Source organism: Streptomyces sp. NPDC090045, assembly GCF_044747975.1.
Taxonomy (GTDB): domain Bacteria; phylum Actinomycetota; class Actinomycetes; order Streptomycetales; family Streptomycetaceae; genus Streptomyces.
The window spans coordinates 56,779-114,449 of record NZ_JBIVFA010000021.1 but is presented as its reverse complement, the minus strand read 5'-3'; the positions used below and the strand labels follow the sequence as shown (position 1 = coordinate 114,449).

42 protein-coding genes (2 of these 42 only partly in view) are annotated in these 57,671 nt (G+C 72.4%); 24 read left to right on the top strand and 18 right to left on the bottom strand.

Features of this window, described 5'->3' with window-relative positions:
- From ACIPYQ_RS37465 to fxlM, 13 genes are all read left to right on the top strand, one after another.
- Positions 1 to 897: the 3' portion of a hypothetical protein gene (locus ACIPYQ_RS37465; RefSeq protein ID WP_401258735.1), read on the top strand. The gene continues 204 nt to the left of window position 1, outside the view; the window shows 897 of its 1,101 coding nt (coding positions 205–1,101); the start codon falls outside the window, past its left edge; its stop codon occupies positions 895 to 897.
- Positions 898 to 1,305: 408 nt separating this feature from the next.
- Positions 1,306 to 3,324, top strand: coding sequence for an ABC transporter ATP-binding protein (locus tag ACIPYQ_RS37460; protein ID WP_401258715.1), 2,019 nt, complete (start codon positions 1,306 to 1,308; stop codon positions 3,322 to 3,324).
- Positions 3,321 to 4,235: a 5'-3' exonuclease H3TH domain-containing protein gene (locus ACIPYQ_RS37455; RefSeq protein WP_401258714.1), complete on the top strand. Its 915-nt coding sequence runs from the start codon at positions 3,321 to 3,323 to the stop codon at positions 4,233 to 4,235. Before ACIPYQ_RS37460 ends, ACIPYQ_RS37455 begins: the two co-directional genes overlap by 4 nt.
- Positions 4,229 to 5,575 (top strand): MFS transporter, encoded by a 1,347-nt coding sequence (locus tag ACIPYQ_RS37450; RefSeq protein WP_401258713.1) that lies wholly within the window; start codon positions 4,229 to 4,231, stop codon positions 5,573 to 5,575. The genes ACIPYQ_RS37455 and ACIPYQ_RS37450 overlap by 7 nt, the downstream gene beginning before the upstream one ends.
- A 48-nt stretch (positions 5,576 to 5,623) precedes the next feature.
- Entirely contained in the window at positions 5,624 to 7,093 is a 1,470-nt protein-coding gene (locus ACIPYQ_RS37445; protein ID WP_401258712.1) for an NUDIX domain-containing protein, read from the top strand.
- A 45-nt stretch (positions 7,094 to 7,138) separates the two neighbouring features.
- Complete coding sequence (locus ACIPYQ_RS37440; protein WP_401258711.1) at positions 7,139 to 8,437, top strand: protein-L-isoaspartate O-methyltransferase; 1,299 nt, start codon at positions 7,139 to 7,141, stop codon at positions 8,435 to 8,437.
- Positions 8,434 to 8,853 (top strand): GFA family protein, encoded by a 420-nt coding sequence (locus ACIPYQ_RS37435; protein ID WP_401258709.1) that lies wholly within the window; start codon positions 8,434 to 8,436, stop codon positions 8,851 to 8,853. Before ACIPYQ_RS37440 ends, ACIPYQ_RS37435 begins: the two co-directional genes overlap by 4 nt.
- Positions 8,854 to 8,885: 32 nt before the next feature.
- Complete coding sequence (locus ACIPYQ_RS37430; RefSeq protein WP_401258708.1) at positions 8,886 to 9,692, top strand: class I SAM-dependent methyltransferase; 807 nt, start codon at positions 8,886 to 8,888, stop codon at positions 9,690 to 9,692.
- The gene (locus tag ACIPYQ_RS37425; RefSeq protein ID WP_401258707.1) at positions 9,689 to 11,071 is read left to right on the top strand and encodes an NUDIX domain-containing protein; all 1,383 of its coding nucleotides are present in this window, start codon (positions 9,689 to 9,691) and stop codon (positions 11,069 to 11,071) included. The genes ACIPYQ_RS37430 and ACIPYQ_RS37425 overlap by 4 nt, the downstream gene beginning before the upstream one ends.
- A gap of 37 nt (positions 11,072 to 11,108) precedes the next feature.
- Complete coding sequence (locus ACIPYQ_RS37420) at positions 11,109 to 11,588, top strand: GNAT family N-acetyltransferase (RefSeq protein WP_401258706.1); 480 nt, start codon at positions 11,109 to 11,111, stop codon at positions 11,586 to 11,588.
- Positions 11,585 to 12,088: an NUDIX domain-containing protein gene (locus tag ACIPYQ_RS37415; protein ID WP_401258704.1), complete on the top strand. Its 504-nt coding sequence runs from the start codon at positions 11,585 to 11,587 to the stop codon at positions 12,086 to 12,088. Before ACIPYQ_RS37420 ends, ACIPYQ_RS37415 begins: the two co-directional genes overlap by 4 nt.
- Positions 12,089 to 12,754 (top strand): M15 family metallopeptidase, encoded by a 666-nt coding sequence (locus ACIPYQ_RS37410; RefSeq protein ID WP_401258703.1) that lies wholly within the window; start codon positions 12,089 to 12,091, stop codon positions 12,752 to 12,754.
- 29 nt (positions 12,755 to 12,783) lie between these two features.
- Positions 12,784 to 15,153 carry a methyltransferase, FxLD system gene (gene fxlM / locus ACIPYQ_RS37405; RefSeq protein WP_401258701.1) on the top strand — a complete coding sequence of 790 codons (2,370 nt, stop codon included), beginning with the start codon at positions 12,784 to 12,786 and terminating at the stop codon, positions 15,151 to 15,153.
- Between the two features lie 99 nt (positions 15,154 to 15,252).
- On the opposite strand, the gene ACIPYQ_RS37400 is transcribed toward fxlM, so the two are convergent.
- From ACIPYQ_RS37400 to ACIPYQ_RS37390, 3 genes are all read right to left on the bottom strand, one after another.
- Positions 15,253 to 15,402 carry a hypothetical protein gene (locus tag ACIPYQ_RS37400; protein WP_401258699.1) on the bottom strand — a complete coding sequence of 50 codons (150 nt, stop codon included), beginning with the start codon at positions 15,400 to 15,402 and terminating at the stop codon, positions 15,253 to 15,255.
- Between the two features lie 264 nt (positions 15,403 to 15,666).
- Positions 15,667 to 17,727, bottom strand: a complete 2,061-nt coding sequence (locus tag ACIPYQ_RS37395; protein WP_401258698.1) for a SpoIIE family protein phosphatase — start codon at positions 17,725 to 17,727, stop codon at positions 15,667 to 15,669.
- Between the two features lie 118 nt (positions 17,728 to 17,845).
- Positions 17,846 to 18,661, bottom strand: coding sequence for an ABC transporter ATP-binding protein (locus ACIPYQ_RS37390; protein ID WP_401258696.1), 816 nt, complete (start codon positions 18,659 to 18,661; stop codon positions 17,846 to 17,848).
- Between the two features lie 469 nt (positions 18,662 to 19,130).
- Here ACIPYQ_RS37390 and ACIPYQ_RS37385 point away from each other — a divergent pair, with 469 nt between their 5' ends.
- The 3 genes from ACIPYQ_RS37385 to ACIPYQ_RS37375 all read left to right on the top strand — a co-directional run bounded on the left by ACIPYQ_RS37385 (position 19,131) and on the right by ACIPYQ_RS37375 (position 24,134).
- Entirely contained in the window at positions 19,131 to 20,354 is a 1,224-nt protein-coding gene (locus ACIPYQ_RS37385) for a hypothetical protein (protein ID WP_401258695.1), read from the top strand.
- A 485-nt stretch (positions 20,355 to 20,839) separates the two neighbouring features.
- Positions 20,840 to 22,222: an MFS transporter gene (locus tag ACIPYQ_RS37380; RefSeq protein WP_401258733.1), complete on the top strand. Its 1,383-nt coding sequence runs from the start codon at positions 20,840 to 20,842 to the stop codon at positions 22,220 to 22,222.
- Between the two features lie 7 nt (positions 22,223 to 22,229).
- Positions 22,230 to 24,134: a helix-turn-helix domain-containing protein gene (locus tag ACIPYQ_RS37375; RefSeq protein ID WP_401258694.1), complete on the top strand. Its 1,905-nt coding sequence runs from the start codon at positions 22,230 to 22,232 to the stop codon at positions 24,132 to 24,134.
- A gap of 5 nt (positions 24,135 to 24,139) precedes the next feature.
- On the opposite strand, the gene ACIPYQ_RS37370 is transcribed toward ACIPYQ_RS37375, so the two are convergent.
- Entirely contained in the window at positions 24,140 to 24,913 is a 774-nt protein-coding gene (locus ACIPYQ_RS37370; RefSeq protein WP_401258693.1) for a TetR/AcrR family transcriptional regulator, read from the bottom strand.
- Positions 24,914 to 25,015: 102 nt separating this feature from the next.
- On the opposite strand from ACIPYQ_RS37370, the gene ACIPYQ_RS37365 reads away from it, so the two are divergent.
- Both ACIPYQ_RS37365 and ACIPYQ_RS37360 read left to right on the top strand, forming a co-directional pair.
- A complete protein-coding gene (locus ACIPYQ_RS37365; protein ID WP_401258691.1) occupies positions 25,016 to 27,289 on the top strand; it encodes an ATP-binding cassette domain-containing protein in 2,274 nt (757 codons plus the stop codon).
- Between the two features lie 70 nt (positions 27,290 to 27,359).
- Complete coding sequence (locus ACIPYQ_RS37360; RefSeq protein WP_361756319.1) at positions 27,360 to 28,121, top strand: TetR/AcrR family transcriptional regulator; 762 nt, start codon at positions 27,360 to 27,362, stop codon at positions 28,119 to 28,121.
- Here ACIPYQ_RS37360 and ACIPYQ_RS37355 read toward each other — a convergent pair.
- On the bottom strand, positions 28,108 to 29,208 hold the full coding sequence (locus ACIPYQ_RS37355) for an enoyl-CoA hydratase/isomerase family protein (protein ID WP_401258731.1): 1,101 nt from the start codon (positions 29,206 to 29,208) through the stop codon (positions 28,108 to 28,110). The two genes, ACIPYQ_RS37360 and ACIPYQ_RS37355, sit on opposite strands and share 14 nt — an antisense overlap.
- Before the next feature lie 52 nt (positions 29,209 to 29,260).
- Positions 29,261 to 29,827 carry a DUF6434 domain-containing protein gene (locus ACIPYQ_RS37350; RefSeq protein ID WP_401258690.1) on the bottom strand — a complete coding sequence of 189 codons (567 nt, stop codon included), beginning with the start codon at positions 29,825 to 29,827 and terminating at the stop codon, positions 29,261 to 29,263.
- A gap of 129 nt (positions 29,828 to 29,956) precedes the next feature.
- Here ACIPYQ_RS37350 and ACIPYQ_RS37345 point away from each other — a divergent pair, with 129 nt between their 5' ends.
- Entirely contained in the window at positions 29,957 to 30,544 is a 588-nt protein-coding gene (locus ACIPYQ_RS37345; protein WP_327412316.1) for an isochorismatase family protein, read from the top strand.
- A gap of 104 nt (positions 30,545 to 30,648) precedes the next feature.
- Here ACIPYQ_RS37345 and ACIPYQ_RS37340 read toward each other — a convergent pair whose 3' ends face one another.
- Entirely contained in the window at positions 30,649 to 31,539 is an 891-nt protein-coding gene (locus tag ACIPYQ_RS37340; protein ID WP_401258688.1) for an EamA family transporter, read from the bottom strand.
- 334 nt (positions 31,540 to 31,873) lie between these two features.
- Here ACIPYQ_RS37340 and ACIPYQ_RS37335 point away from each other — a divergent pair, with 334 nt between their 5' ends.
- On the top strand, positions 31,874 to 33,841 hold the full coding sequence (locus ACIPYQ_RS37335) for an NAD-binding lipoprotein (RefSeq protein ID WP_401258687.1): 1,968 nt from the start codon (positions 31,874 to 31,876) through the stop codon (positions 33,839 to 33,841).
- A gap of 45 nt (positions 33,842 to 33,886) precedes the next feature.
- On the opposite strand, the gene ACIPYQ_RS37330 is transcribed toward ACIPYQ_RS37335, so the two are convergent.
- The 4 genes from ACIPYQ_RS37330 to ACIPYQ_RS37315 form a co-directional block, all read right to left on the bottom strand.
- The gene (locus ACIPYQ_RS37330; protein WP_401258686.1) at positions 33,887 to 35,848 is read right to left on the bottom strand and encodes a flavin monoamine oxidase family protein; all 1,962 of its coding nucleotides are present in this window, start codon (positions 35,846 to 35,848) and stop codon (positions 33,887 to 33,889) included.
- 137 nt (positions 35,849 to 35,985) lie between these two features.
- Positions 35,986 to 36,714 carry a carbonic anhydrase gene (locus tag ACIPYQ_RS37325; protein WP_401258685.1) on the bottom strand — a complete coding sequence of 243 codons (729 nt, stop codon included), beginning with the start codon at positions 36,712 to 36,714 and terminating at the stop codon, positions 35,986 to 35,988.
- Between the two features lie 103 nt (positions 36,715 to 36,817).
- On the bottom strand, positions 36,818 to 38,653 hold the full coding sequence (locus ACIPYQ_RS37320; protein WP_401258684.1) for an ABC transporter ATP-binding protein: 1,836 nt from the start codon (positions 38,651 to 38,653) through the stop codon (positions 36,818 to 36,820).
- Positions 38,654 to 38,734: 81 nt separating this feature from the next.
- Entirely contained in the window at positions 38,735 to 40,060 is a 1,326-nt protein-coding gene (locus ACIPYQ_RS37315) for a cytochrome P450 (protein ID WP_401258683.1), read from the bottom strand.
- 381 nt (positions 40,061 to 40,441) lie between these two features.
- Between ACIPYQ_RS37315 and ACIPYQ_RS37310 the strand changes: the two genes are divergently transcribed.
- Both ACIPYQ_RS37310 and ACIPYQ_RS37305 read left to right on the top strand, forming a co-directional pair.
- The gene (locus tag ACIPYQ_RS37310) at positions 40,442 to 42,511 is read left to right on the top strand and encodes a phosphocholine-specific phospholipase C (protein ID WP_401258682.1); all 2,070 of its coding nucleotides are present in this window, start codon (positions 40,442 to 40,444) and stop codon (positions 42,509 to 42,511) included.
- A 192-nt stretch (positions 42,512 to 42,703) separates the two neighbouring features.
- A complete protein-coding gene (locus ACIPYQ_RS37305) occupies positions 42,704 to 44,419 on the top strand; it encodes a serine/threonine protein kinase (RefSeq protein ID WP_401258730.1) in 1,716 nt (571 codons plus the stop codon).
- A gap of 25 nt (positions 44,420 to 44,444) precedes the next feature.
- Here ACIPYQ_RS37305 and ACIPYQ_RS37300 read toward each other — a convergent pair whose 3' ends face one another.
- Genes ACIPYQ_RS37300 through ACIPYQ_RS37290 form a run of 3 tightly spaced genes read right to left on the bottom strand, consistent with a single transcriptional unit; the run spans position 44,445 to position 48,539 of the window.
- Positions 44,445 to 45,683 (bottom strand): NAD(P)/FAD-dependent oxidoreductase, encoded by a 1,239-nt coding sequence (locus ACIPYQ_RS37300; protein WP_401258680.1) that lies wholly within the window; start codon positions 45,681 to 45,683, stop codon positions 44,445 to 44,447.
- The gene (locus ACIPYQ_RS37295) at positions 45,680 to 47,080 is read right to left on the bottom strand and encodes an FAD-dependent oxidoreductase (RefSeq protein WP_401258678.1); all 1,401 of its coding nucleotides are present in this window, start codon (positions 47,078 to 47,080) and stop codon (positions 45,680 to 45,682) included. The genes ACIPYQ_RS37300 and ACIPYQ_RS37295 overlap by 4 nt, the downstream gene beginning before the upstream one ends.
- 22 nt (positions 47,081 to 47,102) lie before the next feature.
- Entirely contained in the window at positions 47,103 to 48,539 is a 1,437-nt protein-coding gene (locus ACIPYQ_RS37290; RefSeq protein WP_401258676.1) for an FGGY family carbohydrate kinase, read from the bottom strand.
- 302 nt (positions 48,540 to 48,841) lie between these two features.
- On the opposite strand from ACIPYQ_RS37290, the gene ACIPYQ_RS37285 reads away from it, so the two are divergent.
- Both ACIPYQ_RS37285 and ACIPYQ_RS37280 read left to right on the top strand, forming a co-directional pair.
- Entirely contained in the window at positions 48,842 to 49,822 is a 981-nt protein-coding gene (locus ACIPYQ_RS37285; protein WP_361752074.1) for a hypothetical protein, read from the top strand.
- A gap of 88 nt (positions 49,823 to 49,910) precedes the next feature.
- Positions 49,911 to 51,443, top strand: coding sequence for an amino acid permease (locus ACIPYQ_RS37280; protein WP_361752072.1), 1,533 nt, complete (start codon positions 49,911 to 49,913; stop codon positions 51,441 to 51,443).
- A 106-nt stretch (positions 51,444 to 51,549) separates the two neighbouring features.
- Here the strand turns inward: ACIPYQ_RS37280 and ACIPYQ_RS37275 are convergent, their stop codons facing one another.
- The 4 genes from ACIPYQ_RS37275 to ACIPYQ_RS37260 all read right to left on the bottom strand — a co-directional run.
- A complete protein-coding gene (locus ACIPYQ_RS37275) occupies positions 51,550 to 54,636 on the bottom strand; it encodes a protein kinase (RefSeq protein ID WP_401258675.1) in 3,087 nt (1,028 codons plus the stop codon).
- Between the two features lie 171 nt (positions 54,637 to 54,807).
- On the bottom strand, positions 54,808 to 55,983 hold the full coding sequence (locus tag ACIPYQ_RS37270; protein WP_401258674.1) for an FHA domain-containing protein: 1,176 nt from the start codon (positions 55,981 to 55,983) through the stop codon (positions 54,808 to 54,810).
- Positions 55,984 to 56,120: 137 nt separating this feature from the next.
- The gene (locus ACIPYQ_RS37265; protein ID WP_401258672.1) at positions 56,121 to 57,272 is read right to left on the bottom strand and encodes an ATP-binding protein; all 1,152 of its coding nucleotides are present in this window, start codon (positions 57,270 to 57,272) and stop codon (positions 56,121 to 56,123) included.
- Between the two features lie 290 nt (positions 57,273 to 57,562).
- Positions 57,563 to 57,671: the 3' portion of a glycoside hydrolase family 15 protein gene (locus ACIPYQ_RS37260; protein ID WP_401258670.1), read on the bottom strand. The gene runs 1,727 nt beyond the window's last position; 109 of the gene's 1,836 nt are visible here — the last part of the coding sequence; the start codon falls outside the window, past its right edge — the gene reads right to left on this strand; it ends in the stop codon at positions 57,563 to 57,565.

The window sequence follows — 57,671 nt, the reverse complement described above, 5'->3', positions numbered from 1 at the left end:
CAGATGTGCCACCAGCACGCCGACGCCTACCTGCACGCCACCCCGCTTCCCGCCATGACCGCGATCCGGGCCCTCGAACCGGTCGTCAACCTCGCACGCCTCCAGATCCGCGCCGGGCACCCCGACGACGGCCTCGACCGTCTCCTGCGCCTCTCCGAAGCCGTCGGCAACGGCACCGCCGACCGATTCGACGACGTGCACGTCCCCGCCGGCATCGCCCAGACCGAAGCCGACCGGCAAGAAGTCCGGGCGTGGCTGTGGCGTGTCCTCCTCGCCGACGGCTCACGCACCCTCACCGGAGCCGGCCGGTGGGCCGAAGCCCTCGCGCACACACGCGAACACCAGGGCATCGGCAAGCGGATGTTCGACGGCCGACAGATCGCCGTCGTCGCCGCCCTCACCAGCGGCGACACCAGCCACGCCGCCGAACTCATCGCCGAGACCGCCGCCGGCGACCCGTGGGAGCACGCCGTCACCGCCTGCCTGCACGCGCTGTGCCATCGGGCCTCCGGCGGCCTGGGCCACTCTCAGGAGAACAAACTCGAGGCCGCGGTCCTCGCCGTCCCCGTCGAGCAGGGCATGACGGTCTTCGACACCAGACTCCGCCTCACGGCCCTGGCCACCATCGCCTCCCCTGCAAGCCCGGCCGCCCAGCGCATCACCAACCAGCTGCACCGCCACATCACCGACGCTCGCGACGGCTTCGCCGCACGGGAAGCGCTGGCCGACCCTCTGTTCACCAAACTGGCCCCTCCGACGCAACTTGCCGCCTGCCGTGACCTCGTCGAGGCCTGCGCCCTGGGCTCTGGCGCCATTCCAGTTCAACTCCGTCGCACCCTGGACGCAGCACTTCAGCGGAGCGACCGCGTGATCCGCGACAGCCTGTCGGCTTCCTGATCCGTCTCCGGTATCGGAGCCCAGCCTGCCAGCCCCACGGACACGCACGAGCCCGGCGACCGTACTGAAGCCCACAATCCCCCGCCCGAGTGACACAGCCCTGTTCGAGCGAGTTTCAACGCCGCCAGCGCAGAGACGCCAAGCCCACCCAGCCAGACCAGAACATTCGTTCACTACTCGCCCCCGATTCGGCCGTGACGCACCCGATCGGGAGCCGTTCTTAGAGCACCAGTACCAGCCGTGCGCCCATCCGGAGGACCCTGTGAATCCGCAGCCGAACCACCTCGAAGCCCCCGCCGCATTCGAACATCTCAGGCCCGTCCCGTACCCGCGCCCGGCGTGCGGGCGCCGTGTTGACGCCCGCTCCTTCGGCGGCCGCGACTCACGACCGGCTGCCGGGAGGGCTGCGTGAGCAAGGACTCGACGGCCGGATCCAGCGCCGCGGGGGTGTCGGATTCCGAGCGGCTCCTCTTCGGCGGTGAGCTCGCCTACGACATCGGATGGGACCGGCACGAGGGCGCCTGGCTCAAGCTCGGGCTCTGGACGATGGCGCGGCAGCTGCCCCGGCTGGTCGGGACCGGCCTGCGGCTCGCCCACCTGGCCGATCCCCGGGCCCTGCGCCTGGTCCTGGCCTCCGAGGCCGGCCGCGGAATCGCCCAGGCGGTCGGCCTGGTCGCGGTCAACAGCGTGCTCGGGCACATCCTCGCGGGCGGCAGCACCAACCAACGGCTTACCCAGGCCGTGCCCGCGCTCACGGTCGTGGCCGTCACGGCGCTCCTCGGTTCTCTGCTGCGCTCGGCTTCGACGGCGGCCACCGGGGCGTTGGAGCCGAAGGTGCAGCGGGTGGCGACCGAGCAGTACCTGGGGCTGGTGCACCGTACGGAGCTCGCGGCGATCGAGGATGACGAGTTCCATCGGCTCCTGGATGCGGCCCGGTACGGGGCGGACTCGGCCCGGCGCATGATCCGCTACTGCACCAACACCTTGAACGCGGCCGTGTCGTTGATCGCCGCGGCCGGCGTGCTGACCGTCCTGCACCCGTTGCTGCTGCCGCTGCTGGTTCTGATGACCCTGCCGAGCGCGTGGAGTTCGCTGATGATCTCCCGCCAGAAGTACATCTCCTTCCACGCCTTCGTGCAGCACGCCCGGGCCGGGCACCTGCTCGGTCAGCTGCTGACGCAGAAGGAAGCGGCGGCGGAAGTCCGCGTCCACGGAGTCGGGTCGTTCCTTCTGGGCCACTTCCGGACCATGGCCGAGACCAGCGAACGGGAGCAGACCCGGCTGGCCCGCCGGGCCGCGCGGATCGGGCTCGTCGCCGACGGCGCCGGCGGCATCGCCACCCTCCTCACGTACGGGGCCCTGGGCGCCCTGCTGTGGGGCGGGGCCATGGACCTCGCGGTCGCGGGCACGGCCGTCCTGGCCATCCGTACCGGCGCGACGAGCCTGGACACGCTGGTGCTGCAGATCACCGAGCTGCACCAGGAGTCGCTGTTCGTGGCCGACTTCGAGCGGCTGTGCCGGGAGGCGAAGACCCGGGCGATCCCCGTCGGCGGGCGGGCGTTGCCCGAGCGGCTGCGGGAGGTCCGGTTCGAGAAGGTCTCCTTCACCTACCCCGGCAGTGGAAGCAGCAGCGGCGACGAACCGGAACCGACGCTGCGCGAGGTGAGCTTGTCGTTCCCGACAGGGAAGATCATCGCGCTGGTGGGTGAGAACGGCTCTGGCAAGTCCACGCTGGTCAGGCTGCTGGCCGGCCTGTACTTGCCGGACGAGGGCAGCGGCACGATCTGGTGGGACGACGTCGACGCCCGCACCGCCGACCGAGACCAGGTCTTCGGCCGCGTCGCGTTGATGTCGCAGGACTTCTACCACTGGCCGTTCACGTTCCGGGTGAACGTCGGCATCGGCCAGCCCGGCCAGGCCATCGACGACCGAGCGGTCGAGGAGGCCGCCGGCTTCTCCGGCGCCGACCAGGTCCTCGACGACCTGCCGCGCGGGCTCGGCACCCTGCTGGCCCGCGGCTACCGCGGTGGCCACCAGATCTCCGGCGGGCAGTGGCAGCGCGTCGGCATCGCGCGCGCCAAGTACAGGCGGGCCGAGATCCTGATCGTGGACGAACCCACCAGCGCCCTCGACGCCGTCGCGGAGCAGCGGGTCTTCGACCAGATCAGGGCCCTGGCCGCGACCACCGGCCAGACGATCGTGCTCATCACCCATCGTCTCCATTCCGTGCGTCATTCGGATCTCATCCACGTCCTCAAGGAGGGCCGGGTCGCCGAGTCGGGCACCTTCGAGGAACTGATGGACACGGCCACGGGCACCGGGGACTTCCGCGACGCCTACCTTGTCCAGGCCGCCGCCTTCGATGCCACGATCCCCACCCAGTCCGCCGGCGACCACGACGTCCTGAGCACCGAGGACCACGCATGACCGCCGCCACCGCAGCTGAGGATGCCGGGGTGAACGCCCGCCTGGTGGCGGGATCCCAAACCACCGAGCCAGGGGCTCCGCTGATGCTCGTGGATGGCCATCATCTCCTCTACCGGGCCCACTTCGGGTTTCCCCGGAGCGTGACCGCGCCCAGCGGGAAGGACCTGACCGGCCTGTTCGGGTTCGTCGCCCTGCCGCGCAAAGCCCACCGCGAGCACTGTCCGGGCCAGGAGGTGTTCGCCGTCTTCGACGCCGAGGACGGCGCCGCCGGCCGCGCTGAGAACGTGCCTGGCTACAAGGCAGCCCGGGCGGGCGCCGACCACAGCCCTGTCGTCTACCTGCCCGCGGTCAAGCAGGCCCTGGACGCGGCCGGGGTGCGGTGGCTGGAGCAGCCCGGCTGCGAAGGGGATGACGTCCTCGCCACCCTGGCCAAGCTCGCCGTCGTCACCGGCCGGGAGGTGATCGTGTTCTCCGGCGACCGCGATCTGTACGGGCTGCTGGACGGGCAGCGGGTGCGCGTCCTCAACACCCAGCTTCCTGCCGGGAGTCAGCTGGTGACGGCTGCAGACGTGGCCGACCGCTTCGGTGTCCATCCGGTGCAGTGGCCTGACTTCCGGGCGCTGACCGGGGACGCTTCCGACGGCATCCTTGGAGTCGCCGGCGTCGGTCCGGTGACCGCCAGGCAGCTCCTTGCCGGTGGTCGCCGCCTGGAGGACCTGCCCGAGACCGCGTCGGGGCGGGCCGGGACAGGGCTGGCCAAGGCCCGCGCACGGTGGCCGGAGGTCTTGGCCTGGCGGGCAGCACTCCGTCTGAATGCGCACGTCCCGGTTCCTGACGACCTGCTCACCGGCCGGCCCACCCCGGATCTGGTGCCGGCGAGCCAACTGCTGACGGAGGCCGGACTGTGGTGACGCTGCCCGGCCCCCGGCCTTCTGCCCGCGGTAAGGCGCCCGCGCTCGGGCCAGGGTTCAGGCTGTACCTGAGCGGGGAGTCCGCCGGGCTGGTGGGGACATCGGTGCACCTGGTGGCCTTGCCCACGCTCGCCGTCCTCGAACTGGACGCGACGGCCGGGCAGGCCGCTCTGCTCGCCTCCCTGGCTCACCTGCCCACCTTCCTCCTGGCCCTCCCGGCCGGCGGCATCGTCGACCGGTACAGCAAGCGGGCCCTGCTGGTGGGAACCAACCTGGCGGGCGCCGCGGTCGTCACGGTGGTGCCCGTGGCGGCGCTGGCCGGGGTGCTGTCGATGCCCGTGCTGTACGGGGTCGCGCTGGTCCTGGGCGCGGTGTCCGTGCTGCACCAGGCGGCGGCCATCGCGATCGTCCCGCAGCTGGTCGAGCCCACCCTGCTGCACCGGGCCAATGCCCGGGTGGGTGCCGCGTTCGGGGCCGCGGACACGGCCGGAACCTCCCTCGGCACCGCCGTCGTCGCTGCCGTCGGCGCGGCCAGGGCCTTCTGGCTGGACGCCCTGTCGTACCTGGTGTCCGCATGCTGCGCAGCCCGTATTCCGGAGCCCGGCCGACCAGCAGCGGACGAGAGCCGGCCCCGACGGCGGTTGGCCGGGGAGATCTGGGAGGGGCTGGCCTACACCGCGCGGACTCCACTGGTACGGGATCTCGTCCTCGCGCTGACCTTGACCGGTGTCGGCGTCGGTGTGACCGGCGCTCTGTTTGCGTACTACCTGCTGACCGCGCTGGAGGCGGGACCGACCGGACTGGGGATCGTGATGGGCGTCTCCGGCGCGGGCGCGCTCGCCGGCGCCCTGGTGGCCCCGCGGATCGTGTCCCGCTTCGGCCCCGGCCCCACCCTGCTCGCCGGATTCGCCACCTGCCCGGCGGCAGGCGTGCCGCTGCTGGTCGCCGGTCCCGGGCCGGTCTGGCTGGCGGTGCTCGCCGCGGCGGGTGCCCTTCAACTCGCCGCGGCGGCCGTGGCAGGGACCACGCAAAGGTCGGTACGTCAGCAGATCTGCCCACCGCAGCTGCAGGCGCGGGCGCAGCAGACCTCCACCTGGCTGGTCTCCGGGAGCAAGCCGTTCGCGGCCCTGGCCGCGGGCGCGGTGGCCACTGCCTACGGGGTCCGGGCGGCGCTGGCCGCCGGGACGCTGCTGTTGGTGCTTCCGGTGCCGGTGTTGTGGCGCTCCCCCGTCAGTCGCCTGACCGTCATGCCCGTGCCCTCTGCCTCCGACGACGACTCCGCTCTCGTCGGCCGGGAGCAGCCGCCCGCCGACGCCGATCAACCAGCGCCACGCCCATGACGTCGCCGACTCCTCATCCCGCCGTCCCACCGACCTGTGAGGCCCCTCTTGCCACCCTCCCGCTCACACATCCACGATCTCGTCACCGCCTACCTGGAACGGCACCCGGCTGAAGCGCCGCTGCTGGCACCTCTGTTGCGGCTGCTGGACGAAGACGCCGAGCCCACGAGCCGCTCGACCATGCCGGGGCACATCACGTGCAGCGCGGTCGTCGTCGACCACGACCGCCGTGTCCTGCACGTCCAGCACAACGTCTTCAGGCTGCTGCTGGCACCCGGCGGGCACGTTGAGGCAGGGGATCGCTCGCTGCTGGAAGCGTCGCTGCGCGAGGTCCACGAGGAGGCCGGCATCCCGCCCGGCGCCCTGTGTGCCACCGCCGCCTGCGGGAGCCTGCCCATCGACATCGACGTCTTCGACATCGACGCCAACCCGGTCAAGGGCGAAGGCGCGCACCAGCACTGGGATTTCCGCTTCGTCTTCCAGCTTGTGGACAGGGACGTTGAGGTCACGGTGCAGCCGGAGGAGGTCTCGGCCGCCGAGTGGCTCGCCTTCGACGAGGTCACGGCCCTGCCGCTGCGGGCGAAGCTCTGTGCCTCCGGGCTCGACGGCCGTATCGAGCCGGTCAACGCCTCGGCGTTGATCCACGACGGGCAGGGCCGCTACCTGCTGCACCTGCGTGATGATCTGCCCGGCATCTGGGAGCCCGGGGCCTGGGCGCTGCTCGGCGGGGGCCGTGAGCCGGGCGACACCTCGCTCGAAGAGACCGTCCGCCGTGAACTGCGGGAGGAAGCCGGGCTCGCGCCGGGCGTCGTGGAGCCGTTCGCCGTCGAGCTCGCCACCGGCACCGACGGCCTGACCGTGCCGGTGCAGGTGTTCACCGCCCAGTGGAACGGCGACCCCGCCGGCCTGCCGCTCACCGAGGGCGTGATGCTGGCCTGGTTCCACCCCGACGCCATGGCGCGCCTGCGGCTGAGCCCCTCCACCCTGGACCTCGTACGCCGGCACGCCCAGCACGCCGCCCGCAGCACGACGGTGCCCCAGGGCGGAGCCCTCAGGCCGGACAGGCCGAAGGCGGGCAGCACCAGCGTTCCGCACATCGTCGGCGTTCACCTCTACCTGGAGCGCGACGGCCAGGTGCTGCTCGGCCTGCGGCACCCCGGCTCCGCGTACGCCGGCGGCAATCACCACTTCCTGGCCGGGCACTGCGAGCAGGAGTCCGCGGTGGCCTGCCTGGTCCGCGAGGCGGAGGAGGAGGCCGGGCTGCTCATCAACCCGGCCGACGTCGAGCTCGCGCACGTGGTGCACATGGTGGACAAGCCCGGAGACCAGCCCAGAATCGGGTTCGTCTTCCGTGCCCGGCAGTGGACGGGGACACCCGAGGTCCGGGAGCCGGACTGTTGCGTCTCCTGGGACTGGTGGCCTGCCGACGCCCTCCCCGAGCCGACCGTCCCCTACACCCGCGCGGCGATCGAAGGCATCCGAGCCGGTCGCCCCTACACCGAGCTCGGCTGGGCCTGACCGCCCCGCACCCCACCCACCCCCATCCTGTTCGAGGAGTCGTACGTGCTCGATCCCCTTGTACCGCCCGCCCGAACCGGAATCTCCCCCGAGGAGAGGGCGGCGGTCGCGCGGGCGGAGATGGTCACCGGGCTGGAGGCCTCCGGCCATCTCCGGCCTGGGCCGGTCCGGGACGCGTTCCTCGCGGTGCGGCGGGAGGTCCTGATGCCGCAGGCCTACGTGCGGCGCAGCGGGCCGGACGAGACTCCGCCGCGCTGGGACCTGCTCGACTGGGCCGTACCCGAGGACCAGGAGGAACTGCTCGGGCTGATGTATGGCAGGGAGAGCGTGCCGATCCAGCACGACGGCGAGCCGATTCTGGGCCGGGTGCCGGGCCCGCGGTCGGGCGGAGCGATGACGGCGATGTCCAGCACGGTCGGCATGACCGTCGCCCGCCTCCAGCACCTCGACGTGCGGCCGGGCCAGCGGGTTCTGGACATCGGGACCGGAGCGGGGGTGACGGCGGCCGTCGCGTGCCTGATCGCCGGGGATGCCGGGGTGGTCACCATGGACAGGGACGAGCACGTCACCGCCGCCGCCCGCGAGCGGCTTGCTCTGCTCGGTCACCGGCCGACGGTCGTGACGGGGGAAGGCCAGGATGGATGGCTACCGGGAGCCGAGTACGACCGGATCTTCGTGTCGTACGCCGTCACCCGGGTGCCGGAGGCCTGGCCGCAGCAGCTGGCCGCCGGCGGGCTCGCGCTGGCGAGCCTGTCGACGTCCTCGCCGTCCTGGCCGGGCCTGGCCGTCATCACCAAGACCGCCACCGGACGGACGCAGGCCCGCCTGGAAGCGGTGAAGCTCGGGCACCGTGCCGGCCACGGCTGGAAGCAGATCTTCCTCAACGCCCGCTTCCGGGAACAGATCGATGCCGCGGATGGCGGCAGCACACGTGCCACCCGCACGGGTCCGCCGTCGGACGAGGCGCGGGGGATGTGGCTGGCCCTGGACCACCTGTACCCCGGCCTCGTGCGGAACTGGGCCGCCGACCACCTGGTCGTCGGTGCGCCCGACTGCGGCTCCTGGGTCACCGCCCGCCCGGACGACACGGGGACCTGGGCGGTCACGGGCTGCGGGCCCCGCGACATCTGGGCGGAGATCCAGGACACCGCCACCCGCTGGCAGGCGGCCGGATCCCCGTCCTCGTACCAGCTGCACCTCGCCACGGACGGAACCCAGTGGGTCAGTGCCGGAACCGGGCCGGTCGAGTTGTCCTGGCCACTGTTCGCCGCCCCGAATCCGGCGACAACCGTCCCGGCGCAAGCCCCCGATCCCGGCCTGTCACCGAAGGAGACCACCTCATGACCTCGCCCACCCCCGCTGTCATCACGCCGCGGTCCGGCGGCTGCCAGTGCGGCAAGATCCAGTTCACCGTCTCCGGACAGCCCGACTACCCCCACACCTGCAGTTGTGAAGACTGCCAGAGGCTGTCGGGGGCACCGATGATGTCGTGGGTCTCCTTCCCCGTCGACGGCCTGGCATGGAGCAGCGGAGAACCGTCGTGGCATTACACGTGGCCGGACTCCAAGCGTGGCTTCTGCCCGAACTGCGGCAGCCAGGTCTGCGCCCTCGACGACGGGGCCACCAGCATCGCGGTCACTCTCTCCGCGCTGGGCAACCCGCCCGACCTGGCACCGGTCAACCAGAGCTTCCGCGAGAACGCCGTGCCCTGGCTGGTCCAGGTCCCCGACACCCGCGCCCGCGCCCGCGCCCGCAGCTGAGCACCACGCCCGTACCACGAGATCGGAGACCTGTGTCCCTGTTCGACTCGGTGGACCACCATTACGCCCGCTACCGCCCCAGGCTGCCCGACCAGGTCGTCCGGCTCCTGGCCCTCGAATTGGAGGGGGCGGAGACGCCCACGCTGCTGGACCTGGGCGCCGGCACCGGACAGGTCGCCCTCTCCCTGCTCCCCGCCCTGCCTTCCACGGCCCATCTGGACCTCGTCGACCAAGAGGAGGGCATGCTCCGCACGGCGCTCAACGAGCTCCGACCACACCTGGGCGGACGCACCGCCACCGTGCACGCAGTCCCGGCCGAGGAGTTCGTCCCCGCCCAACCCGGATACCAGGCCGATCTGATCACCTGCTGCCGTGCGTTCCACTGGATGGACCGCCCCGCAGTGCTGACCATGGCCGACCGGGTGGCTGCATCGCACGCCGCCGTCGCGGTCATGGGCGACGGCAGCCTCTGGACCTACCAGGCCGATTGGGCCATCGCGCTCAGGGGCCTGATCCAGTCCCACCTCGGCAAAGACCGCCGCGCAGGCACCACCGGCAGCTACCGCCAGCCCGGCCGCCGCTACGAAGATGATTTGGCCGACTCCGCGTTCTGCGAAATCACCGAGCACCGCTTCCTCTTCAACCGCGCCTGGACGCCCCGCGGCGTCCTGGGCTACCTGCGGTCCACCAGCTTCGCCAGGCCCGACCTCTTCGCCGACCACCCCGGATTCGAGGAACAGGCTGGGGCCCTCCTCCAGCGGCACGCCCAGGACGGAGTCCTGCACGAAGACGGCGCATTCACCGTGCTGCTCGCCCGCCGCCCCGAGGTGTCGCGATGAGCGGCGGGGCCCGGCACACCGTGCCGGTCGACGTCCACCTCATCCTGCGCCGCAACGGCGAAAGCGGCCCGGAGGTGCTGCTGTCCCGCCGAGCCGGACCCGTGTACGCGTCGGGCCTGTGGCATCTCCCGTCCGGGCACCTCGACCCCGACGAGGACATGGTCGAGGCTGTGATCCGGGAGGCCCGCGAGGAAACGGGCGTCCTGATCGCGGTGGAAGACGTGACCGCGGCAGTCACCGTCCACCACCGCCCACCGGCGGGATCCCGTTCCCGCCTCGGCGTCTTCTTCGAGGTACGCCAATGGGCGGAGCGGCCTCGGATCATGGAGCCGGACCGGTGCAACGACATGGACTGGTACCCGCTGGACGCCCTGCCCGCGCCGATGGTGGCGTACTGCCGGGCCGGTCTGGACGCCTACCGCGCCGGTCTGCCGGCCGCAGTGCACTTCCAGCAGCCCGGGGACGCCGTCGAGCACGGCCCGGACGGCCCCGACCGCACCCGTCTCGTGGCCGGACCGCCCGCCGGAGGGCCGGAACTGCCCTACCGGCTGCGTGTGTTCGCCGAGCAGGCCATCGGCCGGATCGCGCAAGCGGAGGAGGTGTCCTGGGTCCGCACCGGCAGCCGGGTGTGGCGGCTCACCGGGCCCGGGGGTGGCACCTGGTACCTGAAACGACACCGCGGGGCGAAGTTCCACGGCCGGGAGGTGGCCGCGTACCGGTCCTGGGTGTCGGCGCTCGGGCCGCGGGCTCCCCGTCTCGTAGCGGCCGACACCGCGGCGCAGGCCGTCGTTGTCAGCGCGCTGTCCGGGCGCCCGCTGCACGGCATGGTCCTCGACGCCGCCGACGAGGCGCGCGTCCAGCACGCTCTGGGCCGTCTCACCAGCGCACTCCACCGCGGCGCACCCGAGCGGCCCGCCGAATCCGCCACGGCCGCCGAAAAGATCAAACGCCATCTGGAAGGCGCTCGACCGTACCTGGCCGACGGGGACGAGGACCTGGTCCTCGCCCTGGCTCGCGCCTTCGCGGACCTTCCCCGGCCCGTGCTCGTGCCCACGCACGGGGACCTGCAGTACCGCAACGTCCTGCTCGGCGACGACGGCGAACCGCTGCTGTTCGACTTCGAGCGGTCCGAGTACAACACCGCGACGCGGGACATGGTGCGGCTGAGCGACACCTGGACCGGCCGTCCTGACCTGCACGCCGCGTTCCTCGACGGCTACGGCAGACAGCTCACCCCCGCCGAGGAGCTGCGCCTGGACTGCGAGGCCGGCTTCGACGCCGTCTCCGGCATCGCCTATGGCACCAGCCACGGCGACCCCGAGGTGACCGAACGCGGCCACCGCACCCTGCGCCGACTCCACGCGACCCGGCGCCCATAACGCGTGGGGCACCCGCCCCCTTCGAGGAAGGAACCCCGTGCCCGAACCCCGCCTCGCCACCCCTGCCGATGCCGCAGAAATCGCCCGCCTCCGCTCGGAGAACATCCTCAGCGAACCCCTCGACGAAGCCTGGCTCACCACCTGCGCCAACCAGCTCGCCTTACGCCTCCAGGACGGCGGTGACGCCCGCGCGTACGTCGTCGACTCCCCCACCGGCGGACTCGCCACCTGCGCCCTCGGCCTGGTCCACGCCGTCCTGCCGGCCCCGAAGTACCCCAAGGGACTGGCCGTGCGGATCCACGCGGTCGCCACCGACCCCGACCACCGGCGCCACGGCTACGCCAAGGCCGCGCTCACCGCACTCCTAAACCACCTGGAACGCGACGGCGTCACCCTCTACGAGCTGTACGCCAGCGCCGGATCCGCCCCACTGTACGAGCAGCTCGGCTTCGCCGCCGACCCGGCACTGATGCGCATGACCCGCTTCCCCGCCCCGGCCAAAGGGAGCGGATCGTGAGCAAGAAGTGGCTTCCCCCAGAGGAGTTCGCCGCGACGCTGCCGCACGCCACGATCTTTGGTGCCGTGTTCTTCACCGACGAGGACAACCGGCCGGTCCAGCTGCGCGCCACATACTCCAGCGCCCACCCCTGGCAGTGGCCGGGCGGCATCGCCGAGGCCGGCGAGCGTCCGTGGGAGACCGCCGTGCGTGAGTGCCGCGAGGAGACCGGAATCCACCTGGTGGGACCGCCGAGGCTCCTGGCCACAGTGTTCGGGTTGCCAGGTAAGGACTGGCCGTTGGCCACGGTCGGCTTCGTCTTCGATGGCGGACGGCTCCCTACCGGGCAGCTCGCCGAGATCGTGCTGGACCCCGACGAGCACGACCAGGTCTGTGCCCTGACCGTCCCCGAGTGGCAGGAGCTGATGCCGGGACGCGACCACGCCCGGCTCGAGGCCGTGATGGGCGCCCGCCACGCCGGGATCCCGGCGTACTTCGACACCTGGGACTGGGAGGCCTAGATGAGCATCGTCCTGATGTCCGACCCGCGGGTCGCCGCGATCCCCGTAGCGGAGAACGGCGAACCTCTCGCCGATATCCGCGCCGGCGGAGAACTCCTCCTCGATGACCGCCGCTCCGATCCCGCGTACGCCTTCGCACACCTCCGCTCCGGCGTCCTCGGCCGGCTGCTGCACGCCCAGACCCTGCTGCCCGACGACCTGCGCCTGCTCGTCGTCGAAGGGTTCCGGCCCCCGGCACTCCAGCAGCGGTACTTCGAGGAGTACACGGCCGAGCTCCGCGCCACCAACACGGGCTGGAGCGCGGAGGAGCTGAGGGCGCAGGCGAGCCGGTACGTGTCACCTCCTGAGATCGCCCCGCACAGCGTCGGCGCGGCCGTCGACCTGACACTCGTCACCGCGGACGGCGCCGAACTGGACATGGGCACGCGCATCAACGCCACGCCGGAAGAAAGTGGGGGCGGCTGCTACACCCTCGCCAACGACCTCTCCCACCAGGCCCGGCTGCACCGCGCCACCCTGAGCCTCGCGCTCACGGCCGCCGGGCTCGTCAACTACCCGACCGAGTGGTGGCACTGGTCCTTCGGCGACCGCTACTGGGCCCTGATGACCGACCAACCGGAAGCCCTCTACGGACCCGCCTCCCAGCACCCCGCCGATCCCTCCTGAGCCACCTGACGAAAGGCAGCACGCACCGCATGAGCACCACGCACACCGCGCTGGACTGGCACGCACACTACGAGGCCGGCCGCGACTTCAGCCCGCTGACCGACACCGAGAAGACCGTCCTGACCGAGCACCTGGCCCTGCCGGAGGACACCCAAGGGGCCCGAGCCTTGGACGTCGCCTGCGGGACCGGCGAACTCGCCCGCTTCCTCGCCACGGCCGGGTACCGGGTCGACGCCGTTGACTGGGCCCGCTCCGCCGTCGAGCGCGCCACCGAGTTGGCCTCGGCGGGTGTCGTCTGCCGCCAGATCAACATCACGGGCGGGGACCTCTCCTCCCTCCGCCCGGCCGGTAGCGGCTATCGACTCATCACCATGCGCCGGGCCCTGGCCCACCTGCCCGACCGCACCCGCACAGTCGCCGAACTCGCCGCCCTGCTCGACGAGGAGGGCACGCTGTGCGTGATCACCCCGCACGCCGACCGGTACTCGGAGGAGCTGCGCGGGATCTGCCTGGACGATGCCGAGATCGACCTCCTCACCAACGGCTGGCAGCATGCCGAGCGCGTCGAGGCCGGCGACTCCACCGTCCTGCTGCTGCGCGGGCCTAAGAGCGACCCAGTCGCCTACAGCGAGAAGCGGGCCCCGAAGCCGGCCGCCATGGCCGGTGTCGCGGTCGTCGTCACCAACGAGCACGGGCAGGTCCTCCTCGGCTGGAACCCCTCCCGCGCCGTGTGGGAACTGCCTGCGGGCAAGGTGGAGCCGGGCGAGGCGTTCGAGGCCACCGCGGTACGCGAACTCGAGGAAGAGGCAGGCCTGCACGCCCAGCCGGAGTCAGTGCTCCTGCTGGGCACGTTGTGCGACGCCGCCCACGGATTTACCCGGATCACCGAGATCGCCCGCATCACCGACTACACCGGCGAGCCGACCGTCCGGGAGCCCGAGTTGATCAGCCGGTGGGAGTGGCATACCCCCTTCGCCGTGCGGAACCTGCCGCAGCCGCTGTTCACGGCTTCCGCTCAAGCCCTGAACGTGGTGTGGCCGGGCCTGCTGCCCGATGTCCCGCCCGCGCACCACACGCCCAGGCCCTCCGGAGACGTGTCGCTGACGTTCACAGAACCGGCCACAGCCGTCCGTCTCCGCGAGCAGTTGGTCCGGGACCTCACAGAAACCGGGTGGACCGACACCCCCGAGCTGCGGCGGGCGTTCACGACGGTGCCCCGGCACGCCTTCCTGCCCGAGCAGCCGCTCGCCCAGGCGTACGTCAACGAGGCGGTGGCCACCGTATTCGACAGCACTGGGCGGTCGACGAGTTCGGTGTCCCAGCCCGAAATGCAGGCGGCCATGCTGCGCCGGGCCAACCTCCGACCGGGCGACAACGTCCTGGAGATCGGAGGCGGCGGCTACAACGCGTCCCTGATCGCCGAACTCGTCAGCCCATCCGGGTCGGTGGTGTGCGTGGAGATCGACCCCTACGTACACATCCGCACGGAGCGCTTCCTGGCCGAGACCGGGTACGCGGACCGGGTCCGGCTCGTCCTCGGCGACGGCACCCACGGAGCCCCCGGGCACCTGATCCCGGAGAACGGCTTCGACGCCATCATCGTCACGGTCGCCTCGAACGACCTGCCCTGGCGCTGGACCAGCCAGCTCGCGGAAGGCAGGCACCTGGTTGTGCCGCTGCGGATCGGCGGCTTCACCCGAGCCGCCGGGCTTCGCAAACAGGACTCAATGCTGGTCTCCACGGAAATCAGCCCGTGCGGGTTCGTCCCCATGCAGGGCGCCGGCCGTTGGGACGACAGCCCGACCGTCATCGGGGACACCGGCTACGGGATCCGCTGGGAAGACACTCCGCCTGCCCCGCTCGACGGCCTGGACCGCGCCCTCGCCGCAGGCGGGCTGGAGCTGTGGACCGGGGTGACGGTGCGCGGCGGCGAGTCGCTCGAAGACCTGCAGCTGTGGCTGGCCACCTCACTGGGCGGCTTTTGCCGGATGGACGGCAATCCGGACCGCCCGGGCCCGGTGCGACTGCCGAAGAGGTCAGGCGCCGAAGCCGTCATCCTCGGCCGGTCGCTGGCCTGCCTGATGACGGAACGACGTGAGCACGACGACGCCAAGGGCACGTCTACGTGGGAGTTCGGGGTCCAGGGATTCGGACCGGACGGCAAGACCGCCGCGGACACCATCGCCGCGGCAGTCCGCACCTGGGACCGGGAACTGCGGGGCCGGGCCACGCCCCGGTTGACGGTGATGCCCGCAGGCACCGCCGACTCCGCGCTGCCCGCCGGGGACGTCGTGGAGAAGAGCGACTGCCGCATCGTGATCGGCTGGCCGGACCGTGACGAGGCCGCCGACCCCGCCGTTGGACGGAACACGACACGAGGGAGCTCCGACGAGCAGTGATCATCTGGATCAACAGGGCCGGCTCGTCAGGAACAAGATCAGCACTCACCCGGACACCCTGTCGACCAAGATCGTCGAACACAAGACCCGCAGCTCGACTCATTCTGAAACGATCAGTTTGTCCAGGTACCGCTTCTCCAGTTCACTGTGGATGGTGTCAAGAAGGTCGATGCGTGCCCTCGCCTGCGAGAGCTGCTCCTGGATCTCCGCTTTGGCGTTTTCCGGATCTATGGGCAGCACGGCGCGCATCAGGTATCAGGTGGAGAACCTCCACGCGCGCAGCCTCTTCGGTCGCGGCCTGAGGCATCCGGACGACGACGTTGTAGGCGTCGACTTCCGAGATGGCCCATTCGCCGTCCCCTTCCTTAACAGCCCAGATGACCGTGCGGGTGGACGGCGAGAGGGTCAGGCGAACGTCCGGACCGATCATCTTGCTCAGGACGGGCAGGGCGATGCGGTCATCGGCGGCAAGCGCGGTGGCCGCCTCGGCGGTCGGAACGGACAGACGACCGGCTAGAGCTCGCGCGGCTCGGTCCAGATGGTCTTCCCTCTGCTGGTGAACCGGCAGCCCCACCGGTCGGTGAGCTGGGCGACGAGGAACAGGCCGCGCCCGCCCTCGTCCGTCTCCCGCGCCCGGCGCAGGCGCGGCTGCGTACTGCTGGGGTCGGACACCTCGCACACGAGCACCCGGTCGCGGATCAGCCGGAGCCCGACCGGGCCGCCCGCGTAGCGGATCGCGTTCGTGACGAGTTCACTGACGACGAGCTCCGTCACGAAGCCCAGTTCGTCCAACTCCCAGTCGGCCAGCCGGTCCACCACCAGCTCACGAGCGTGCGCGACGAGGGACAGGTCGGGCTCAAGTTCCCACTCGGCGACCTGATCCGACGCGAGCGCGTGGGTGCGGGCGAGGAGCAGGGCGACGTCGTCGGCGGGCTCTTGAGGCAGCACGCTGTCGAAGATGTTCTGACTGATCTCGCCCAGGCTCCGGCTCGAGTTCGCGCCGGCGAGCGCGCCCCTCAGTCTCTCCATGCCTTCCTCGATGTCGCCGCCGCGGCTGTCGACGAGTCCGTCCGTGAAGAAGGCCAGCATGCTGCCGGGCTTTACTTCGAATTCCGTGACCTCAAAAGGCATACCGCCGACGCCCAGCGGCGGCCCCGGCGTCATGCCGACGAAGGCCGGCTCCCCGTCCGGCGACAGAAGGGCCGGCGGCGGATGTCCCGCTGTGGCGGCGACGCATCGACGCGTCACCGGGTCGTAGACGGCATAAAGGCACGTCGCTCCCAGCACCGCCGGCTCCGCGCGGGATTCACCCGTCATCTGCTCACTGGAGAGACCGAGCACGAGATCATCCAAGTGCGTGAGCAACTCACCCGGATCCAGATCGAGGTCGGCCAGGGTCTGCACCGCGGTCCGCAAGCGCGCCATGGCCGCGGTGGCCTCCAATCCACGGCCCACGACGTCCCCGACGACGAACGCCACGCGCAACGACGGCAGGGGGATCACGTCGAACCAGTCCCCGCCGACCCCGACACCGCCGCCCGCCGGCTGGTAGACCCCCACCGTCTCCGCGGCGGCCGAGTCCAAGGCCGACCGCGGCAGCAGGCTTCGCTGCAGGGCCACCACCGACCGGTGTTCTTTCGTGAAGCGGCGCGCGTTGTCCACGCCGAGCGCGGCCCTGGAGGCGACGTCCAGCAGGAGAGTGGCATCCTCCTGACCGAATGCGGACGGCAATCGACGGCGCCAGACCGTGACGCAACCAAGGATCAAACCCCGTGCGTAGAGTGGCACCGCCACAGAGGAGTGCGCCCCGTTCGGGATGAACAACGGCAGGCTTTCCGGATCCAGGCCAAGCGTCGCGCGCAGAACGGCAACGTCCGGCACCAGCACGGGCAGCCCCTTCATGAGGGGACGCATCAGCGCACTGTCCGATACGGGAGGAAGCGCCTCTCCCACCGCCAGGAGGTCCTCCGCGGAGATCTCCGGGCTCTGCGCCGCAGCGATCCGGCGCAGGCGAACGTTGCCGCTGGTGTCGAAGTGCGGGGGCTCGTCGCCCACCAGCACCTGCTCGGCGATATCCACGGTCGCCAGGTCGGCGAAATTGGGGACGAGCAGATTCACCAGGGTATCGGCCATATCGATCACGTCCAGGGAGGCGCCGATGCCCGCAGCGGCGGCCTGGGACAGCCCCATCCGGCGTCGCGACGCATCTCGGTCGGCTGTCTCCACCACCACGGTTTCCGCCGGCGTGGCCAGGACAAGCCACTGCGCGTCGGCGTCGGAATCGGCTCGAGTGCGAGCTGCAAGCCGGATGATCGTGCAGACCAGAGGGGCCTTCTGACCGGCATGATCGCCACCCGGAATGGTGGCCAGGCACCCGGCCGGTCCCGCATCCGTTCCGGCGCGCGGCAGCAGCCCCAGCAAGGGCACACAGGTCTGACCCGGCGAGCATTCCAGCAGCGTCGCAGCCAGCTCCGAACGTGCGATGACCACGCCTTCGTCGTCCAGGACGACCGCTGCCGCATCGCTGCCGGGCACCCAGGACAGCCCCGGGCCACGACGCTCCGGTTCACGCATGTCGCCGCCTCCACGCACCGTGACCTTCAGTATCGTCCCCGAGAGGAGGCCCGGCGACCTGCAGCAGAACCTCGCCCAGCGGCGCTCCCGCTACGGGTCGGTCATCGCGCGTCGGCGCTCAGTGACCTTGCCCGTAGCCGGACCGGGCCGCCCAGCGGCCGTCGTGGCGGCTGACCTCGATCGGGCGGCCGAAGCACGTGGTGAGCAGGTCTCCGGTCAGGACGGATGCGACCGGGCCCGTCGCATGGACGCGACCTTCGCGCAGCAGCAGCGCGTGGCTGGTGCTCGGGGCCAGTTCCTCCACGTGGTGGGTGACCGTGACGGTCGCCAGGTCCGGACGCCCGGTGGCGAGGCGGTGCAGGGCGTCGATCAGGTCCTCGCGGGAGGGCAGGTCGAGCGCGTTGAACGGCTCGTCGAGGAGCAGCAGGGACGGGTCGGCGATGAGCGCGCGGGCGATGAGGATGCGGGCGCGTTGGCCGCCCGAGCACACGCCGTACGGCCTGTCGGCCAAGTCTTTGCAATTCAGCTCGGCGAGCAGGTCGTGGGCGCGTACGCGGGTCTCGGCGTCGTACATGCGCCACAGCGGCTGGACGGTTCCGGTGGCTCCGGTCAGGACGATCGTGTGCGCGGTCTCGTCCTCGGGAACGCGCTGCGCGCTGGAGACCAGACCGATGCGCGCCCGCAGGGCGCGCATGTCCACGCGGCCGAGCCGGTGGCCGAGGACCTCGACGGTTCCGTCGGTGGGGTGCATCAGCGCACCGATCAGGCGCAGGATGGTCGTCTTGCCCGCGCCGTTCGCGCCGAGCAACGCCCAGTGCTCGCCGGAGCGTACGGTCCAGTCGATCCGGTCGAGTATCACCACCCCGGTGGTGAAGCGGCGCACGCTCGCGGCGTTGAGCGCGGCGACGGTCCGAGGCTGCGGGGGCGTGTCCATGGGCGCTCCTGCCGGGTGCTGATACGCGCAACGATGGCTGTACGGGCGACGCTTTTGCGCACGGTTGTGCGGCAGGTCGGCGCGCAGAATTGCAAGCCGCGTACACGCCGCCCAGTCATGCGCCTCACCCTTGCCTGATCATGCATCACATCGCGCCAACATGTCGACCGCCAGAGTCGCGCAATGCCCCGAAGCGCATAAAGGTCATGGAGATGGGCATCGAGGCAGTCCGCCACCGGCACAGCCGCTCCTAACTGGCATGGCCCGGTCTTCCCTCCCTGTTCGCCGCACAGGACCTACGGGCGAAGATGATCCGGAGGAAGCGCTGCGAGCTGCGCGGACCTGACCCGCTGTAGGCCCACTGTCCCCTATGTCTCTCAGTGCGCCCTGTTTCCGCTGTTCAGACCCGATTGTCAGACCCTCCCCGTAGCGTTGTGAGTCCTACTCGTGACGGCTGCGGGGAGCACCAATGGACGACGACCTTCAGATCGACAGCGACGAAGACCTCTTCCGTAACCCCGTCTACTACGAACCGGCCGGCCGCAACCTCGACCTGGACCGCGCCGACCTCGGCGTCCCGCAAGGCCAAGACCTCCTGAACGTGCTCTTGCGCATGCGAGGACGTGTCCCCGTCGAAAAGCGTGGGCTCATCTGCCCCGACTGCCGGGACCTCCGCGGCCGGCGCGTCCCCATGTACCTCGTCCAGCGTGACGGCATATTGCTCGCCTCCCACTACCGGAAACCCGGCGAGAAGCCCATCAGCCACGAGTCCGACGAGCACCTCGCCCGCAAGGAACGCGTCGCGAAAGACTCCGAAGATCACGGCTTCCGCGCCGACATCGAGTCACAGACCGCCGACGGGCACGCGCGCCTCGATGTGCGCATCAACGGTGCCAACGGCATCGTCCTGGGCTACGAGCCTCAGCTGAGCGCCCAGACAGCCCGCGGAATGCGCGCACGGGAGGGGTTCCGGCGCCGCGGCGGCATCCAGTCCGTCTGGGACTTCGCCGACCCCGACCACTCAGGCATCGGCACCGTCCCATACGTGCGCACGCCCAACCTGCCGGCCTCTGTCATCCGCGTGCAGAGGAACCCCATCGCGGTCCAGGACGGCAACTTCGTCCTGGAGGAGGGCCAGTGCAGCCAAAACGGCGCGCTCACCCGGTGCCCGGAGAAGCCCTACGACCCGGAGAACCCCACCGACGCCGGGTACTGCGGGGGCTGGCACCGCGTCCTCGTGCCCGCCCATCAGTCGAGCACCTACACGGGGGAAGGCGGCCTGACCCTCACCCAGTTCATCGTGGAAGCTGCGGCCGGTGAGCGGATCCCGTTCCAGCGAGGCGGCCACCACGGTTGGCTCCCCGCACAGCAGTGGCAGCAGTACCTCGAGGCGAACGGGCCCGCCCCGGACGACAAGGAGCGCCAACAATCTGTACGACAGGGGGACCGGCGCGACAGGTGCACCGAGGATCGTCCAGTGTCGGAGATGCGGGCTGAACCGAAGCAGAGACGTGGCAGCCGCGCGATCGTCCTTGAGTCCCGCCCCCGGGAAACCGAGGCCGCCAGGGTTCCGGTCGACGCGTCGGGTCAGGCGATCCCGCTCTGCCGCTACGGCTGCGGTCAGCCCGCAAGCCTTCCAGGACCCGAAGGGCTGCCCGAGCACTTCTCGTGCCGCAGGAAGCACGAGGCGTGAACTATCGGCCACCGCCGGGTGCAACTGCTGTACCACCGGCAGGCCAAGAACCTGCTGGCGGCCAATCCCTGCACCGGGATACGGATTCGGCAGAAGTAGACCTGAGAGGCGAAGCAAAGTTCTGTTCCCTGCTGCGTTCCTTTTGCGCCGCCTCAACCGCTAACGGGGCGTGCTCAACGCAGCGTAGTCAGCACCGAACCAGCACGGGGTGGGTGGCGAGGGGTGCCGACGTGGGGTTTTGGGTCAGCGCCGAACCAGCACGGGAGCCAGCACCGGACCTCCAGAACGGGCGTAATTCTGCAATTCCGACACGGTCGTCAGGCGGGGCGTCCGGGGCCGTGGAGCGCGGCGCCCTCGCGTGTGTGGTGGCCGGGCACATAGGAGGGGGCCTGAATGTGATGGGCAGCCACATATGCCGTTGACCTGGGGACTTCTACGTTGTGGCGACACCGATCGTCCCCGCAGACCCCCTGGAAGTGGTGTTCATGGCCTCCCCCGAGACCGCTCCCCCGACCGCCGGATCCATCAAGAGAATCGTCGCCGCCAGTCTCGTCGGGACCACGATCGAGTGGTACGACTTCTTCCTCTACGGCTCGGCGGCCGCCCTGGTGTTCAACACGCTCTTCTTCCCCTCCAGTGACCCGCTGGTGGGAACCCTGCTGGCCTTCCTGACGTACGCGGTCGGGTTCGCGGCCCGGCCGCTCGGCGGAGTCGTGTTCGGCCACTTCGGCGACCGGATCGGCCGCAAGAAGCTGCTGGTGCTCAGCCTGCTGATGATGGGCGGGGCCACCTTCGCGATGGGCCTGCTGCCGACCCATGCCTCCATCGGCGTCGGCGCTCCCGTCCTGCTGACCGTACTGCGCCTGGTCCAGGGCTTCGCCCTGGGCGGCGAATGGGGCGGCGCGGTCCTGCTGGTGTCCGAGCACGGCGGTGACAAGAGCCGCGGCTTCTGGGCCTCCTGGCCTCAGGCGGGCGCTCCCGGCGGCAACCTGCTCGCCACCGGGGTCCTGGCGCTGCTCGCCGCGGTCCAGTCCGACGAGGCCTTCCTCGCCTGGGGCTGGCGCATCCCGTTCCTGCTCTCCGGCGTGCTGGTCGTCATCGGCCTGTGGATCCGCATCTCGGTCACCGAGTCCCCGGTCTTCCTCGAAGCCCGGGAGAAGGCGGCCGAGCAGGCGGCGGCGGGCGTCAAGGACGAGCCCCCGGTCGTCGAGGTGTTCCGCAAGAGCTGGCGGGAGGTGCTCACCGCGATGGGCACGCGCTTCGGCGAGAACATCTCCTACTACGTCCTCACCGCGTTCATGCTCGTCTACGTCACCGTCCACCTGCAGCTCCCCAAGAGCGAGGCGCTCAACGCGGTGCTGATCGGCTCCGCGGTCCACTTCGTCACCATCCCGATGTGGGGTGCGCTCTCGGACCGCCTCGGCCGCCGCCCGGTCACCCTGATCGGCGCGCTCGGCATGGCCGGCTGGGCGTTCGCCTTCTTCGCCCTCCTCGACTCCCGGTCCTTCCCCGCCATCGCGTTCGCGGTCACCGTCGGCCTGCTCTTCCACGGCGCGATGTACGGCCCGCAGGCGGCCTTCATCTCCGAGATGTTCGACACCAGGGTCCGCTACTCCGGCGCCTCGATGGGCTCCCAGCTCGCCTCCATCGTCGGCGGCGCGCTCGCCCCGATCATCGCGGTGGAGCTGCTGAAGGACTACGGGAGCTCCATCCCGGTCTCCCTCTACCTCTGCCTCGCGGCGCTGGTCACCGCGGTGACCGTCTGGGCCGCCAAGGAGACCCTCGGCCGCGACCTGGCCGCGGACGGACTGCCCTCCGCCGCGGAGCGGGGCGGCAGCCGGTGGGAATCCGAGCCGATCGGCAACTGACCCCCGTATGCTCCCCGCCGTGACAGGACCAGGCACCCAGCACTCCCACACCGCCGTACGCCGGCTGCTCGACCTGCTGGCGGAGGGGGCACCGGCCGAGGACTACGGCCGCCCCTCCGCCGAGGCCCGGGAGGCCGGCGCCACGCCGGGCGAGCTGGCCGACATCGCCGAAGCCACCGGCGTGGCCCTGCACATCCGGCGGACCCTCAGCCAGCACCGCCGGCGCGAGGCGGAGCTGACGGCGTTGTTCGACACCGCGAGCGACCTCGCCGCGCTGCGCGATCTGGACGCCGTGCTCCGGGCGATCGTGCACCGGGCCAAGCTGCTCCTCGGCACCGACGTCACCTATCTCTCCCTCAACGACGAGGCCGCCGGCGATACGTACATGAGGGTCACGGACGGTTCGGTCGCCGCCGCGTTCCAGCAGGTGCGGCTCGGCATGGGCGAGGGGCTCGGCGGCCTGGTGGCCCAGACCGCCCGCCCCTACGCCACGGACGACTACCAGGCCGACTCCCGGTTCCACCACACGTCCACCATCGACCGTGCGGTCGGGCAGGAGGGGCTGCGGGCGATCCTGGGCGTGCCCCTGCGCGTCGGCGCCCGGATCATCGGCGTGCTGTACGCGGCGGACCGCGCCCGCCGGGAGTTCTCCCCGCAAGAGGTGGCGCTGCTCTCCTCGCTGGCCGACCACGCCGCCATCGCGATCGACGGGGCCCGGCTGCTGGAGGAGACCCGGGCCGCCCTGGCCGACCTCAACTCCGCCTCGGAGACGATCCGGGCCCACAGCGCGGACGTGCGCCGCGCGGAGCAGGCCCACGACCAGCTCACCGACCTCGTCCTGCGCGGTGGCGGAGCCGACGAGGTGGCGGCCGCCATCGCCGCCATCCTGGACGGCGCGATCGTCATCCACGACTCCCACGGAGCCGAGCTCGCCCGTGCCGGAAGCGGCCCCGTACCCCCGCCCGCGCAGGCCGTGGAGGCCTCCCGGGCCAGCGGCCGGGCCGTCCCGCAGGACGGGACCTGGGTGTGCGCGGTACTGGCCGGACCGGAACTGCTCGGCAGCATCGCCCTGACCGGGCGCGCCGGTCTGCCGGACACCGACCGGCTGCTGTTCGAGCGCGCGAGCGTCGTCACCGCGCTGCTGCTGTTGCTGCGCCGCTCCGTGGCGCAGACGGAGGACCGGGTACGCGGAGAACTCCTCACCGATCTCCTCGCCGCGACCACGGACCCGGGCGCCCTGACGGCCAGGGCGCAGCGGCTGGGGGTGGACCTGGCCCGCCGGCACTCCGTCCTCGTCATCCACGGTGACGTGGCGTCACGCCACCGCCTCCTCGCGGCGGCGGCCCGCAGCGGTGTGGCGCGCGGCGCGCTCGCCGGGCTCCACCTCGACCACGTGGTGCTCGTCGCTCCGGTGGAGACCCCCGGCCCGACCGCCAAGGCGCTGGCGGCCGAGCTGAGCCAGGCCGTGGGTTCCCCGGTCACCGTCGGCGCCGCGGGCCCGGCCGCCGGGCCCGCGGGGCTGTCCGCCGCGCACGGTGAGGCCCACCGCTGCCTGTCCGCCCTGCGCGCCCTGGGCCACGCCGGGCAGGGCGGGGCCCTGTCCGACCTGGGCTTCGTCGGGGTGCTCCTGGGCGGTCAGGCCGATCTGCTCGGATACGTACGGAACACGCTCGGTCCGCTGCTCGACTACGACGCCCGGCGCGGCACGGACCTGGTCCGCACCCTGGACGCGTACTTCGCGCAGGGCGGGAGCCTCACCAGGACGAGGGAGGCGCTGCACGTCCACGTCAACACCGTCGTGCAGCGCCTGGACCGGGTCGGCCGGCTCCTCGGCGAGGACTGGAACTCCCCCGCGCGCACCCTGGAGATACAGCTCGCGCTACGGCTGCACCGCCTCGCGCACGGACTCTGAGGACGTCACGGGGTGGCGTCGGGGCCGGGCCGGGAGTCGATCAGGCGGGCCAGTCCGTCCAGGACGCACTGGAGGCCGAAGGCCCAGATCGTCTCCGGGTGGTATCCGGCGACCGCGCTGCCGACGCGGCCGGCGAGCGGGTAGCGCTCCGGGTCCATGGCGCGCTCCAGCAGGGGTGCGCTGACGGCCCACCAGTCCTCCTGGCTCTGGTGGCTGTTGTGGGCGGCGTCGTCGGCGGCGGCCAGGGCGTGGGCGTGGACGAAGCCGAGGAGGTGGGTGAGGCCGGCGTCCATCTCGACGTCGGTGAGCCCGATGCCCTCGAAGGCCGCGAGCTCGTACTCGTACTTCCCGATCACTCCGGGGCCCAGCGGCGGGCGGGTGACCGCCAGGTCCGCGATCCAGGGGTGCCGGACGAGCAGGTCGCGGTTGTCGTCGGCGACGCGGGCGACCCGTACCCGCCAGGGCTCGCCCGGGTCCACCGGCCGGCGGTCCATCCGGTCGTAGGCCGCGTCCAGCATCAGGTCGAGCAGTTCGGCCTTGCCGGGGACGTACGTGTAGAGGGTCATCGGTGTCACGCCCAGGCGCTGGGCCAGTGCCCGCATGGTCAGCGCGGCCAGCCCCTCCTCGTCGGCGAGTGCGGTCGCCGCGCGGACCACGGTGTCCACGCTGAGGCCCTGCCGCGGGCCGCGGCGCACGGGCTGCGCCGGCTCTCCGGCCTCGCGCCACAGCAGTTCCATGGTGCGGACGGGGTCGCCCGCCCCGCTCCGGTCCTTCGCCATGTCCGTCCCTCCGTCGGTCGCCCACACGGGCAATAACTCAGTACGCAGTATAGAGTACAGTGTAGAGAGTAAGCTCGTGACACCGCCACCCCAAGGAGTTCCGTGCAGAACGCCGCCGACAGTCACCAGGTCATCCAGGTCCGCGGAGCGCGGGAGAACAACCTGGCGGACATATCGCTCGACATCCCCAAGCGCCGCCTCACGGTCTTCACCGGCGTCTCCGGCTCCGGGAAGTCCTCGCTCGTCTTCGGCACCATCGCCGCCGAGTCGCAGCGGATGATCAACGAGACGTACGCCGCCTTCATCCAGTCCTTCATGCCGAGCCTGGGCCGGCCGGACGTGGACCGGCTGCACAACCTGAGCGCCGCCATCGTCGTCGACCAGGAGCGGATGGGAGCGAACTCCCGTTCCACCGTGGGCACCGTGACCGACGCCTACACCATGCTCCGGATCGTCTTCTCCCGCCTCGGCTCGCCCCGCATCGGCACGTCGAGCGCCTTCAGCTTCAACACCCCCGACGGCATGTGCCCGCGCTGCGAGGGCGTCGGCCAGGTCTCCGACATCGACGTGGACCAGCTGATCGACCGGGAACTCTCCCTCGACGAGGGCGCGATCACCGTCCCGGGCTACGCCGTGGACTCCTGGTACTGGCAGGTCATGGCCAACTCCGGCTTCTACTCCCCCGGGACGAAGCTGAAGGACTTCTCCGAGCGGGAGTGGGCCGACTTCCTGCACAAGGAGCCGGTGAAGGTGAAGGTCGGCCCCAACAACTTCACCTACGAGGGCCTGATCACCAAGATCACCCGGACGTACCTGTCCAAGGACCGCGAGTCGATGCAGCCCCACATCCGGGCCTTCGTGGACCGCGCCGTCGTCTTCGCCGACTGTCCGGACTGCGGCGGCACCCGGCTGTCCGCGGCCGCGCTCTCCTCCCGCATCGACGGGGTGAACATCGCCGACTGCGCGTCGATGCAGATCAGCGAGCTCGCCGCGTTCGTCCGCGGGATCGACGACCCGGGCGTGGCCCCGCTGCTGGCCGGCCTCGGGGACCTTCTCGACTCCCTCGTCGAGATCGGCCTGGGGTACCTCAGCCTGGACCGCCCCTCCGGCACGCTGTCCGGCGGCGAGGCGCAGCGCGTCAAGATGGTGCGCCACCTGGGGTCCTCGCTCACGGACATCACGTACGTCTTCGACGAGCCGACGACCGGACTGCACCCGCACGACATCCGGCGCATGAACGACCTGCTGCTGCGGCTGCGCGACAAGGGCAACACCGTGCTCGTCGTGGAGCACAAGCCGGAGGTCATCGCGATCGCCGACCACGTCGTCGATCTCGGCCCCGGCGCGGGCACGGCCGGCGGGCAGCTCTGCTACAGCGGGGACGTGGCCGGACTGCGCACCTCCGGCACGCTCACCGGCCGCCACCTCGGACACCGGGCGCGGCTGCGGGAGTCGGTGCGCACCCCGCGCGGGCACCTGTCGGTCAAGGGGGCGGACCTGCACAACCTGAAGGACGTCAGCGTGGAGGTGCCGCTCGGGGTGCTGGCGGTGGTGACGGGGGTCGCGGGATCCGGGAAGAGCTCGCTGATCCACGGCTACCTGGCCGGGCGGGACGGGGTGGTGGTGGCCGACCAGTCGGCGATCCGCGGCTCGCGCCGGTCCAACCCGGCCACGTACACCGGGCTGCTGAACCCGATCCGGACCGCCTTCGCCAAGGCCAACGGGGTCAAGCCGGCGCTGTTCAGCGCGAATTCGGAGGGTGCCTGCCCGAAGTGCAACGGCCTCGGGCTGGTCTACACGGACCTGGCGATGATGGCCGGGGTGGCCTCGGTCTGCGAGGAGTGCGAGGGCAGGCGGTTCACCCCGAAGGTGCTGACGTACGAGCTCCGCGGCAAGAACATCAGCGAGGTGCTGGCCATGCCGGTCGCGGAGGCGTACGCCTTCTTCCCCGGCGGGCAGGCGCGGGCGATCCTGGGACGGCTGGTCGACGTCGGCCTGTCGTACCTGCGGCTCGGCCAGCCGCTCAACACCCTGTCGGGCGGCGAGCGGCAGCGGCTCAAGCTCGCCATCAACATGGCGGAGAAGGCCTCGACGTACATCCTGGACGAGCCGACGACCGGCCTGCACATGGCCGATGTCGACAAGCTGCTGGCCCTGCTGGACCGGCTCGTCGACGACGGGAACTCGGTGATCGTCATCGAGCACCACCAGGCGGTGATGGCGCACGCCGACTGGCTGATCGACATCGGTCCGGGCGGCGGGCACGCCGGCGGCGAGGTCGTCTTCGAGGGCACTCCGGCGGCACTGGTGGCCGAGGCGGACACCCTGACCGCCCGCCACCTGCGGGAGTACGTCTCCGCCTCCGCCTCCGAGTAGCGTCCGACCCACGCCGAGAACGCCGTACGCGCAATGCGTACGGCGTTCGCAGGTGCGTTAGGGTGGTGGCATGCCAGCCGATGAGAAGCAGCAGAGTCCCGGCGCGTCCACCGCCTCCCCGGTCCCCTCCGTCTGGACCCGTCCGCGCCGCAAGGAGCAGCAGCCGGCGCTCAGCCGGGACCAGATCGTCGCGGCGGCCGTGCGCCTGCTCGACGCCGAGGGCATCGAGGCGCTGAGCATGCGCAAGCTCGGCACCGAGATGGGGGCGGCGGCCACCTCCCTGTACCGGCACGTGGCCAACAAGGACGAGCTCATCGAGCTGGTCGTGGACGAGGTCTACGGCGAGCTGGAGGTGCCGGAGATCACCGACCCCGGGGCCTGGCGCGAGGCCCTCGCGCGCAGCGGTCACAGCCTGCGCGACATGGTCCTGCGCCACCCCTGGGTGGCTTCCGTCCTCGGCCAGGTCGGACTGGCCTACCTGGGCCCGAACCTGATGCGCCTGTCGGAGCGGATGCTGCGGCTGGCGCAGGCGGCCGGCTTCCCGCCCGCCGAGGCGGAGCTCGCGATGAAGGCCGTCATCTCCTACGTCATCGGCGCCACCACCAGCGAGGCCTCCTACCTGTCCCTCCTCGCCCGCAGCGGGAAGAGCGAGGCGGAGTGGCTGGAGTCGCTGCTGCCCGCGGCCCAGGAGGCGCTGGGGGACCACCCGTTGACGCACGACCACGCCGCGGCGAAGCGCGGCACGGACCCGGCGCGGATGCGCGAGGAGAACTTCGACTACGGACTCCAGCGGGTCCTGGACGGCCTGGAGGCCCGGCTCAGCCGCGGCTGACACCCCTCTCCGGGAAGCGCAGTTCGCGGCCTTCGCCGAGCGGGGCGAAGAACCGCTCCACGTCCGCGCCGGTGACCTCGGCCAGGGTCGGCGGGGACCAGCGCGGGCGCCGGTCCTTGTCGATGACCTGGGCGCGGATGCCCTCCACCAGGTCGGGCGAGCTCAGCCCGTTGCAGGAGACCCGGAACTCCTGGGCCAGCACTCGCTCCAGCGTGCCGAGGCCGGCGGCCCGGCGCAGGGCGGCGAGGGTGACCTTCAGCGCGGTCGGGGACTTGGCCAGGATCGTCTCGGCGGCCTCCTTGGCGGCCGGCTCCCCCTGGCCGAGCAGCCGCTCCACGATCTCCTCGACCGTGTCGGCCGCGTAGCAGTGGTCGATCCAGGGCCGCCGGCCGGCGAGTTCACCGGGCGGCGGCGTGGCGGCGTACCGCGGCAGCACCTCGTGGACGGGGGCGCCGGCGAGGGCGGCGGTCAGCTCCGGCAGCCGGGCGGCGGGGACGAAGTGGTCGGCAAGCCCGCAGAGCAGTGCGTCGGCGGCGCCCACGGCGGAGCCGGTGAGGGCGAGATGGGTGCCGAGCCGGCCGGGGGCGCGGCCGAGCAGCCAGGTGCCGCCGACGTCGGGGACGAAGCCGATGCCGGTCTCGGGCATGGCGACGCGGGAGCGTTCGGTGACGATCCGGACGGTGCCGTGGGCCGAGATGCCGACGCCGCCGCCCATGACGATGCCGTCCATGAGGGCCACGTACGGCTTGGGGTAGCGGGCGATGCGGGCGTTGAGCCGGTACTCGTCCCGCCAGAAGTCCGCCGAGGCGGTGGTGCCGGCCTTGGCGTCGTCGTGAATGGCCCGGATGTCCCCGCCCGCGCACAGCCCGCGCTCCCCGGCCCCGCGGATCAGGACCTGGTGGACGGCGGGGTCCTCCGCCCAGGCGGCGAGCGCCTCGTCGATCCGCAGCACCATGGGGTGGGTGAGGGAATTGAGGGCCTTGGGGCGATTGAGGGTGACCACGCCCGTCCGGCCCTCGACGTGGAGCAGGACCGTGCTGTCGGTGGTGCCGGAGTTCCCGGCGGTGTCGTCGCTCTTCACAGCGATCAGTATGTCGAGCCGATGCCGGACTGCCGGCTCCACCTCGGGGCCGTCCGCGTCAGTCGCGGGGGCGGGACCGGTGGGCCCGCCAGGCGGCCAGGGCCTCGGCGCGGGCTCCGTCCGGGTGCCGGGCGTGCCAGTCGCGCAGGAAGCGGTTGAACTCGAACTGGGCGCCCACCTCCCGGGGTTCGGCCGCCTGCGCGCGGGTGGCGTGCCAGTGGGCGACGGCCTCGGCGAGGGTGTGCCCCGCATGCCGGGCGACGTACTCCCGCATGAAGGCGTCGAAGTGGAAGGCGGGACCGATCTCCCGCACGAAGTACTCCCGCAGCACCTGGCTGCACCGCTGCCCCTGCGGGATCACGGTCGAACCGTCGACGGGAGCGGCGAGCCCCCGCCCTGCGCGGCGGGGCGCGGGGGCCGCCGGGGCGGTGGATACGGGGGCCGGGAGGCCGTCGAGCGCGGCGGCGAGCCGGGCCGTGACGGCGGCCTTGCCACCCCCTGCGGACAGGCCCATCCGGCGTGCCAGCGCGCTCAGTTCGGCCAGCGTCCAGTACCAGCGCAGCAGCTCCGCCCCGGTCAGCGCCGCGGTCAGGGCAGGCCGGGATTCCCCTGTATTCGTACTCACGTTCCCATATTAAGGGGGCGCGAGGCAGGCGGCGAACACGGCGGCGCCGCCAAGGAGCCAACCCGCAGGTTCTGCCCAATGTCCTTTATCTTCGGACATGTCCAGTCCAGTCGCCCCGACGGAGGCCCCATGACCGACGACCCGAACCGCCTCACCCTCGGCGAGGACACGGCCCTGGTCCTCATCGACCTCCAGACGGGCATCCTGGGCATGCCCATCGCCAGGCCCGCCCCCGAGATCCTCGAGAAGGGCATCGCGCTCGCCGAGGCGTTCCGCGCCCACCGGCTGCCCGTGGTCCTGGTCAAGGTGGCCTGGTCCCCCGACGGCGGCGATCTGCCCACCGCCAACGTGGACCGCCCCGGTCCGGCCGCCGCCCCGCCGCCCGCGTTCTCCGAGATCCCCGCGGAACTCGCCGCCCTCGGCGACGCGGTCGTCACCAAGCGGCACTGGGGCGCCTTCACCGGCACCGAGCTCGACCTCCAGCTGCGCCGCCGCGGCATCCACCGCATCGTCCTGGCCGGCATCTCGACCAGCGCCGGCGTCGAGTCCACCGCCCGTACGGCGTGGGAGCTCAGCTACGACCTGGTCTTCGCGGAGGACGCCACCGCCGACACGGACCCCGATTCGCACGCCCACACCTTCGGCAAGATCTTCCCGCGCATCGGCAAGGTCAGCAGCACCGACGAGGTCATCGCGGCCCTGCGGTCCCCTTCCTAGACGGGGGTCCCCTTCCTGGACGGGGGTCCCCTTCCTGGACGGGCGCGGGTGCGGCCGGGTGCCGTGGGCGCCGTACGGGGGGGGTAGGCCCGACCGGCTCCCGGTCAGCCGAAGCCGATGTTGAGCAGGACGATGCCCGCCAGGACGGTGGCGCTCGCCGCCAGCCGCACCCGGCCGAGGCGCTCGCGGAAGATCACGCTGCCGATCAGGGCGGCGAACACGATGCTCGTCTCGCGCAGCGCCGACACGCCGGCCAGTGAGCCGTGGGCCTGGGCCCAGACCACCAGCCCGTACGCGGACAGCGAGAGCACGCCGCCGATCAGGCCGCGGGCCGCGACCGGCCGCAGCTCGGTCAGCAGGGACCGCCGGCGAACGGCGAGGGCGATCAGCGGAATGACCGGTGCCTGCAGCAGCAGGGTCCAGGCGACGTAGCCGGGCACGGTGTCGGAGCGGCGTACGCCGACCCCGTCCAGCAGCGTGTAACAGGCGATCAGCACGCCCGTGCCGAGGGCGGCGGAGAGGGCGGGCAGGTGGCTGCGGCCCGGTACTCCGTTGGCCAGGGTGAGGCCGATCAGTCCGGCCGAGATGACGAGCACGCCCGCCAGCTCCCCGCCGGGCAGCGCCTGGCCCAGGAGCAGGGTGGCGGCCACGGCGACCACCCAGGGCGAGGTGCCGCGCGCGATCGGGTACATCTGGCCGAAGTCGCCCAGCTTGTACGCCTGCAGCAGCATCAGCTGGTAGAAGACCTGCAGTGCGGCCGAGCCCGCCATGAAGGGCCAGGCGGCGGCGGGCGGCACCGGGACGAAGCAGACCGACACGATCGCGAACAGCAGGTACGCGAGGTTGATCAGGGCGAAGCCGAGCAGTTTGTCCGTGATCGCGTGCGCCACTGCGTTCCAGCTCGCGTGCAGGAGCGCGGCGAACAGGACGACGACGGGGACGAGTGCCGCGAAGGACGGCGAGGCCTGGACGGCCAGGGGCGTGAGGGGGTCCATGAGTGGCTCCAGAGAGCGGACGCGGTGGCGTGGCGCCGGTGCAGGCCCGGAGTTCGGCGGCTCCGCGGCTGTGGCGGGTCCGCATCGGGCGGGCGGCCGGTGCTTCGCGGCGCTGGGTGGTGCGCGAGGTACGGGGGCGCGGACGGAACCACTGCCCCGAGCCTGGTGAGGCGCGGGCGGTCCGCCGGTCGGGGTCAACCCGATGATCTTGCCAGTCCGGATCACCCCGGATGTGGACCCCCGATGAATTCCGGATGACCCGCCCCGAGGGGGAGTTCACCCGTAACCGGGAGGACTCCCGCGGGTTAGCAGCGCGGAAGACGAGGGAGTCCGCATGGCACAGCAACACACGAAGTCCCTGCGGCTGCGCCTCCGGTACCGGTTCGACAATCTGGTGGCAGGGGGCACGGCCGCCCTCATCGGCTGGCTCGCCCTGGCCTGCCTCGCCGTCGTGATCCCGGCGAGCACGGTGCTCGTCTGGGCCGACCGCGGCGCTCCCACGACGCTCTCCGGCCGGCTGACGGCCGTGTGGGTCAGCGTCGGACAGACGCTCAAGATCGGCGGCGCGGTCGGCTCCCCCGTCTACGTGCTGGCCTCGGTGACGCTCGCGCTGGTCGCGCTGCTGTTCGTGTCCACCCTGGTCAGCCTGATCACCACCGGCATCAACGGGCGGATCATGTCGCTGCGCCGCGGCCACTCCACCGTCCTGGAGGCGGGGCACACCGTCGTCCTCGGATGGTCCGATCAGATCTTCCCCGTGATCGGGGAGCTGGTGGCCGCCAACGCCAACCAGCGCCGGTCGGCCGTCGCCGTGCTCGCCCCGAAGGACAAGGTGGAGATGGAGGACGAGATCTCCGCCTTCACCACGGGTGCCGGTACGGGGACCGGCACGACGCGGATCGTCTGCCGCAGCGGCCGCACCACGGATCCCACGGTGCTGGCCCGGGTGAGCCCGCAGACCGCGAAGGCCGTGCTCGTCCTGCCTCCCGCCGGGGAGGCGGGCGACGCCCACGTGGTGAAGACCCTGCTCGCCCTCGACGCGGCGGTTCCCGGGCCCGGTGACGCGGTGGTGGTCGCCGCCGTCCGTGACACCCGCAACCACCTCACCGCCCGGCTGGCGGCCGGGCCCGGCGGCCACGTCCTGTGCGTCGACGACATCATCGCGCGGCTCCTCGTACAGACCGCGCGCCAGCCCGGACTCTCCCTCGTCTACCAGGAGTTACTCGACTTCGAAGGCGACGAGTTCTACACCGCCGCCGCCCGGGGTCTCGCCGGACGCACCTTCGGCGAGGCCCTTCTCGCGTTCACCACGTCCTCGGTGGTCGGGCTGCTGCGCGCCGGCGGCGGCGTCGTCCTCAACCCGGATCCCGGTACCGCGATCGGCGCGAGCGACCGGATCGTCGTCATCACCGCGGACGACGACACGGCCGTGCAGCAGGACGCGGCCGCCTGGGTCGACGAGGACGCGATCGTGACGGCCCGCCCGAGGGACCCGCTGCCCGAACGCCTGCTCCTCCTCGGCTGGAACCGCCGCGCCCCGCTCGTCCTGGACCAGCTCGACCGGTTCGTGAGCCCCGGAACCACCCTGGACGTGGTGGCTCTCGGCGGCGAAACGACCCTGCACACCCCCTCCGAGGCCGCCGGGGTGCGCAGCCGTCTCGAAGTGTCCTTCCACGGCGGGGACATCACCGATCCCGAGGTCCTGGCCAAGCTGGACGTGCCGTCGTACGACAGCGTGATCGTGATCGGCGAGGCGGCGCCCGGGACGGGGGCGGCCACCGGCCCCGGCGACGCCGGCACCGTGACGGACTGCGAGACGGACAGCGAGACGGACAGCGAGACGGACGACCGTACGCTGGTCACGCTGCTGCACCTGCGGGCGATCGGGGAGGCCGCGCAGCGGGAACTCGCGCTCACCACCGAGATGTCGGACGACGGCAACCGGCTGCTGGCCCCCGCCCGGGACGGCGCCGACTTCATCGTCAGCGGCCGGCTCATCAGTCTCCTCATGACCCAGATCTCGGAGAGCCGCTACCTGGCCGACGTGTTCGAGGAGCTCTTCAGGGCGGAGGGGAACGAGCTCTACCTGAAGCCGGTCGCCGACTACGTCCGGACCGGCCGCGAGGTGCCGTTCGCCACCCTCGTCGAGTCGGCGCGCCGCCGCGGTGAATGCGCGGTCGGCTACCGGCTGCGCGCGCAGGCCGCCACGGGCCCCGGCTTCGGGGTACGGCTCAATCCCGACAAGCGGCAGCGGGTCCGCTTCGGCGAGCACGACTGGCTGATCGTGCTCGCCGAAAGCTGAGGCCCGCCCGAAAGCCGAGGCCCGGGGGGCCTGCCGTACGGGCGCTCAGGACGCCGTGTGGACCTCCAGCGCGGCCCGTACCGCGGATTCCAGGGCTCCCTCGATCCACGCCGGCTTGATGGAGGTGTGGCAGCCGGCGAAGTGCAGGTTCCCCTCGGCCTTGCGGACGTGGGGGAAGAGCTCGGTGTGCTGCCCGGGCAGCAGTACGGAGGCCTCGCCGTACGCGTACGGGTCGCGCATCCAGGACTGGGTGCGTCCGACGCCGGTGTAGAACACCTCGATCCGCTGCCCGAACACCTCCTGGACCCCGGCGAGCGCCCGCGGGTAGCGCTCCGCGTCGTCCAGGGAGTCCCACTTCAGGGCGTCGTCCGACCAGCTGTAGGAGGCGAGCACCACCCCGCCCGGGCTGCCCTCGACGGGGTAGGAGGGCTGGAACATGAACCGGTTGGGGTTGTCGGTGGCCGAGCCGCCGCCGATGACCCCGGCCGCCTCGGGCTGGTCGCGGGTGACGGCGCGGCAGGCGGCGTAGTGGGCGCGCTGGGCTTCGGAGATGTGGCCCTTGGGCACGGAGGGGTGGGCTCCGAGCAGGATTCCGTCCGCAGGGGTCCGCCCGACCTGGTAGTTCCGGTACAGGCCCGGCTTCACTGCCTCCAGTTCGCGCTTCCAGTCGGCCTCGTCGAACTCCCACCAGCGGCGGCTGAATTCCAGCAGCACCTTGGTGGCCGCGTCGTAGTGGAGTTCGGTGATCGCGCGGCGCTTGCCGTAGGAGAGGGCGGGGGTGACCGGGATGTGCCGCAGTCCGGAGAAGGGGACGGTGACGATGGCGGTGTCACCGGTGAAGGTCTCGCGCCGCACTGCGCCGCCGCGGCCCTCGGAGACCGTGTCGACGGTGACCTTGCCCTCCCCGTGCGAGATCCGGGTGGCCCGGCGGTCCAGTCGTACGAGGTCCTCGACCCGGGCGTAGAGCGCGTCGGCCAAGGTGGCGGTGCCGTCGGGCAGTTCGAAGAAGGCGGTGTCCGGGCTGATCAGCGAGGCCCCGATGAAGCTGTGGATGAAGGCGAGGTGCAGCCGGGAGGTGAGGTTCTCGACGGTTCCGATCAGGTCGATCGTCCGCTCGTCGAGCTTGGCCTCCTCGGTCAGGTAGCGGTACATGGACATGTGGCCGTAGCGCTGGACGACGCGCGCCCAGCCCTCGACGAGCGCCTTGTCCTTCCTGCCCTCGATCTCCTTGCGCACGGGGGCGAAGGCGTTGCGCACGATCTGCGCGGCGGGCAGCGACTCGTAGGCCGCGGGGACGCCGAAGGAGCGGTTGAGGGCCTGCGGGCTGCGCGCGTAGTCGGCGCGGCGGACGCGGATGCCGTTGACGAAGATCCACGTACGGTAGGCGGGGCGGCCGGAGCCGTCGACGTCGACCAGGTGGAAGCGCCGGCGCTTCAGCCCGAGGCTGTCGATCAGCCCGGTGACCAGCGGGTGGCTGTCGGGGATGCGCATGGCGCCGGCCTCGGCGTACTGCTTGGGGTCGGCGAAGGCGGCGGCGGACTTCTCGTGGCCGCCGGTGCGGAAGGTCTTGATCCGGCCGCCCACCCGGTTGCCGTTGGCCTCGATGACGGTGACCTCGTGGCCGGCCTCGCGCAGCAGGTGGGCGGCGGTGAGTCCGGCCGGCCCGGCGCCCACGATCAGCACCTTCTTGCGGTTGCGGGACCGGGGCAGGCCCGTCTTCAGGAGGATGTCCGCGTAACGGGGCACCAGCGGCTGGTCGTCCTCGTCCCGTACGAGGATCGCCCGGGCGATGGTCAGGCAGGTGTCCCAGTCGGGGCGGGCGGAGCCGGAAGGGGTCGTGGGGGTACCGGCGGACGCGGCGGCGACGGTGAGCGCGCCGGCGCCCGCGACGGCGGCGGCGCCCGCGATGACGGTACGGCGGGAGGGGCGCTGCCCGGACGCGGGCGCCGGCGCCGTCGGGGCGGACTCGTCCGCGGGGCCGGGGGTGGGGGAAGAGTCGTTGATCATGGATCAACTTTCGTTGCCCACCCCCTGCTTGATCACCGAAAGCGGCCCCGGCGGGAAACAATCACCCGGACGTGCGGCACGGTCAATCCGGCGCTGACGAACGGGGTTTCGTGTCCGGAACGGCGGCTCGCGGCCGGTCAGCGGATCCCGCGCACCCGCAGGCTCGTGAGCTCGTACCGGGCTCCGACGACGGCCAGCTTCCCGGCGGCGATCCGGGTCGCCAGCTCGGGTTCGGCCCCCAGCGCCGCGCTCACCCGGCGCACGTTCGCCGTGATCGCCGCGTCGATCCGGGCCGCTCCGCGGAGCCTGCGGTCGATCGCGGGGTGGATCTGGTCGACGAGGTACTGCATGTGGCCCGGGAGCGGCGGTCCCCCCTCGTGTGCCTGGACGGCGGCGGCGACGGCCCCGCACGACTGGTGCCCGAGGACCACGATCAGCGGGATGTCGAGTTCGAGGACCCCGTAGGCGATGCTCCCCAGCACCGCCTCGTCCAGGACCTCGCCCGCCGACCGCACGGTCAGCAGGTCGCCGAGGCCCTGGTCGAAGACCAGCTCCGGGGGGACGCGGGAGTCGACGCAGCCGAGGACGACGGCGAACGGGTGCTGCCCGCCCACCAGCGTCCGCCGCACCGTCCGCGTCTGGTCGGGATGCCGCTCGTGATAGGTGCGCCAGCGCGCGTTCCCCGCCACCAGGGCGCCGAGCGCGGTCTCGGGGGAGGTGGGCCGGAGCGCCGCGGCTCCCGCGGCGCGGACGGCGCCCGGGGTTCCGCGGGCACCCGACCCGAGCCCGGCGGCCACGGCCACCGCACCGGTCAGCGCCGCCCGGACCACCCGGCGACGTCCCGGGGCCTCGTGCCGATCAGACATGCCGGATCCCGTCGTCCGCCGTTCCTGACCCTTCACACGCGGGTCCAGTCTCGGCGCGCCCGCACGGTGCCGCAATCGGGGGCGGGGCTTTCATCCGTGCGGCTCAGTGCAGGTCGGACCGCGCGGGGGTGTCGTCGAGGAAGCCGCCCGACTGGTGCTGCCACAGCTTCGCGTAGGCGCCCTCCGAGGCGAGCAGTTCCTGGTGCGTGCCCTGCTCGATGATCCGTCCGCCGTCGAGGACGACGAGCCGGTCCATGCCGGCGACGGTGCTCAGCCGGTGCGCGACCACGAGCGCCGTCCGCCCCTCCATGAGCCGCCACAACGCTTCCTGGACGAGGATCTCGCTCTCGGAGTCCAGGGCGCTGGTCGCCTCGTCGAGGAGCAGGATCGGCGCGTCGCGCAGGATCGCCCTGGCGAGGGCGACCCGCTGGCGCTGTCCGCCCGACAGCTTGACCCCGCGCTCGCCCACCATGGTGTCGAAGCCGTCCACGAGCCCCTCGGCGAACTCCGTGACGTGCGCCGCCTCCGCCGCGCGGCGGATCTCGGCCTCGGTGGCGTCCGGCCGGGCGAACGCGATGTTCTCCCGGAGCGTGCGGTGGAACATCGCCGGGTCCTGCGGCACGTACGCGATCAGGCTGCGCAGGTCGGCCTGGGAGAGCCGGCTGATGTCCTGCCCGCCGATCAGGATCCGGCCGGCGTCGACGTCCGTCATCCGCAGCAGCAGCCGGGTGAGGGTGGTCTTGCCCCCGCCCGACCGGCCGACGAGCCCGATCTTCGACCCGCTGGGCACGGCCAGTTCGAGGCATTCGAAGAGCGGCTTCCCGCCCCCGTGGGCGAAGGTCACCCCCTCGAAGCGGACGTCGGCGGCCCCGGCGGCCGGCAGCGGTTCCGGCGACACCGGGTCGAGCACGGTCGGCGGGGTCAGCAGCAGTTCGGTGAACTGCGCTGCCTCCGTCATCGAGCTCTCCAGGCGGCGGTAGATCTGGTTGAACTCGAACATGATGCGGGTGGCGCTGGAGTAGTAGGCGAAGGCGACCACGACCGCCTCCACGCCGCGGCCGCCGGCGGCGAGCGCGATGGCCAGCAGCAGGCCGAGCGCGTTGGTCAGGACGGACATCGGCGCGACGATGGTGTCGATGCGCAGGTTGCCGTAGTCCCAGGAACGCAGCGTGAGCCGCCGCGACTCGGCGACCCGCGAGCGGTGTTCGGCGGCCTCGCGGTCCTCGGCGGCGAACGCCCGGACCGTGTCGATGTTCATCAGGCTGTCGGCGACGTGGCCCGAGACCCGGGCGATCGCCGCCTCCCGCTGGACGACGAGCGCCTGGCGGCGGCGGATCAGGGGGGCCACGCACAGTGCCGTCAGGACGATCGGCACCAACAGCGCGACCACGAGCAGGGGTTCGTAGTGCCACAGCACAACCGATCCGAAGATCAGCGGTACGAACCTGCCCACCAGCGAGAACGTCAGCGTGTCGACGAACTCCTCGAAGCGCGAGGCGAAGCTCAGCACCCGCTTGGTCAGGGATCCGGCGAAGTTGTCGTGGAAGAACGCGGCGTCCTTGGCGAACAGCTCGTCCATCCCGATCACGTACAACTGCTCGATGCCGCGGGCGTCGAGGCGGTTGAGGCAGTGCAGTCCGAGGCGCCACAGCCCTTCCGCGAGCAGCAGGACCGCGGCGAAGCCGAGGACGTAGGGCAGCAACGGGCCGAGGTCGAAGCCGGCGCCCGTACCGGTCCCGCCGCTCTCGGCGATGCGTGCGACGAGCTTGGCGACGACCAGCGGCGCGATGTAGTCGATGCCGATGTTGCCCAGCGCCGGGAGCAGCATCGCGGGAGCCGTCAGCCACTTGTGGCGGGCCAGCTCCCGTCCGTAATAACGAAGGGCGAGGAGCACCGGGCCCCTGCCCGGCGAACCTTTGCGCGATTCAGGCAATTCCATCCCAACCCTGCTTTGCCGGACCTACAGGACAGGATTGGCAGTCTCCCGCGACGGCACCCGCGCAGTCCAAGCGTTTTTCGCCTAACCGCCCGCCAGCACCGCGGGGGTCGGGCCGTCGGGGCGGACGGTGATGCCGTACGCGGCCCCGGCGGGGAGGGACCGGAAGCGCGGGACGTGCGCGGGCAGCAGGTGCTCCAGGAGGACGGTCGACTCGCGGAGGGCGAACTGCAGGCCCAGGCAGGCCCGGGGCCCGATGCCGAAGGGGAGGTAGCTCCCCGGGTGGGCGGGGCGCCGGCCGGGGGTGGTGAAGCGCCCCGGGTCGAACCGGGCGGGGTCGCCCCACAGTCCGGGGTCCCGGTGCGTGAGGTAGGGGCAGACGATGACGTCGGTGCCGGCCTCGACCTCGTATCCGGCGAGGAGGTCGTCCTGGGCGGCGCAGCGCGGCAGTATCCACGCGGAGGGGTAGAAGCGCAGCGTTTCGTTGACGAGGGCCTGGACGGCCTGCCGCCGTTCGGGGGACCCTTCGGGGCCGGCGGCCAGGGCCTGCTCCCGCGCCTGCGGGTTGCGGTCCAGCAGGAGGTAGAGCCAGGTCAGGGTGGTGGCGGTGGTCTCGTGGCCGGCGAGCAGCAGGGTGACCAGCTCGTCGCGGATCAGCCGGTCGGTGTACTCCGGGCGCGTCCCGGCCGCGTCCAGCAGGACGTGCAGCAGTCCCGGGCCGTCGGGTCCGGCCCCGCCCTCGCGGGCGGCGGCGATGGCGCGGTTCGCCACCGCGTCGACCCTGGCCAGTTCGGCGGAGACGGCCTCCGGGGCGGCGGCGCCGTCGGCGGGCAGCTGGGGCAGTGCGGCCACCACGGCGGGCAGGGCGGCCAGTTCGCGCTCCGTGGCGGCGTCGAGGGGGTGCCCGGTCAGGGAACGCCAGATGGTGTCGAGGGCGAAGCGGCGCATCTCCTCGCCGACGTCGAGGACCTGCCCGCCGCGGGCGTACGCGGCCCAGCGCGCCGCGGTGGTCCGGGCGGCCTCGGTGATCCGCTGCTCGTAGCGGCGCATGCCCGGGCCGGTGAACTGCGACTGCAGCAGCCGCCGTTGCCGTTGCCACGCCTCGCCCGTCGCGGACAGGACGCCGTCGCCGACCAGCAGCCGGGCCCGGTGCGAGCGCTTGACGTACCGGTCCGGATGGAGCGCGAGCACGTGCTGCACGGCCGGGGCGCCGGTGACCAGCACGGTGGGGCGCGGCCCCAGCGGGATCGCGGCGACGCCGCCGAGCCGCTGCTGCGCCCGGGCGAAGAGTTCGACGAGCTCCCCTCCCCCGTCCCGCCACTGTCCGACGGTGCCGGGATCCAGCGCGGGGACCCGGCGGCCGGCTGAGGACGGACCGGGCAGGGGGCCGGGGCGGGCGTGAGTGGCCACGGGCGTGCTCCTGTTCGGCGGCACCGGGTGCGGTCATCACGCACTGTAGGGGAGCGGGCGCGCCGGGCGACACCCCGCCTCGCGCCAGGTCGGGGTATTGCGGGGGGGCTGGTGCGGCCGGTCCGGCCGGTCCGGCCCGTGCGGCCCGTGCGGTCGGCATGAACGGGCGGGCCGCGACCGTGCCCCGCCGGCAGGCACGGACCGACGGGCCAGTCGCTCCCCACCCCACCCCCCAGGCGGGCAGTGGCCGAACTCCGCCGGAATCCGGCTGCCGTTCGCCTGGCGTATGCGTCACCGTCACGCCAGGCTCCCCATCCGGTACGCCGGGCGCGCTCTGCTGAGGGCGCTCAACCGCCCCCAACCGCAGAGGTCGTTCCCGCCATGGCAGAACTCAACCGCCGCCGCTTCCTGCAGCTCGCCGGCGGCGCCACCGCGCTGACGATGCTGAACGAGAGCATCGCCCGCGCCGCCGCCATCCCCGCGCAGGGGACCACCGGCACCATCGCCGACGTCGAGCACATCGTGGTGCTCATGCAGGAGAACCGTTCCTTCGACCACTACTTCGGCGCACTGCGCGGCGTCCGCGGCTTCGGCGACCCGCGCCCGGTGACCCTGCCCAGCGGCAAGTCCGTCTTCCACCAGTCCGACAACGCCGGCAAGGTGACGCTGCCCTTCCGGCCGCCGTCCGACGACCTCGGCATGGAGTTCCTCCAGGGCCTCAACCACGACTGGGCGGGCGGTCAGAGCGCCTTCAACAAGGGCAAGTACGACAACTGGGTGCCCGCGAAGACGGCCACGACCATGGCCCACCTGACGCGCGAGGACATCCCCTTCCACTACGCCCTGGCGGACGCCTTCACCATCTGCGACGCCTACCACTGCTCGTTCATCGGCTCCACGGACCCCAACCGCTACTACCTCTGGTCCGGCCACACCGGCAACGACGGCAAGGGCGGCGGCCCGGTCCTCAACAACGCCGAGGCGGGCTACGACTGGACGACGTACCCCGAGCGGCTGGAGACGGCCGGGATCTCCTGGAAGGTCTACCAGGACATCGGCGACGGCTTGAACGCGGCCGGCTCCTGGGGCTGGATCAACGACGCGTACCGCGGCAACTACGGCGACAACTCCCTCCTCTACTTCAACACCTACCGGGGCGCCCAGCCCGGCAACCCCCTGTTCGAGAAGGCCCGTACGGGCACGGACGCCAAGGCCGGCGAGGGCTACTTCGACAGGCTCCGCGCCGACGTCGCCGCCGGCACCCTGCCCCAGATCTCCTGGATCGCCGCCCCCGAGGCCTTCAGCGAGCACTCCAACTGGCCCTCGAACTACGGCGCCTGGTACATCTCGCAGGTGCTGGACGCCCTCACCTCCAACCCCGACGTGTGGGCCCGTACCGCGCTGTTCATCACCTACGACGAGAACGACGGCTTCTTCGACCACGTCGTCCCGCCGTACGCCCCCGCCAGTGCCGCGCAGGGCCTGTCGACCACCCCCACCGCCCTGGACGTCTTCCCCGGCAAGGCCGGCTACGTCGCCGGACCGTACGGCCTGGGCCCGCGCGTGCCGATGCTCGTGGTCTCCCCGTGGAGCACCGGCGGCTACTCCTGCTCCGAGACCTTCGACCACACCTCCGTCATCCGCTTCATGGAGCAGCGGTTCGGGGTGACCGAGCCCAACATCTCGCCCTGGCGCCGCGCCGTCTGCGGCGACCTCACGTCCGCCTTCGACTTCGCCCGCACGGACACCGGCACGGCCCCGCTGCCCGACACCGGCGCCTGGTTCCCGCCGGACCGCGAGCGCCACCCCGACTTCCGGGCCACCCCGCCGGCCGAGGGCGTCATGCCGCGCCAGGAGAAGGGCCTGCGCCAGACCCGTCCGCTGAAGTACGCCCCGTACGTGGACGGCGCGGCGCTCGTGGCGGAGGGCAAGTTCCGGCTGACGTTCAGCGGCGGCCCGGACCTGGGCGCGCAGTTCTACGTCACCTCCGCCAACCGCACCGACGCCCCGTGGACCTACACCACCGAGGCGGGCAAGTCGATCGCGGACACCTGGAACACCCGCTACTCGGCCGGGGTCACCGACCTGACCGTGCACGGCCCCAACGGCTTCCTGCGCGGCTTCCGCAACCCCGGCACCACCCCCGGCCCCGAGGTCACCGCCCGCCACAACGCGGCCACCGGCAACCTGGACCTCACCCTCACCAATGCCGGGGCCTCGACCGCCACCCTGACGGTCACCAACGCCTACGCCGGCGGCCCGAAGCGCCTCACCGTGGCCAAGGGGGCGACCGTCACGTACACGGTCTCGCTGAAGAACACGCGCCGCTGGTACGACGTGACGGTCACCGCCTCGGAGACCCCGGACTTCGGCCGCCGCTTCGCGGGAAAGGTCGAAACGGGCGCGGCCGGCCTGTCGGACCCGGGCATCCTGACGAACCAGTCCTCCTGAGACGCCGGCCGGCGGCCCCTGCCCGGGCCCCGGCCGGTCAGGGGCCGTTCCGGATTCCCCCGGACCGGCCCCTGACGTTTCCCCGGTCGGCGCTCCTGACTCACCGCCATCAGGCCGAGCCACCCGCTACGGTTCGGAGGTACGGCGCGACCCGCCTCCATGCCCGATCGTTGGGGACCTGCCTTGAGCTCTGTGATCAGCCCGCTGCTCCCCGGCGACCTGCCGCAGATCGCCTCGTACCGGCTCATCGGCCGGCTCGGCTCGGGTGGCATGGGCACGGTGTACGCGGCGCTGGACGGCCGGGGCGGCAGGGTCGCGCTCAAGACGGTGCACCCGCAGCTCGCCGCCGATCCCCAGTTCCGCGCCAGGTTCCATCGCGAGGCGGGGGTGCTCCGGCGCGTCGCCGGGCCGGGCCTGGTTCCCTTCGTCGACGCCGACCCGGCCGCCGGGATCCCGTGGCTGGTCACGGAGTACGTGCCGGGCCCCACCCTGCACGAACACGTGGCCGCGTACGGTCCGCTGTCCGGCGGCCGGCTGCTCCTGTTCGCGGCCGGGACCGCCGCCTCGCTGGCTGCCGTGCACGCCGCCGAGATCGTGCACCGTGACCTCAAGCCGGCCAACGTGATCCTCTCCCCGCACGGGCCGCGGGTGCTCGACTTCGGCATCGCCCATGTGACGGACGGAACCGCCGTCACCCGGACGGGTGTCATGACGGGCACTCCGGGCTGGATCAGCCCCGAGCAGTACCGGGGCGGCACGGTGGACAGCCCGGGAGACGTGTTCGCCTGGGGCGCTCTCGTCGCCTACGCGGCCACCGGCCGCCCCGTGTTCGGGACGGGGGCCCCGGACGTGATCGCGTACCGGGTGCTGCGCGAGGAACCCGATCTCGCAGGCGTACCGCAGGAACTGCTGGGGGTGATCACGGCCTGTCTGGCCAAGGAGCCCGCCCAGCGCCCGGCCGCCAAGGACCTGGAGGAGGTCACGTCCGACCTGCTCGGCAGCGCCGCGACCCAGCTCCTCGCCGTCACCCCGGGGCAGCCGACCGCCGTGCACCACCTGATCGCCACCCAGTGGCGCATGCCCACCCTCGAAGACCCCGCTTGGAACACGGCTGCGCAGCATCCGCCGTCGAGGAGCAGAACCTGGTTGCAGCGCGCGGCGATAGCCGCGGGCGCGGCAGCCGTCGGCGCTCTCGGCGCCCTGTTCCTCATCCTCGTCCCTCCGGGCGGCTCTCCGGAGCAGCCGGTAGCCGCCGCCACCACCTCAGCTCCTGCTCGGGCCGCGGACGATCAACGACCGTCCGCCCCACAGCCGTCGAGCACCACCGCCGCGCCCGTCGCGTCTCCCGCCGGACCGGTCGCGAAGCCCACCCTCGCCGTCCAGCAGCCGACCCGGACCGTGGTCCGCACCATCGCCCCGTGGGCCGTCGGCGGTGACGCCCCCGCGAACGGGGTCGTGGTCACGGGGGATGCCGTCGGGTCGTGCTGGAGCAGCTCGTCCAAGACGCAGCGCACGGACGCCTGGCGCTGCAGCACCGACAGCACCATCCTCGACCCCTGCTTCGCCCCGGACATCGGACCGGAACACCCCGTGCTCCTCTGCATGGAAGGCGACCCGAGGCACATGCGGCGGCTGACCCTCACCGAGACGCTCCCCGGCAACAACTTCCACATTCCGGGCGGCCCCGTCCCGACGCCCTTGATCATCGAGCTCGCCAACGGCAAGACGTGCACCTTCGCCGCCGGTGCCACGGACTCCCTGGCCGGCCGGCGGCTCAACTACTTCTGCGGGGGCGGCGGAAGCGTGTACGGAGACCCGGACCAGGACAGCCCCCTCTGGACCGCCGACTACCGGGCCGACGGGGCGGCCACCCTCGACAGCGTGCCCGTCTCGACCGTTCACCAGTAGCACCGCTCGCGCGTCCGGCCCCGCGTCAGCCGACGGCCAGCACGACCGGGCCGCCGGTCCGGTCGACGCGGGCCGTCCACTCCGGGGGCAGCCGCAGTGACCGGGACGGGGAGAGCCGGCCCGCGAACCGCCGGCGCCACAGCGGACGGCCGTCCTGGTGGACCGTCACCACCGGGGCGGTCAGCGGCTCCCCCGACCGCAGGAGAAACGGCCGCCCGGCGGTGCCGGTGACCCGGTTCGGCGTCACCCACAGGAGCGGGGCCCTGACCTCCAGCGGCGGGCCGGGCTCCGGCCATGGGGCGCCGGCCAGGTGGGCGAGGACCGGGGCGGCCGCGGCGGCGCCCTCCGCGGCGGCGGTGGCCGCGCGTTCGATGCCGTGGAGGGCATTGCCGACCGCGAAAACGCCCGGCGTCGAGGTACGGAAGGACGCGTCCACGCCCGGACCCCGGGTGCCGGGGTCCAGGGGGACGCCGCCGCGTCGGGCCAGTTCGTGATCGGGGATCCAGTCGCCGGTGAAGACCACCGTGTCGCAGGCCAGTACCCCCGACCGGCCGTCCCGGTGGCGGACGGCCACGCCGGTCAGCCGGCCGCGGCCGCGCAGTTCGCCGACCGTGGTCGCCGTGAGGAGCGGGACCCCCGGCACGGCCGCGGCGCGCGGGCGCTCCGTGACCATCGCCACCACCTCCGTACCCGCCCGCCGCAGCGTGTCCACCGCGTGCCGGGCCACCGCCTCGTCGCCCACGACCACGGCCCGCCGCCCGACGGGCAGCCCGTACCGGTGGACCGACTGGAACAGCTCGCCGGTGGTCAGCACGCCCTGCGGGCGGGAGCCCGGCACCAGCCGGGCGCTACGGGGGCGCTCCCGGGCGCCCGTGGCGAGGACCACGGCCCGGGCCGTGATCCGCTCCAGGCCCGCCGGGCTGGTGGTCTCCAGGGTCAGCGGGCCGGCCCAGCCGGTGGCGGTGACGCCGGTGCGGACCGTGGCCCCGGCGGCGAGCGCCGCCTGCGCCGACCGCCGTGCGTACGCGGGACCGCGCAGCCAGGGGCGCGGCGGCCGGCCGAAGCCGCCGTGGTGGAGGTGCCGCGGCATCCCGCCCGCCTCCTCCTCCCGTTCCAGTACCTCGACCCGCCCGGCGCCGGCTGCCGCCAGCCGGGCGGCGAGGGACAGTCCGGCGGGGCCGGCGCCGACGATCAGGACGTCGACCCGCACGTCGGCCGGCACGCCCACCAGCGCGTCGGCCGGCACGAGGACCGTGCGGTTCACCGGCGGGCCTCCTCGAACAGGGCCCGGACGGCGGCCCCGCAGTGGAAGCCCTGGCAGCGGCCGCCCCGGGCGCGCGTACGCCGCCGCAGGCCGTCCGGGGAAGCGGGCGGGACGGTCCCGGCGAGCGCGTCGCGTATCTCCCCGCGGGTCACGCGCTCGCAGTGGCAGACGATCCGGCCGTACTCCGGGTCCGCCGCGATCATCGCCGCGTCGCGGTACGGCCGGGGGAACGCCTCGCCGAGGTTCGGCATCCGCACCGGTTCCCACTCCCGTGCGCCGGACACCGGCAGACCGCCGTCCGCGAGCAGCTCCACCACGTGGGCGGCGATCGCCAGGGAGGCGGTCAGCCCCGTGGAGCGGATCCCGCCCACGCTCACGTACCGCTGGGCGGGATGCGCCCGGATCGCGTAGTCCTCCTGCCCGGTGGCCGCCCGCAGCCCGGCGTACACGGCGGTGACCTCCTCCTCCAGGAGCGCCGGCAGGATCCGCCGGCCCTTCTCCCGCAGCAGCGCGAGCCCTTCGGCGGTGGACCCGGTGGCCGTCTTGTCGTCCAGGTCCTCGGCGGTCGGCCCGAGCATCACGTTCCCGTACACGGTCGGCGTCACCAGCACCCCCTTGCCGCGCGCGTCCGGCACCGGCAGGAGGATGTGGCGTACGAGGCCGCGGGCGAGTTCGTCGAAGACGATCAGCTGGCCGCGCCGGGGCGTCACGGTGAAGTCTGCGTGCCCGAGCAGCCGGTCGATCTCGTCGGCGTACAGGCCCGCCGCGTTGACCAGGTGCCGGGTGCGCAGCGGGCCGCGGCCGGTGCCCAGCGTGTGCGGATCCCCCGGAGTGATCGAGCGCACCTCGCAGTTGAGGTGCAGGTCGACGCCGGCGCGGACGGCCTGGGTCGCGTAGGCGAGGGTGGTCGTCCAGGGGCAGATGATCGACTCGTCGGGCACGTGGAGCGCCCCCAGGAGCCCGGGTCCGAGCTCCGGCTCGCGGGCCCGGACTTCCCCGGCCGGGAGGATCCGGGCCGCGCGGTAGCCGTTGCGTACGGCCTTCTCGGCGAGGCCCGGCAGCGCCGCGAGCTGTTCCTCGTTCCAGGCGACGAGCAGCGCCCCGAGCGGTTCCACCGGGATGCCGGTGTCGGCGGCGTACGAGGCGAGCAGCCGCTGCCCCTCCCGTACGAGCCGGGACTCCAGGGAGCCGGGCACGGCGTCGAAACCGGTGTGCAGGATGGCGGTGTTGGCCTTGGAGGTGCCGTTGCCGACGTCGTCGGACGCGTCGACGAGGGCGATCCGCAGGGGGAGCCGGGCCAGTTCGCGGGCGATGGCCGAGCCCACGACGCCTGCGCCGACGACCGTCACGTCGTACGCGTCGCCGCCGGGCAGCGGGCCGCTGGTGGTGACCGTCATGCCGGGCCGCCGGCGGTGACGGTCATGCCGGGCCGTCGAGCAGGGCCGAGACCGCCGTCCGGAACCGTGCGCGGCGCTCCGCCGCCTGCCCGGAGCCGGCCCTCGGTTCGTAGACGGCGGAGGGCTTCCACTGCGGGACGGCCTCGTGGGCGGTGAGCGAGGGGTCGAGCCCGAGCCGGGCGACCGCCCCGACGCCGAGCGCGGTGGCGTCCGGCAGCGCCGAGACCTCCACGGGGATCTGGAGCAGATCGGCCTGCGCCTGCATGAGCAGCGCGGACCGGGTGAGTCCGCCGTCCACGCGCAGGGTGGCCAGCGGCGCCCCCAGGTCGGCGGCGACCGCGTCCGCGAGCTCCGCCACCTGCGCGGCTATGCCGTCGCACAATGCGTGCACGAGGTGCCCGGCGGTCGTGTCGAGGCCGAGGCCGGTGACCGAGCCCCGCAGGTCGCCCCGCCACCACGGGGCGGCGAGCCCTGCGAGGGCGGGGACGAAGGTGACGCCGCCGGCGTCCGGGGCGCTGCCTCCCACGGTGTCGATGTCCTCGGCGCCGGAGATCACGCCGAGGTCGGTGAGCCACCGCACGGCGGAGGCGGCCGTGTAGACCTGCCCGTCCAGGCAGTAGCTGGTCTGTCCGCCGAGCCGCCAGGCGACGCAGCCGACCAGGCCGGAGGTGCTGCGCCGGGGCAGCGGCCCGGTCTGCGCGAGGAGGAACGCCCCCGTGCCGTAGGTGCACTTGGCGGTGCCGGGCTCGGTGACGCGCTGGGCGAGCAGGGCGGCCTGCTGGTCGACGAGCAGGCCCGTCAGCGGCAGCGGGGGACCGAAGGCGGTGGTGGTGCCGACGCGGGTGTCCGCGTCGACGACTTCCGGCAGCCGCTCGCCGGCCAGGCCGAAGGTGTCGAGTGCCGCCGGGGACCAGTCGACGGTGTCGAGGTCGAGGAGCTGGGTGCGGCCCGCGGTCGCCGCGTCGGTGACGAAGGCGCCGGTGAGCCGGTGCACCAGCCACACGTCGCTGGTCGTCACCACGCCCTGCCGGGTCAGGTGGCGACGTATCCAGGCCATCTTCGGCGCGGCGAAGTACGGGTCCAGCGGCAGCCCCGTCAGCTCCTGCAACGACGCGGCATGCGGGGCCAGTTCCGTGCAGAGCTGCTCGGCCCGGCGGTCCTGCCAGACGATCGCGTCGGTCAGCGGCTCACCGCTCGCCGGGTCCCAGGCGAGTACGGTCTCCCCCTGGTTGGCGAGGCCCACCGCCACCACCGGCTCGCCGGCCGCGGCCAGTGCGGCGCGCCCCGCGTCGACGACCGAGTCCAGCAGCTCACGGGGGTCGACCTCCACACGGCCGCCCGGCAGGTACCGGGGCCGCACGGGGGCGGAGGCGGAGCCGATGACCCCGCGTACGGGACAGACGACGAGGGCCTTGGTTCCCGACGTGCCCTGGTCCACAGCGAGCACCGGGCCCGTCATCACCACTCCGTCCCTGGATATCGGCTTGCGCGTGATCGTCGCTCGGAAGCCTTCCCCAGCGGACGTCGCCCGTCAAGATCCGTCCGCACGGCCGGCGATCACCCGCGGACAGAGCTGACGTGAATTCATATCTTGTATGTGGCTTGATAGTTGCATTTGAAATGTTCCACGGTCCGAACGCTCACACTCGATCTATAGTGATCGCCGATCACCAGGCGCGAAGGCCATGCGATGCGAGGACCGATGACCACGACCACCGCAAGACGCGCCCGTCCCGACCACCCGTCGACCGGGGCGAGGTGATGGCGGGCGGCGACTTCCGGCCCGTCTACCATCCCGCCGGTCACGACAACGAGCTGCGCGTCGCCGTGCAGGACCTGCGCACCGGCCGCTGGGTGTCGATGGCGCAGTTACTCGACCGGACGGACGGCTGGGGGCTGTGGACCCAGCGCACCCAGGTGCTCGCCGCGGTCGCCGCCGGCTCGGACGTGGTCCAGGCCTGGCGCGCCGAGGAACCGCGCAGCGTCGCCGCGTCCGTCATGCACACCCGTGTCGTCGTCGAACGGGCCGTACGTGCCCACCGCGCACGCCACCCCCGCACGCGCGAGCTGTGGCGGGAGGCCTGGGAAGCCTGCCGTGACACCGCCGAGGCCAGCCCAGCCGACCCCGTGCCCTGGGTCTGCCTGCTCGCCCTCGCCTCCCTCGACGAACACCGCTCGATGGACGAGCACCGGCTCCGGGCCCCCGCCGTGATGCTGCCCCCCGGCCCCTGGGGCATCCTCGCCCAGGCCGACAAGCGCGATCCGCACAACCGCGAGGCGTACCACCGGATGCTCCAGTTCGTGTGCGCGGGCACCCCCGGACCCCTCACCGAGGCCGCCAACTTCGTGCACTGGGCGGCTGGTTCGGCTGCGCCCGGGTCCGCCGTCCACCTCCTGCCGCTGTACCTGAGCATCGAGCGCTACCGCCGCGAGCGCGGCCAGGAGAGGGCGCTCGACCTGCACTGGGTCGCCGAGGACTCCGTCCGGGACGCCGGCCACGCCCTGGACACCTGGTTCCGGTACGCCGACCTGCGCCGCGCCTCCCCGCTCGACCTGAACCACCTCGCCCACGCCCTGTGGGGAGCCAACCGGTTCGGCGAGGCGGCCCAGGTCTTCGACACGATCGACCGGTACTGGACCACCCTGCCCTGGGCCTACCGGACCCGCGACCCCGCCGACCAGGAACTGGCCGTGGAGGTCTTCCTGCAGGCCCGGTCCCGCAGCCTCGCCGGCCGGAACTGACCGCCGCTCCCCCGCGGCCCCACCGCCCCACCCCCCGCTCCGCGCTTCGCCACCCCCGCGCTCCACGAACCCCCGGAGGTACGTCCCCATGTCCCGAACCGCGCCGACCGTCCGCCAGGACTTCAAGGCCCCACCCCGGCAGGACGAGGAGGAACGACTGAGGGAGCTCGGCTACCAGCCCGTCCTCGCCCGCCGGATGGGCGGCTTCGGCAACTTCGCCATCAGCTTCTCGGTCATCTCCGTCCTGTCCGGCTGCATGACCCTGTACGGCTTCGGCCTGGGCACCGGCGGTCCGGCCGTGATGATGTGGGGCTGGGTCGGCGTCGGCCTCTTCGTCCTCTGCGTGGGTCTCGCCCTGGCCGAGGTGACCAGCGCCTACCCCACCTCCGGGGCGCTCTACTACATGGCCGACCGGCTCGGCGGACGCCGCTGGGGCTGGTACACGGGCTGGCTCAACCTGCTCGGCCTGCTCGGCGCCATCGCCGGGATCGACTACGGCGCCGCCCTGTTCACCGGCGCCTTCCTCAACCTCCAGTTCGGTTTCGTGCCCACCGCGGGCTCGACCTTCCTGATCTTCCTCTGCATCCTGCTGCTGCACGCCGTGCTCAACCTCTTCGGCGTCCGCCTCGTCAGCGTGCTCAACTCCGTCAGCGTCTGGTGGCACCTGGCCGGCGTGGCCGTGATCGTCGGCGCCCTGGCCTTCGTCCCCGACCACCACCAGTCGCCCTCGTTCGTCTTCACCGAGTTCGTCAACGACACCGGCTGGGCCAACCCGTTCTACGTGGCCGCGGTCGGCCTGCTGCTCGCCCAGTACACGTTCTCCGGGTACGACGCCTCCGCGCACCTCTCGGAGGAGACCTCCAACGCCTCCGTCTCCGCCGCCAAGGGCATCGTCCGGGCCATCTGGGTCTCCTGGATCGCCGGGTTCGCGCTGCTCGCGGGCCTCACCTTCGCCATCCAGGACTACGCGGCCGTCCAGGGCAGCGCCACCGGCGTCCCGCCCGCCCAGATCTTCCTCGACGCCCTCGGCTCCGGAGGCGCCACCGCCCTGCTCCTCGTCGTCATCGTCGCGCAGCTCTTCTGCGGCAACGCCGAGGTCGCCGCCGCGAGCCGCATGGTCTTCGCCTTCAGCCGCGACAACGCCCTTCCCGGCTCCGCCCTGTGGCGCAAGGTCAGCAGCCGTACGCAGACCCCGGTCCCGGCCGTCTGGCTCTCGGTCGTCGTCGCGGGCGTCCTGGCGCTGCCCTCCCTCTACTCCGCGACCGCGTACGGGGCCGTGACCGCCATCAACGTCATCGGCATCACCCCGGCCTACGCCATCCCGATCTACCTGCGCCTGCGCGCCGGCAACCGCTTCCAGCCCGGCCCGTGGAACCTGGGCCGCTGGAGCAAGCCGATCGGCTGGACCGCGGTCGTCTGGGTGGCCGTGGTCACCGTCCTGTTCTGCCTGCCCCAGAAGTCGCCGGTCACCATCGACTCGATGAACTACGCGGTGATCGCCCTGGCGGTGGTCCTGGTCCTGGCCAGCGCCTGGTGGTACGCCGCCCGCCGCTCCTACGGAACCCCGTCGGCCTACGGCAACGCCCGCGAGCAGGCCGAGATCGCCGAGGGCATCGTCTGACCCTCCCCCCGCGCACACTGCTCCCGGGCATGACCATGACCGTGACCAAGGGGCCGTTCCGGATCTACCCGGAACGGCCCCTGCCGGGCGACGGCGAAGACACCGGTCACCCCTTCAACCGGCGCAGACGTTCCGACCACCGGTGCCAGAGGGCGGACCCCGGGCGTTCGGCCGTCACGCGGGCCACCTCCTTGGCCGCGCCCGGCACACCGTTCTCCTCGGCCCAGCGGTACCAGTCGATGGCATTCCCGTATGCGCCGCGCTGTTCGTGGGCCCGGGCGCCCTCCAGGATGGCCGCGCCGTCGCCGGCCTTGGCGGCCTCCAGCAGCCAGGACAGGGCCGCCTGGACGTGCTCGTCGTCGCCCACCTTCAGCTGGGTGCGGGCGACCTGCCGCATGGCCTGGATGTTGCCCGCCTGAGCGGCCCGCAGCCGCCATGCGAAGGCGTTGCCGGAGTCCAGTCCCACCAGGGCGAGCATGGCCTCGACGTCGCCGCCCTCGGCAAGGTCGCGGTAGCGCTGGACCGCCTGCCTGAGGTGCTGTTTGCGGTCGACGGAGCGGTTGCTCCGGTCGCGCAGTACGAGGTGCAGCCGGGCGATGTCCCGCTTGGTGGTCCGGTCACCGAGTTGTTCGGCGCGGAGGAGGCACTGCAGGGCATCCGGCAGCCGGTCGCTCCGCTCGTGCTTCGCGGCGGCGGCCCGCAGGGAGGCGGGGGTCGGCTGCGCCCCCTCGGCCGGCGCGGCGGGGCTCGGCGGCGTCCGTACGGCGGCCTTCTTCTTCGAGGCGGGCTCGGCCGCGGCCTTCTTCGCCGCGGACTTGGCAGCGGCCTTCTTCGCCGCGGGCTCAGCTGCCGCCTTCTTGGGCGCGGGCTCGGCCGCGACCTTCTTCTTCGAGGCGGACTCGGCCGCATCCTTCTTCGCCGCAGGCTCGGCTGCGACCTTCTTCGCCGCAGGCTCGGCTGCGACCTTCTTCGCCGCGGGCTCGACTGCCGCTTTCTTAGGCGCGGGCTCGGCTGCCGCCTTCTTCGGCGTGGGCTTCGGCGCGGTGGAACCGGTCGGACCGGTGCCGGCCAGCGCCGCGCGGAGGCGTTCCGCTTCGCCGGCGGCCTGGGGGTGTCCCTGCTCGACGGCACGCTGGTACCACTTCAGCGCTTCCTGTTCCCGTGCCGTCCGCTCCAGGATCTCCGCCGCGTCGATCATGGCGGCCTGATGGCCCTTGGCCGCGGCCACGCGGAAGTGGGCCAGCGCGTCCGGAAGGTTGCCCTGCTGCTTCAGCCAACGCCCCACGCAGTGCATCGCGTCGGTGTTGCCCGCGGCTGCTGCCCGGCGGTACCAGTCGAGGGACTCGGCCTGCTTCTTGGGATCCCTGGCCAGCAGCTGGGCGGAAATCACCATGGCGTGGACATGGCCGGCCTCGGCGGCCTTCTGGTACAAGGTGAGGGCTTTCTGCTCGCGCTTGGCCCCCAGGTGCCCGCTTGCCAGCGCCAGCATCGACTCCACCTGTCCGTCGCGGGCGGCTGCCTCGTGCCCGCGCATCAGCTCCGCTTCGGCGGCCTTCGCGTCCTTCGCCTCCTTGGCGGCCTTCGCCTCCTTCGCCGCCTTCGCGTCGGACGCCTCGGCACGGGCCAGCGCGGCGCGGACGCGGGCCACCGCCTCGGGGGCCTTCTCGTAGTTGCGCCCCGCGGCCGCCTCGTACCACGCGAGGGCCTCCGCCAGCCCGCCGGGCTTCTGCTCCAGCAGGGCGGCCAGCCGGACCACCGAGTTCAGATCCCCGCCCTCGGCCGCCCTCCGGTAGAGGGATACGGCCTGGTCCCGCTCGCCCGGGAAGTACTGCTCGATCAGCTGCGCCGCCTCCCTCGCGCCGGTCGGGTTGCCGGCCTCGGCCGCTCGCCGGAGCCAGGACAGCGCCTGCCGCCAGTCGCGGACGGAGCGGCAGGCGGAGGCCACCTGGCGCATGGCCTCCGAGTCCCCGGCCTCGGCGGCGGCCCGGTGCCGGGCGCCGGGCTCGCCCGCGTACGCCTTGCCGGCCGCAGCCTTCCGGGCGGGCGCCACCGGTGGATTCACCGGCGGCGCCGCCTTCGGAGCGGCCGGTGGGGAGACCTGCCGCGCACTCGGCCCGGCGTCGGTCGGGGGCAGGGTGGTCGCCTCCGGGATCGACGCCCCGGGCGGTGCGGGCGGCACATCGCGCTCGCGGACCGATCGGGCAGCCGGCGCAGTGGGCGTGGCGGCACGAGGGAGTCCGGGGCCGGTGCGGGCCGGTGGTTGGTGCTCGGGACGCCGGTGGCGCATCGGTTCCGCGAGGTCCACCGCGAGGTCCGACAGTCCGGCGAGCGCACTCCGCAGCCCGGGCGGCAGCCACTCCTGCTCCTTCGGCGACACGCTCGGCGGCAGCAGTCCGGCGAGCTCCGCCGGCGTCGGCCGGTTCTGCGGCCTCGGTTCAAGGCAGGAGTGGACGGTCTTCTCCACGCCGGACGGCAACCCGTCCAGCCGGCGGTTCCCGAGCAGGATGTTCGCCTGGATCTGCGCCGCGGAGCCGGGCCCGAACGGGTGCCGGTTCAGCGCCGCGTAGGCCAGCACCACGCCGAGGGCGAAGACGTCGCTCGCCGGCCCCACCCGTTCGTCCCGCAGCTGTTCGGGCGAGGAGAAGGTGACGGTGCGCGGGGCGGCCCCGGATCCGGTCAGTGTGGCGCCGCCGGCCGGGGAGAGGTTCCGGGCGATCCCGAAGTCGATGACGTACGGTCCGTCTCCGGCCAGCAGGATGTTCGCGAGCTTGAGGTCACGGTGCACCAGGTCCGCGGCGTGGATGCTCCGCAGGGCGTCGGCCAGACCTGTCGCCAGGACCCGCCACGTCCGCTGGGGCAGCGCGGCTCCGCAGTGGTCGAGCGCATCCGCCAGGTCGACCCCGCGGATGTAGCGGGCGGCGAGCCAGGGTTCGGCGGCATGCGTGTCGGCGTCCACCACCTGGGCGGTGTACGCGCTGTCGACCGCGCGGGCCGCCTCGACCTCGCGGGCGAACCGGCGGCGGAAGCGCTCCGGGTTCCCCGCCAGGTGCTCGGGCCTGATCGTCTTGAGCGCGACGCCGCGGCCGAACTCGGTCCGGGCGAAGTACACGTTCCCCCAGCCGCCCCGGCCCAGCAGGGCGAACAGCCGGTACGGGCCGATCGTCTCGGGATCGTCCTCACGCAGTGGCTCCAACGTCACTCCCCCACGGATCCACCGGCCGTCACGGCACCCCCGCGGGAGCGCGCACCGGGATCCACCCGCCGGCCCCGCAGGGCCGTTCCAACACTCGTACCGTCGTGCCGGCCGCGCCGCCACCCGTGGTCGTACAACGCCCGCGCGCTGCCAGAGGCTCCCGCGCCGAGCTCAGTCCGTACTGGTCAGCGCGTCGTTGTCGCGCGCCCGCCGGGGCGGCTTCGCCCGTACACCGTCGCCTCGTTCCCCGGGCCACCGCTGGCCGCTGCGCCGGAGGACGACGCCGCGGACGAGCTCGATCTCGTCGTCGGGACCGAACCCCCGGAACAGGCGCTCCTTCGGCACACCTCCGGAGCTCTCGTCGAGATGCGGAAGGGGCTGCCACGGCGTGGGCTCACGCCCGGGACGCAGGGTACGGATCCGGCTGCGCGCGGTACTGGCGTCCAGGACCCTGAGGGTGCCCCGACGTGAGACGATCACCAGATGGCGCCGGCTGATCCGGCTCCGGCGGTCGTCCGGGAGATGGCGCTCGTCGATCCGGGCGAGGTGGCCGCGCCCGAGGACGAACTCCCGGCCGTCGTCCTCGGTGAGGTTCTCCCAGGCCTGGCAGACGCCGTCGACCATGATCTTGAGCTGTAGCCGGGGGCGGCGGGGTCCGAGGTCGGTCAGCAGCGTCCCGTGGGAGCGGCAGACCACCTTGCCGGCCCGGAACGCCGGGCTGGGGTTGCAGGGCGTTCGCGAGCAGCGCCAGGAGCGTTCGAGCACCTCCGAGCGTGGGCGGCCCCGGAAGTCCAGCAGGTTGCGCGCCTTGAGGTCGTCGCGCTCGCCCTCCTGGGAGATCACCCGGTCCGCGAAGACCCGCATGTCCCGGAGGACCATCCGGACCGAGCCGTCGGCACGGCGCTGCGGTTCGAGGAAGTGCTCGCGGTCGCCCTGGATCCACGGGTGCTCTCCCCGGTGCCCGCGGAAGTAGTCGCGGCTGATGACCCGGGTGCCGAGCACCTTCGCATGGTCGAGCAGGTCCGGGTCCGCCTTGGCGATCACGGCGATCAGGCCGCGGTCGCGCCAGTCGCGCAGCAGCGCGACCTCGGCGGGGTCGGGGAAGTCCGCATCGGAGCGAGGGCCCAACAGGTTCTCGTCGGCGATCGCGTGGACGGTCACCTCCCCGTCCCCGGTCCACTCCCGCAGCGCCGCGAGGACCAACCGCAGTCGCTCGAGCGAGCTCGGCGTGCCGCCGCCGAGTTCCCGCTCGCGGATCACGTTCGAGAGGTCGATCAGGTAGTCGGCCTGGGCGGCCTCGCCCCGTAACTGACGTTCCATACGGCGGAACGCCGCCAGATCGCTCACCACGCCTCTCCCACCCGCTCGCAGGTCCCTACGGTGACAGGAGGAGAGGCTATCGGCATCCGGCGCCGCGCACTCCGCGTCCGCACGATTCCCGTGCTCCAGGGCTCGTTCGGCAGGTCACGGCATTCCGGGCTCGGTCACCGTGAGGGTGAGGGCGAGGCCCCGAGGATGTGGCGGACGACGGAGGCGGCTTCCTGCTGGTGGTGGTCCAGCCAGTCGGTGAGGTGGGCGCGGACGACCTCCCGTACGTAGGCGTCCGCTTCGGGATTCCCGAGCCTGGTCCCGGTGGGGCCCTCGAAGACGGGATGGGCGAGTTTCACGGCAACGACCGCGGTCAGGCCCTGGTGGACGGCCCCGGCCGTGATGTCCTCGTCGTCCGCGGACAGCAGCCCCTGCCGGCGCGCGTACTCGTTGACGAGGTCGGTGAGCGCGGTACGGAAGCCCTCTTCGTGGGCGCCGCCTTCGCGGGTGCGGGTGCTGTTCGCGAAGGAGTGGAGCTCTCCCGGGGAGCAGGTGTTCCACTGCATGGCGACCTGTACGGAGATCGTCCTGCTCTCGTTCTCCGCTTCGAAAGCGATGGCGGGGAAGTGGAGGAGACTCGTGGGGTAGGGGTTGAGCCGGGCGACGAAGGCCCGGAGGCCGTCCGGATGGTGGTGGCGAACCGGCCGCTCCGGACGCTGGTCGGTGAGCGAGACGGCCAGGCCCCCGTTGAGGAAGGCCAGTTCCCGGAAGCGCTCCGACATCGTGGCGAACGAGTACCGGACGGTCTCGAAGATGCCGGCGTCGGGCAGGAACGCGATCGTGGTGCCGTGCTCGCTCGTCTCCCCGTTCCTCGTCAAGGGGGTGACCGGGACGCCCTTCGCGTACTCCTGGGTCCAACGGTGGCCGTCGCGGTGGACCTCGACCGTGAGACGGCTCGACAGCGCGTTGACCACGCACAGGCCCAGGCCGCTGAGGCCGCCGGAAACCCTGTAGCCGGTGCGGGACTTGGAGCCGAAGGACAGTTCCGTCAGTTCGAGCTCGACGGCGGACTTGCCGTGGGGCTCCTGCGTCTCGACGGGAATGCCTCGCCCGTTGTCCGCGACGCGGATGCCGCCTTCTGCGGTGATCGTGACGTCGATGGCGTCGGCGTGGCCGGCCAGGTGCTCGTCGACGGCGTACGAGACGACCTCGTACACCAGTTGGTGCAGGCCGCGTTCGCCGATCGAGCCGACGTACATGCCGGGGCGCCTGCGTACCGCCTCGAGGCCTTCGAGCACCTGGATGTGTGCGCCGGTGTACTCGGTCATGAAACACCCTCCCCGGGCCGTCCTGAGCACGTGTGCCCATCCTAGGTATCCGATGACAAATGCGCAGGTCAGACCGTGCGTGACGAGCTCCCGAACGGCCGCGTCCGCGGCTTTGCCGAGGCGCCCGCCCCGGGAGGCCGCCGCTGGGAGCGGAGCGGCGCGAAGACCCCGCCGAAGGCGCCCGCGGGGGCGTTCCCGGCGAAGCCGGAGGGCCTTTCCCCGCCGGTTTCGCTCCGGCTCCGCGACGCGGCCGATCGGGTCCCGCCGGTGACACTGCGTCAGCCCAGTGCTCAGCCCAGTGCGCGGTCGAGGTTGAAGGCGGCGCTGATGAGCGAGAGATGGGTGAACGCCTGGGGGAAGTTGCCCAGTTGTTCGCCGGTCGGGCCGATCTCCTCCGCG

Coding starts and splice junctions, on each gene's coding strand:
- ACIPYQ_RS37455 (WP_401258714.1), top strand. CDS start 3,321: ATGACCGCCGCCACCGCAGCTGAGGATGCCGGGGTGAACGCCCGCCTG.
- ACIPYQ_RS37435 (WP_401258709.1), top strand. CDS start 8,434: ATGACCTCGCCCACCCCCGCTGTCATCACGCCGCGGTCCGGCGGCTGC.
- ACIPYQ_RS37425 (WP_401258707.1), top strand. CDS start 9,689: ATGAGCGGCGGGGCCCGGCACACCGTGCCGGTCGACGTCCACCTCATC.
- ACIPYQ_RS37410 (WP_401258703.1), top strand. CDS start 12,089: ATGAGCATCGTCCTGATGTCCGACCCGCGGGTCGCCGCGATCCCCGTA.
- fxlM (WP_401258701.1), top strand. CDS start 12,784: ATGAGCACCACGCACACCGCGCTGGACTGGCACGCACACTACGAGGCC.
- ACIPYQ_RS37400 (WP_401258699.1), bottom strand. CDS start 15,402: ATGCGCGCCGTGCTGCCCATAGATCCGGAAAACGCCAAAGCGGAGATC.
- ACIPYQ_RS37395 (WP_401258698.1), bottom strand. CDS start 17,727: ATGCGTGAACCGGAGCGTCGTGGCCCGGGGCTGTCCTGGGTGCCCGGC.
- ACIPYQ_RS37390 (WP_401258696.1), bottom strand. CDS start 18,661: ATGGACACGCCCCCGCAGCCTCGGACCGTCGCCGCGCTCAACGCCGCG.
- ACIPYQ_RS37385 (WP_401258695.1), top strand. CDS start 19,131: ATGGACGACGACCTTCAGATCGACAGCGACGAAGACCTCTTCCGTAAC.
- ACIPYQ_RS37380 (WP_401258733.1), top strand. CDS start 20,840: ATGGCCTCCCCCGAGACCGCTCCCCCGACCGCCGGATCCATCAAGAGA.
- ACIPYQ_RS37375 (WP_401258694.1), top strand. CDS start 22,230: ATGCTCCCCGCCGTGACAGGACCAGGCACCCAGCACTCCCACACCGCC.
- ACIPYQ_RS37370 (WP_401258693.1), bottom strand. CDS start 24,913: ATGGCGAAGGACCGGAGCGGGGCGGGCGACCCCGTCCGCACCATGGAA.
- ACIPYQ_RS37360 (WP_361756319.1), top strand. CDS start 27,360: ATGCCAGCCGATGAGAAGCAGCAGAGTCCCGGCGCGTCCACCGCCTCC.
- ACIPYQ_RS37345 (WP_327412316.1), top strand. CDS start 29,957: ATGACCGACGACCCGAACCGCCTCACCCTCGGCGAGGACACGGCCCTG.
- ACIPYQ_RS37340 (WP_401258688.1), bottom strand. CDS start 31,539: ATGGACCCCCTCACGCCCCTGGCCGTCCAGGCCTCGCCGTCCTTCGCG.
- ACIPYQ_RS37335 (WP_401258687.1), top strand. CDS start 31,874: ATGGCACAGCAACACACGAAGTCCCTGCGGCTGCGCCTCCGGTACCGG.
- ACIPYQ_RS37330 (WP_401258686.1), bottom strand. CDS start 35,848: ATGATCAACGACTCTTCCCCCACCCCCGGCCCCGCGGACGAGTCCGCC.
- ACIPYQ_RS37325 (WP_401258685.1), bottom strand. CDS start 36,714: ATGTCTGATCGGCACGAGGCCCCGGGACGTCGCCGGGTGGTCCGGGCG.
- ACIPYQ_RS37320 (WP_401258684.1), bottom strand. CDS start 38,653: ATGGAATTGCCTGAATCGCGCAAAGGTTCGCCGGGCAGGGGCCCGGTG.
- ACIPYQ_RS37310 (WP_401258682.1), top strand. CDS start 40,442: ATGGCAGAACTCAACCGCCGCCGCTTCCTGCAGCTCGCCGGCGGCGCC.
- ACIPYQ_RS37295 (WP_401258678.1), bottom strand. CDS start 47,080: ATGACGGTCACCACCAGCGGCCCGCTGCCCGGCGGCGACGCGTACGAC.
- ACIPYQ_RS37290 (WP_401258676.1), bottom strand. CDS start 48,539: ATGACGGGCCCGGTGCTCGCTGTGGACCAGGGCACGTCGGGAACCAAG.
- ACIPYQ_RS37285 (WP_361752074.1), top strand. CDS start 48,842: ATGGCGGGCGGCGACTTCCGGCCCGTCTACCATCCCGCCGGTCACGAC.
- ACIPYQ_RS37280 (WP_361752072.1), top strand. CDS start 49,911: ATGTCCCGAACCGCGCCGACCGTCCGCCAGGACTTCAAGGCCCCACCC.
- ACIPYQ_RS37265 (WP_401258672.1), bottom strand. CDS start 57,272: ATGACCGAGTACACCGGCGCACACATCCAGGTGCTCGAAGGCCTCGAG.